General features: G+C 62.7%; 59 protein-coding genes. 26 read left to right on the top strand and 33 right to left on the bottom strand.

The window, feature by feature from the left end; genetic code table 11:
- Positions 1–96: 96 nt before the first annotated feature.
- Positions 97–309, top strand: coding sequence for a cold-shock protein (locus HU719_RS01855; RefSeq protein WP_186522851.1), 213 nt, complete (start codon positions 97–99; stop codon positions 307–309).
- A gap of 95 nt (positions 310–404) precedes the next feature.
- Positions 405–893, top strand: a complete 489-nt coding sequence (locus HU719_RS01850; protein WP_186522850.1) for an RDD family protein — start codon at positions 405–407, stop codon at positions 891–893.
- 57 nt (positions 894–950) lie between these two features.
- On the opposite strand, the gene lptG is transcribed toward HU719_RS01850, so the two are convergent.
- The gene (lptG, locus tag HU719_RS01845) at positions 951–2,012 is read right to left on the bottom strand and encodes an LPS export ABC transporter permease LptG (RefSeq protein ID WP_186522849.1); all 1,062 of its coding nucleotides are present in this window, start codon (positions 2,010–2,012) and stop codon (positions 951–953) included.
- Entirely contained in the window at positions 2,005–3,120 is a 1,116-nt protein-coding gene (lptF, locus tag HU719_RS01840) for an LPS export ABC transporter permease LptF (RefSeq protein WP_186536910.1), read from the bottom strand. Before lptF ends, lptG begins: the two co-directional genes overlap by 8 nt.
- Positions 3,121–3,408: 288 nt before the next feature.
- Here lptF and HU719_RS01835 point away from each other — a divergent pair, with 288 nt between their 5' ends.
- The 5 genes from HU719_RS01835 (at position 3,409) to rlmF (ending at position 10,061) form a co-directional block, all read left to right on the top strand.
- Positions 3,409–4,902, top strand: coding sequence for a leucyl aminopeptidase (locus HU719_RS01835; RefSeq protein WP_186536911.1), 1,494 nt, complete (start codon positions 3,409–3,411; stop codon positions 4,900–4,902).
- Between the two features lie 48 nt (positions 4,903–4,950).
- Positions 4,951–5,379, top strand: a complete 429-nt coding sequence (locus HU719_RS01830) for a DNA polymerase III subunit chi (RefSeq protein ID WP_186536912.1) — start codon at positions 4,951–4,953, stop codon at positions 5,377–5,379.
- Positions 5,380–5,384: 5 nt separating this feature from the next.
- Positions 5,385–5,750: a DNA polymerase III subunit chi gene (locus HU719_RS01825; RefSeq protein ID WP_186522845.1), complete on the top strand. Its 366-nt coding sequence runs from the start codon at positions 5,385–5,387 to the stop codon at positions 5,748–5,750.
- 421 nt (positions 5,751–6,171) lie between these two features.
- On the top strand, positions 6,172–9,018 hold the full coding sequence (locus HU719_RS01820; RefSeq protein ID WP_186537483.1) for a valine--tRNA ligase: 2,847 nt from the start codon (positions 6,172–6,174) through the stop codon (positions 9,016–9,018).
- A gap of 98 nt (positions 9,019–9,116) precedes the next feature.
- Entirely contained in the window at positions 9,117–10,061 is a 945-nt protein-coding gene (rlmF, locus tag HU719_RS01815; protein ID WP_186537482.1) for a 23S rRNA (adenine(1618)-N(6))-methyltransferase RlmF, read from the top strand.
- 478 nt (positions 10,062–10,539) lie between these two features.
- On the opposite strand, the gene HU719_RS01810 is transcribed toward rlmF, so the two are convergent.
- Complete coding sequence (locus HU719_RS01810; protein WP_060478742.1) at positions 10,540–10,821, bottom strand: HU family DNA-binding protein; 282 nt, start codon at positions 10,819–10,821, stop codon at positions 10,540–10,542.
- 396 nt (positions 10,822–11,217) lie between these two features.
- Between HU719_RS01810 and yejK the strand changes: the two genes are divergently transcribed.
- Positions 11,218–12,225 carry a nucleoid-associated protein YejK gene (gene yejK / locus HU719_RS01805; protein WP_186517321.1) on the top strand — a complete coding sequence of 336 codons (1,008 nt, stop codon included), beginning with the start codon at positions 11,218–11,220 and terminating at the stop codon, positions 12,223–12,225.
- Between the two features lies 1 nt (position 12,226).
- Here the strand turns inward: yejK and HU719_RS01800 are convergent, their stop codons facing one another.
- The 14 genes from HU719_RS01800 to HU719_RS01735 form a co-directional block, all read right to left on the bottom strand.
- On the bottom strand, positions 12,227–12,517 hold the full coding sequence (locus HU719_RS01800) for a GIY-YIG nuclease family protein (RefSeq protein WP_367616351.1): 291 nt from the start codon (positions 12,515–12,517) through the stop codon (positions 12,227–12,229).
- A 54-nt stretch (positions 12,518–12,571) separates the two neighbouring features.
- Positions 12,572–13,039, bottom strand: a complete 468-nt coding sequence (locus HU719_RS01795; protein ID WP_186517323.1) for a nuclear transport factor 2 family protein — start codon at positions 13,037–13,039, stop codon at positions 12,572–12,574.
- A gap of 94 nt (positions 13,040–13,133) precedes the next feature.
- Entirely contained in the window at positions 13,134–14,393 is a 1,260-nt protein-coding gene (locus tag HU719_RS01790; RefSeq protein WP_186536191.1) for a CynX/NimT family MFS transporter, read from the bottom strand.
- Between the two features lie 13 nt (positions 14,394–14,406).
- Positions 14,407–15,072, bottom strand: a complete 666-nt coding sequence (locus HU719_RS01785; protein WP_186536190.1) for a FadR/GntR family transcriptional regulator — start codon at positions 15,070–15,072, stop codon at positions 14,407–14,409.
- A 240-nt stretch (positions 15,073–15,312) separates the two neighbouring features.
- Positions 15,313–16,362: a histidinol-phosphate transaminase gene (hisC, locus tag HU719_RS01780; RefSeq protein WP_186517327.1), complete on the bottom strand. Its 1,050-nt coding sequence runs from the start codon at positions 16,360–16,362 to the stop codon at positions 15,313–15,315.
- Between the two features lie 2 nt (positions 16,363–16,364).
- A complete protein-coding gene (gene hisD / locus HU719_RS01775) occupies positions 16,365–17,687 on the bottom strand; it encodes a histidinol dehydrogenase (protein ID WP_186536189.1) in 1,323 nt (440 codons plus the stop codon).
- A gap of 126 nt (positions 17,688–17,813) precedes the next feature.
- The gene (gene hisG, locus HU719_RS01770; protein WP_186517331.1) at positions 17,814–18,449 is read right to left on the bottom strand and encodes an ATP phosphoribosyltransferase; all 636 of its coding nucleotides are present in this window, start codon (positions 18,447–18,449) and stop codon (positions 17,814–17,816) included.
- Between the two features lie 91 nt (positions 18,450–18,540).
- Positions 18,541–19,806, bottom strand: coding sequence for a UDP-N-acetylglucosamine 1-carboxyvinyltransferase (gene murA / locus HU719_RS01765; protein ID WP_186536187.1), 1,266 nt, complete (start codon positions 19,804–19,806; stop codon positions 18,541–18,543).
- Positions 19,807–19,829: 23 nt separating this feature from the next.
- Positions 19,830–20,069: a BolA family protein gene (locus HU719_RS01760; RefSeq protein ID WP_186517336.1), complete on the bottom strand. Its 240-nt coding sequence runs from the start codon at positions 20,067–20,069 to the stop codon at positions 19,830–19,832.
- Between the two features lie 118 nt (positions 20,070–20,187).
- Complete coding sequence (locus tag HU719_RS01755; protein ID WP_186517338.1) at positions 20,188–20,490, bottom strand: STAS domain-containing protein; 303 nt, start codon at positions 20,488–20,490, stop codon at positions 20,188–20,190.
- Positions 20,487–21,140, bottom strand: a complete 654-nt coding sequence (locus tag HU719_RS01750) for an MlaC/ttg2D family ABC transporter substrate-binding protein (protein ID WP_186536186.1) — start codon at positions 21,138–21,140, stop codon at positions 20,487–20,489. The genes HU719_RS01755 and HU719_RS01750 overlap by 4 nt, the downstream gene beginning before the upstream one ends.
- A gap of 9 nt (positions 21,141–21,149) precedes the next feature.
- Positions 21,150–21,635, bottom strand: coding sequence for an outer membrane lipid asymmetry maintenance protein MlaD (gene mlaD / locus HU719_RS01745; protein WP_186517341.1), 486 nt, complete (start codon positions 21,633–21,635; stop codon positions 21,150–21,152).
- Complete coding sequence (gene mlaE, locus HU719_RS01740; RefSeq protein WP_186517342.1) at positions 21,635–22,432, bottom strand: lipid asymmetry maintenance ABC transporter permease subunit MlaE; 798 nt, start codon at positions 22,430–22,432, stop codon at positions 21,635–21,637. The genes mlaD and mlaE overlap by 1 nt, the downstream gene beginning before the upstream one ends.
- Positions 22,432–23,241, bottom strand: a complete 810-nt coding sequence (locus HU719_RS01735; protein ID WP_186536185.1) for an ATP-binding cassette domain-containing protein — start codon at positions 23,239–23,241, stop codon at positions 22,432–22,434. Before HU719_RS01735 ends, mlaE begins: the two co-directional genes overlap by 1 nt.
- A 245-nt stretch (positions 23,242–23,486) precedes the next feature.
- Here HU719_RS01735 and HU719_RS01730 point away from each other — a divergent pair, with 245 nt between their 5' ends.
- The 12 genes from HU719_RS01730 to HU719_RS01675 all read left to right on the top strand — a co-directional run bounded on the left by HU719_RS01730 (position 23,487) and on the right by HU719_RS01675 (position 31,263).
- Complete coding sequence (locus HU719_RS01730; protein ID WP_186536184.1) at positions 23,487–24,461, top strand: KpsF/GutQ family sugar-phosphate isomerase; 975 nt, start codon at positions 23,487–23,489, stop codon at positions 24,459–24,461.
- On the top strand, positions 24,462–24,986 hold the full coding sequence (locus HU719_RS01725; RefSeq protein ID WP_186536183.1) for a KdsC family phosphatase: 525 nt from the start codon (positions 24,462–24,464) through the stop codon (positions 24,984–24,986).
- Positions 24,987–24,994: 8 nt separating this feature from the next.
- Entirely contained in the window at positions 24,995–25,567 is a 573-nt protein-coding gene (lptC, locus tag HU719_RS01720; protein ID WP_186517346.1) for an LPS export ABC transporter periplasmic protein LptC, read from the top strand.
- Positions 25,554–26,078: a lipopolysaccharide transport periplasmic protein LptA gene (lptA, locus tag HU719_RS01715; protein ID WP_186517348.1), complete on the top strand. Its 525-nt coding sequence runs from the start codon at positions 25,554–25,556 to the stop codon at positions 26,076–26,078. The genes lptC and lptA overlap by 14 nt, the downstream gene beginning before the upstream one ends.
- Positions 26,079–26,804 (top strand): LPS export ABC transporter ATP-binding protein, encoded by a 726-nt coding sequence (gene lptB / locus HU719_RS01710; RefSeq protein WP_186517350.1) that lies wholly within the window; start codon positions 26,079–26,081, stop codon positions 26,802–26,804.
- A gap of 172 nt (positions 26,805–26,976) precedes the next feature.
- Complete coding sequence (locus tag HU719_RS01705; RefSeq protein ID WP_186536182.1) at positions 26,977–28,470, top strand: RNA polymerase factor sigma-54; 1,494 nt, start codon at positions 26,977–26,979, stop codon at positions 28,468–28,470.
- 78 nt (positions 28,471–28,548) lie between these two features.
- Positions 28,549–28,857, top strand: a complete 309-nt coding sequence (gene hpf / locus HU719_RS01700; protein ID WP_186517352.1) for a ribosome hibernation-promoting factor, HPF/YfiA family — start codon at positions 28,549–28,551, stop codon at positions 28,855–28,857.
- 12 nt (positions 28,858–28,869) lie between these two features.
- Positions 28,870–29,334, top strand: coding sequence for a PTS IIA-like nitrogen regulatory protein PtsN (ptsN, locus tag HU719_RS01695; protein ID WP_186517353.1), 465 nt, complete (start codon positions 28,870–28,872; stop codon positions 29,332–29,334).
- A 2-nt stretch (positions 29,335–29,336) separates the two neighbouring features.
- Complete coding sequence (gene rapZ, locus HU719_RS01690; RefSeq protein WP_186517354.1) at positions 29,337–30,191, top strand: RNase adapter RapZ; 855 nt, start codon at positions 29,337–29,339, stop codon at positions 30,189–30,191.
- Positions 30,192–30,210: 19 nt separating this feature from the next.
- Positions 30,211–30,483 (top strand): HPr family phosphocarrier protein, encoded by a 273-nt coding sequence (locus tag HU719_RS01685; protein WP_186517355.1) that lies wholly within the window; start codon positions 30,211–30,213, stop codon positions 30,481–30,483.
- 82 nt (positions 30,484–30,565) lie between these two features.
- Entirely contained in the window at positions 30,566–30,946 is a 381-nt protein-coding gene (locus HU719_RS01680; protein ID WP_437179637.1) for a type II toxin-antitoxin system RelE/ParE family toxin, read from the top strand.
- A complete protein-coding gene (locus HU719_RS01675) occupies positions 30,943–31,263 on the top strand; it encodes a helix-turn-helix domain-containing protein (RefSeq protein ID WP_186536181.1) in 321 nt (106 codons plus the stop codon). The genes HU719_RS01680 and HU719_RS01675 overlap by 4 nt, the downstream gene beginning before the upstream one ends.
- Before the next feature lie 34 nt (positions 31,264–31,297).
- Here HU719_RS01675 and HU719_RS01670 read toward each other — a convergent pair whose 3' ends face one another.
- The 6 genes from HU719_RS01670 to pmbA form a co-directional block, all read right to left on the bottom strand.
- Complete coding sequence (locus HU719_RS01670) at positions 31,298–32,191, bottom strand: ZIP family metal transporter (protein ID WP_186536180.1); 894 nt, start codon at positions 32,189–32,191, stop codon at positions 31,298–31,300.
- An 11-nt stretch (positions 32,192–32,202) separates the two neighbouring features.
- Positions 32,203–32,814 (bottom strand): superoxide dismutase, encoded by a 612-nt coding sequence (locus HU719_RS01665; RefSeq protein WP_186536178.1) that lies wholly within the window; start codon positions 32,812–32,814, stop codon positions 32,203–32,205.
- A 1-nt stretch (position 32,815) separates the two neighbouring features.
- Complete coding sequence (locus HU719_RS01660; protein ID WP_186536176.1) at positions 32,816–33,277, bottom strand: DUF2753 family protein; 462 nt, start codon at positions 33,275–33,277, stop codon at positions 32,816–32,818.
- 26 nt (positions 33,278–33,303) lie between these two features.
- A complete protein-coding gene (locus tag HU719_RS01655) occupies positions 33,304–34,680 on the bottom strand; it encodes a class II fumarate hydratase (protein ID WP_186536175.1) in 1,377 nt (458 codons plus the stop codon).
- Entirely contained in the window at positions 34,673–35,074 is a 402-nt protein-coding gene (locus HU719_RS01650; RefSeq protein ID WP_186517365.1) for a FagA protein, read from the bottom strand. Before HU719_RS01650 ends, HU719_RS01655 begins: the two co-directional genes overlap by 8 nt.
- Positions 35,075–35,260: 186 nt before the next feature.
- Positions 35,261–36,607: a metalloprotease PmbA gene (pmbA, locus tag HU719_RS01645; protein ID WP_186517367.1), complete on the bottom strand. Its 1,347-nt coding sequence runs from the start codon at positions 36,605–36,607 to the stop codon at positions 35,261–35,263.
- Between the two features lie 109 nt (positions 36,608–36,716).
- On the opposite strand from pmbA, the gene yjgA reads away from it, so the two are divergent.
- Entirely contained in the window at positions 36,717–37,238 is a 522-nt protein-coding gene (yjgA, locus tag HU719_RS01640) for a ribosome biogenesis factor YjgA (RefSeq protein WP_186536174.1), read from the top strand.
- A 63-nt stretch (positions 37,239–37,301) separates the two neighbouring features.
- On the opposite strand, the gene tldD is transcribed toward yjgA, so the two are convergent.
- The 8 genes from tldD to mreB form a co-directional block, all read right to left on the bottom strand.
- Complete coding sequence (tldD, locus tag HU719_RS01635) at positions 37,302–38,741, bottom strand: metalloprotease TldD (protein WP_186517371.1); 1,440 nt, start codon at positions 38,739–38,741, stop codon at positions 37,302–37,304.
- Positions 38,742–38,743: 2 nt separating this feature from the next.
- A complete protein-coding gene (locus HU719_RS01630) occupies positions 38,744–39,595 on the bottom strand; it encodes a carbon-nitrogen hydrolase family protein (RefSeq protein WP_186536172.1) in 852 nt (283 codons plus the stop codon).
- 9 nt (positions 39,596–39,604) lie between these two features.
- The gene (locus HU719_RS01625) at positions 39,605–43,414 is read right to left on the bottom strand and encodes a YhdP family protein (RefSeq protein WP_186536170.1); all 3,810 of its coding nucleotides are present in this window, start codon (positions 43,412–43,414) and stop codon (positions 39,605–39,607) included.
- Positions 43,415–43,502: 88 nt separating this feature from the next.
- Entirely contained in the window at positions 43,503–44,960 is a 1,458-nt protein-coding gene (rng, locus tag HU719_RS01620) for a ribonuclease G (protein WP_186517378.1), read from the bottom strand.
- Positions 44,961–45,014: 54 nt separating this feature from the next.
- Positions 45,015–45,614, bottom strand: a complete 600-nt coding sequence (locus HU719_RS01615) for a Maf family protein (protein WP_186536168.1) — start codon at positions 45,612–45,614, stop codon at positions 45,015–45,017.
- A 32-nt stretch (positions 45,615–45,646) separates the two neighbouring features.
- Positions 45,647–46,135, bottom strand: a complete 489-nt coding sequence (gene mreD, locus HU719_RS01610; RefSeq protein ID WP_186517382.1) for a rod shape-determining protein MreD — start codon at positions 46,133–46,135, stop codon at positions 45,647–45,649.
- On the bottom strand, positions 46,135–47,076 hold the full coding sequence (mreC, locus tag HU719_RS01605; protein WP_422631701.1) for a rod shape-determining protein MreC: 942 nt from the start codon (positions 47,074–47,076) through the stop codon (positions 46,135–46,137). Before mreC ends, mreD begins: the two co-directional genes overlap by 1 nt.
- A gap of 225 nt (positions 47,077–47,301) precedes the next feature.
- On the bottom strand, positions 47,302–48,339 hold the full coding sequence (gene mreB / locus HU719_RS01600) for a rod shape-determining protein MreB (protein WP_186536166.1): 1,038 nt from the start codon (positions 48,337–48,339) through the stop codon (positions 47,302–47,304).
- Positions 48,340–48,544: 205 nt separating this feature from the next.
- On the opposite strand from mreB, the gene gatC reads away from it, so the two are divergent.
- From gatC to HU719_RS01575, 5 genes are all read left to right on the top strand, one after another.
- Positions 48,545–48,832, top strand: coding sequence for an Asp-tRNA(Asn)/Glu-tRNA(Gln) amidotransferase subunit GatC (gatC, locus tag HU719_RS01595; RefSeq protein WP_186517384.1), 288 nt, complete (start codon positions 48,545–48,547; stop codon positions 48,830–48,832).
- Positions 48,833–48,847: 15 nt separating this feature from the next.
- Positions 48,848–50,299: an Asp-tRNA(Asn)/Glu-tRNA(Gln) amidotransferase subunit GatA gene (gatA, locus tag HU719_RS01590; RefSeq protein WP_186536164.1), complete on the top strand. Its 1,452-nt coding sequence runs from the start codon at positions 48,848–48,850 to the stop codon at positions 50,297–50,299.
- Between the two features lie 11 nt (positions 50,300–50,310).
- On the top strand, positions 50,311–51,756 hold the full coding sequence (gatB, locus tag HU719_RS01585; RefSeq protein ID WP_186536162.1) for an Asp-tRNA(Asn)/Glu-tRNA(Gln) amidotransferase subunit GatB: 1,446 nt from the start codon (positions 50,311–50,313) through the stop codon (positions 51,754–51,756).
- Between the two features lie 160 nt (positions 51,757–51,916).
- Complete coding sequence (locus HU719_RS01580; protein ID WP_186536160.1) at positions 51,917–52,291, top strand: septal ring lytic transglycosylase RlpA family protein; 375 nt, start codon at positions 51,917–51,919, stop codon at positions 52,289–52,291.
- A gap of 61 nt (positions 52,292–52,352) precedes the next feature.
- The gene (locus HU719_RS01575; RefSeq protein ID WP_186517510.1) at positions 52,353–53,393 is read left to right on the top strand and encodes a calcium/sodium antiporter; all 1,041 of its coding nucleotides are present in this window, start codon (positions 52,353–52,355) and stop codon (positions 53,391–53,393) included.
- Between the two features lie 62 nt (positions 53,394–53,455).
- On the opposite strand, the gene HU719_RS01570 is transcribed toward HU719_RS01575, so the two are convergent.
- Positions 53,456–54,811 (bottom strand): amino acid permease, encoded by a 1,356-nt coding sequence (locus HU719_RS01570; RefSeq protein ID WP_186536158.1) that lies wholly within the window; start codon positions 54,809–54,811, stop codon positions 53,456–53,458.
- 51 nt (positions 54,812–54,862) lie between these two features.
- Positions 54,863–55,804, bottom strand: coding sequence for an AEC family transporter (locus tag HU719_RS01565; RefSeq protein ID WP_186536156.1), 942 nt, complete (start codon positions 55,802–55,804; stop codon positions 54,863–54,865).
- Positions 55,805–55,833: the final 29 nt, after the last annotated feature.

The following is a 55,833-nucleotide window of genomic DNA, read 5'->3' as shown; positions in this document are numbered from 1 at the left end:
CTCTTACTTTCCTGCAACCAGCCCAGTGAACTTACACGCCTATGGCAATGTGCAAGTCACTGTCCTCATTCTCATTGTTCGAAAGGAAAGTAGAAAATGGCTCAACGTCAGAGCGGTACCGTCAAGTGGTTCAATGACGAAAAAGGTTTCGGCTTTATTACTCCAGAAAGCGGCCCAGACCTGTTCGTACATTTTCGCGCCATTCAAGGCAACGGCTTCAAAAGCCTGAAAGAAGGCCAGAAAGTGACCTTCGTTGCCGTCCAAGGGCAAAAAGGCATGCAGGCTGACGAAGTGCAGGCTGAAGGCTGATTTCTTGGTAAAAAAGCCCCTGCATTGATCCGCAGGGGCTTTTTTATGCGCGCAATTCCTTAAAATGGCGCTTTTGCCAGACGGAGCCGTACTGCATGCCAAAGCCTTTGCTCGACCCCCAGGGTGATTTTCCACCGGTTGGCCTGGGTCGCCGCCTGGCCGCAATGTTCTATGACTTCCTGCTGTGCACGGCGCTGCTGATCGTGACCGCGGGCGCCTACAAGATGATCCAGATGGCGATTATCGGCGAGGCGCGCATGCGCGAACTGACCGAAGCTGGGGCACTGGACGGTGACCCGCTGCTGTCGACCTTGCTGCTGTTCGTGCTGTTCGGCTTTTTTGCCAAGTTCTGGACCCATGGCGGGCAGACACTGGGCATGCAGGTGTGGGGCATGCGCGTGCAGAACGCCGATGGCTCGGCCATCAGCCTGTGGCAGGCACTACTGCGTTTTTTGGTGGCGATTGCTTCGTGGCTGTGCCTGGGGCTGGGCTTTATCTGGTCGCTGTTCGACAAGCGCCAGCGCAGCTGGCATGACATCTATTCCGAAACTCAGCTGGTACGCCTGCCCAAGCGCAAGAAGTGAGTCGCCAGAATCTAGCTGCAAGCCTGCTCCCACCGTTGTGGGAGCAGGCTTGCCAGCTTAACCCGCCCGGCGCAACAGCCAGGCGCCCGCCAGGGCGCACACCCCAGCGGGGATCAGCACCGCCAGCAACGGCGGGAAGCCGAATACCTGGCTCGACGGGCCAAGCAGCTCGCCAGCAATGCGGAATACAAAGCCCACCAGCACGCCGGTGAACACCCGCTGACCCAAGGTCACCGAACGCAGCGGGCCAAAGATGAACGAAATCGCCATCAGCACCAGGGCGGCGGTTACCAGAGGCTGCAGCACCTTGGTCCAGAATGCCAGCCAGTAACGGGCGTTGTTCAGGCCTTGATCGGCCAGGTAGTGGATGTAATCCCACAAGCCTGTGATCGACAGCGACTCAGGCGCCAGCACCACAGTGTTGAGCAGCTCAGGGGTGACCGAAACGTCCCACGGTTCTTCTTGCGCCTTGACCACTTCGGTGTGGTCGCCACGGAAGTGCGTGGTGCTCACATCGCTCAGCACCCAGTGGGTATCGCGGTACTGGGCCTTGCGCGCAAAGCTTGCAGTGACGATTTGGCGCTGGTCATCGAAGCGGTAGCGGGTCACACCCAGCAGCAGGCCGCTTGGCTGCACCGAGTTGATATGCACGTATTCCTCGCCCTGGCGGTGCCACATGCCGCGCTTGGAGCTCTGCGCCTCGCCGCCACCCTGGGCCAACGAGCGGTCGGCCTGGGCCTTGTTCTCGGTGACGGGGGCGACGTATTCGCCAATCAGCACGCCCACCAGCATCAGTACCAGCATGGGCTTCATTACCGCCCAGACGATACGGCCGATGGACACCCCGGCAGCGCGCATGATGGTCAGTTCGCTGCTGCTGGCCAGGCTGCCCAGGCCGATCAGGCAGCCGATCAGCGCGGCCATCGGCAACATGTCGTAGAGCCGCCGCGGTGCGGTCAGCAGCACATAGATGCCGGCGTCGAGCAGGCTGTAGGTGGCGCTAAGGTCGCCCATCTCGTCGATGAAGGCGAACAGCGAGGCCAGCCCGAGGATGATCCCCAGGACCGCCAGAATAGCCAGCAATACGCTTTGGCCGATGTAGCGATCCAGCTTAGCCATGGGCCACCTCCGCACGGCGTGCGGCACGCTTGAGGCGCATCGGCTCCCAGTACATCAGGCCGAGGCCGATCAGCAGGAACAGGCCGTGGACCCACCACATGCCCAGGGCGATGGGCAGCTTGCCCTTCTCCAGAGCGCCGCGAACGGAAATCAGCATCGTCAGATACGCCATGTACAGAAGAATTGCAGGCAACAGCTTGAGGAAGCGGCCCTGGCGCGGGTTGACCCGCGACAACGGCACCGCCATCAGGGTCACGATGAACACCAGCAGGGGCAGCGACAGGCGCCATTGCAGCTCGGCACGCTCGCGCACGCCTTCCTGACCGAACAGTTGCAGGGTCGGAATGGCTTCGCGCTCGGTCACCTCTTCGCTGACCTCAGGCTTGGGCAGCAGTACGCCATAGGTGTCGTACTTGATGGCGCGATAGTCGGCCTGGCCGGGGTTACCGTCGTAGCGGTAGCCGTTTTCCAATACCAGGTAGCGGTTGCCGTCGGCCTGCACCTGCTGGTAGCCCTTTTCGGCGACCAATACTGAAGGCGCACGGTCCTTGGTCTTGTCCTGGTTGAAGCGTTTCTCGGAGATGAACACCCCCGCCAGGTTGACCCGATCGTCAGACAACTGCTCGGTGTAGGTCACCCGCGAACCATCGCGCAGGGTCTGAAAGCGCCCCGGCACCAAGGTGTCGAACTCGGTGAGCGCGTCCTGCTGGTTGATGATCTGCTGCACCTGAGAGACGCCCTGGGGCGCCAGGCTCAGGCTCAGCCAGGCCACCAGCAAGGCGACCAGCGCAGCCGGAGCCATGGTCATGGCCAGCAGGCGTTGCTGGCTCATGCCGGTGGCCGACAGCACGGTCATCTCGCTTTCGAGATAAAGCCGGCCATAGGCGAGCAGGATGCCGAGGAACAGGCCCAGGGGCAGGATCAGCTGCAGGAAGCCCGGCAGACGGAAGCCCATGATCATGAACAGCACGCCCGGATCAAGCACGCCTTGGGCGGCCTGGGCCAGGTATTTGATGAAACGCCCGCTCATGATGATCACCAGCAGCACAGCGCTGACGGCACTCAAGGTCAGCAGGACCTCGCGGGACAGATAACGAAAGACGATCAAACCAGACACTCCTGGGTTGTCAGGGGCACACAGCCATACGAACGATTCGAAAAGCCAGGACCAATGCCGGTTCGCCAAGGCGAACCTCCATGTAAAGTGCGCGCATTATCCTGTGATTGAAGGCGCCTGTCACTTGGCCGCGCATGACAGTACACATCGGGGTTGTCAGCGAGGTCGCGGCAGGCTCAAACTGGCAGCTTTTCCGCTGGCCGCCAAGGCGGTCGGGCCGGTATTTCGAGCGCCTGCACAAGACAGCGCCAACCCACAGATCATTCGGGGAACCCTGACATGGAACTGGTTGTAAAAAGCGTAGCCGCTGTATCCGTCAAAACTGCCACGCTGGTCATTCCAGTCGCCGAAGGGCGCAAGCTGGGCAATGTCGCCAAGGCGGTAGACCAGGCCTGCGAAGGCGCCATCAGTGCCCTGCTCAAGCGCGGCGACCTGGCCGGCAAGGCCGGGCAGACCCTGCTGCTGCACAGCCTGCCGGGCCTCAAGGCCGAGCGCGTGCTGCTGGTGGGCAGCGGCAACGACGAAGCCCTGGGCGACCGCGCCTGGCGCAAGCTGGTGAGCAGCGTTGCCGGTGTGCTCAAGGGCCTGGGCGGCGGCGACGCGGTGCTGGCACTGGACGATATCGCCATCAACGCCCGTGATGGCCACTACGGCAAATACCGCCTGCTGGCCGAAACCCTGCTCGACGGCACCTATGTCTTCGACCGCTTCAAAAGCAAGAAGGCCGAGCCTCGCGCCCTGAAGAAAATCACCCTGCTGACCGATAAAGCCGGCCAGAGCGAAACCGAGCGCGCCGTCAAGCACGCCACCGCCATTGCCAACGGCATGGCCTACACCCGCGACCTGGGCAACCTGCCGCCGAATATCTGCCACCCAAGCTTCCTGGCCGAACAAGCCAAGGACCTTGGCAAGGCGCACAAGGGCCTGAAGGTCGAAGTGCTGGATGAGAAAAAGATCAAAGACCTCGGCATGGGGGCGTTCTACGCCGTCGGCCAAGGCAGTGACCAGCCACCACGGCTGATCGTGCTCAACTACCAGGGCGGCAAGAAAACCGAGAAGCCCTACGTGCTGGTGGGCAAAGGCATCACCTTCGACACCGGCGGCATCAGCCTCAAGCCTGGTGCCGGTATGGACGAAATGAAGTACGACATGTGCGGTGCGGCCAGCGTGTTCGGCACCCTCAAGGCCGTGCTCGAACTGCAACTGCCGATCAACCTGGTGTGCCTGCTGGCCTGCGCCGAGAACATGCCAAGCGGCGGCGCTACCCGTCCCGGCGACATCGTCACCACCATGAGCGGGCAAACGGTCGAAATTCTCAACACCGACGCCGAAGGCCGCCTGGTGCTGTGCGATACCCTGACCTACGCCGAGCGCTTCAAACCGCAGGCCGTCATCGACCTGGCGACCCTGACCGGCGCCTGCATCGTCGCTCTGGGCAGCCACACCTCGGGCCTGATGGGCAACAACGACGAGCTGGTCGGGCAACTGCTCGATGCCGGCAAGCGCGCAGACGATCGTGCCTGGCAGCTGCCGCTGTTCGACGAGTACCAGGAGCAACTGGACAGCCCGTTCGCCGACATCGCCAACATTGGTGGGCCGAAGGCCGGCACCATCACTGCCGGCTGCTTCCTGTCGCGCTTCGCCAAGGCCTACCACTGGGCGCACCTGGACATCGCCGGCACCGCCTGGATCAGCGGTGGCAAGGACAAAGGCGCCTCGGGCCGCCCGGTGCCGCTGCTCACCCAATACCTGCTGGACCGCGCCGGCGCGTGATGGCGCACAGCCGGTGGCGCGTTGGCGTCGCCGGCTGGCGATATGAATATGAGCAAAGTCGACTTTTATATCCTGCCCACCGACTCGCTGTCGGCGCGGCTCGATTTCGCCTGCAAGCTGTGCGAAAAAGCCTGGCGCCTCGGCCACCGTGTGTACCTGCACTGCCAGGATGACGCGCAACGCCTGGAGCTCGACGAACGCCTGTGGCGCTTCAAGGGCGAAGCCTTCGTGCCCCACGAATACCATGAACAGCATGCCGACGCCCGCGTGGCGCTGGGTATCGGCGACGATGCCGGCGACCACACCGACCTGCTGATCAACCTGGGCGGCGATGTGCCGGGGTTCGTCGGCACGTTCGAGCGGGTTGCCGAAATCGTGGTCGAGGACCCGGCCATTCGCCTTGCCGCCCGCGAGCGGTTCCGTTTTTACCGCGAACAGGGCTATGCTCTGCAAGACCACCGCTTACAGCGACTTTGACGACGATGGACAAGCAGCTGAACTCCCTGACCCATTCCGCCCACCTGCTCGACGATCTTGAATCGATCCGTGAGCTGCTGGGTGACGCCGACCTGCAACCGCCCCTGCTGACCGAGACGGTCGAGCAGATTCCGCTGTTGCTCGACGAACCTGCCGGCAACGCGCCGGTAGCCGAAGCACCTGCCGCGCCTGACGGCGAAGATGCCCAGACCCGCCGCCAGGACACCTTGCTGCACCTGGACGCCGAGCTGCGCGCTGCCGCGCAGTCGATCATGCAAGACGTGATCAAGGACTTTACCCCGCATATCGAGAACGAGATCAAGCGCCGGCTTGATGCCCGCCTGGAGCGCTTGCTCAACCGCTCCGACTAGGCCGCCCCTGCTCATCGCGGGTCAAGCCCGCTCCCACGTCGGTTGTCTATAACCCTGCACAAGCCTCATCGCAGGCTGTCGCCAGCTCCCACAGGGCTTCGGGCAAGTCGCTTTTGATTGTGTAGGAGCGGCCTTGTGTCGCGAAAGGGCTGCGAAGCAGCCCCAGGATCTGTGCACCCACCAAATCGCTGGGGCTGCTCCGCAGCCCTTTCGCGACACAAGGCCGCTCCTACACTGACCGCGTAGACGGCATCGATATGGGATGGGCGAGCTCTGTGGGAGCTGGCGACAGCCTGCGATGAGGCCATAACTGCAAAAACCTGCCCCACACCCCTTCCCTCTCGCAGCTTGTCGCTTGAAGCTCGCAGCTTCGTTATACTTCCCGGCTTTCCCGAACAAATGCCATAGGGTCCCGCCGCGCATGGACAAGACCTACCAGCCGCACGCCATCGAAACTTCCTGGTACAACACCTGGGAGTCCGAGAACTACTTCGCCCCGCAAGGTGCTGGCGATTCGTACACCATCATGATCCCGCCACCGAACGTGACCGGCAGCCTGCACATGGGCCACGGGTTCAACAACGCGATCATGGACGCCCTGATTCGCTTCCGCCGCATGCAGGGTCGCGACACCCTGTGGCAGCCAGGCACCGACCACGCCGGTATCGCCACGCAAATGCTGGTAGAGCGCCAGCTCGAAGCCAAGGGCCAGAACCGCCACGACCTGGGCCGCGACAAGTTCCTAGAGAAAATCTGGGAGTGGAAGGACCAGTCCGGCGGCAACATCAGCCGGCAGATCCGCCGCCTGGGCTCGTCGGTCGACTGGAGCCGCGAACGCTTCACCATGGACGACGGCCTGTCGGACGCGGTCAAGGAAGCCTTCGTGCGCCTGCATGAAGACGGCCTGATCTACCGCGGCAAGCGCCTGGTCAACTGGGACACCAAGCTGCACACGGCAATCTCCGACCTCGAAGTGGAAAGCCACGACGAGAAAGGCTTCCTGTGGAACCTGCGCTACCCGCTGGCGGACGGTGCGAAAACCGCCGAAGGCAAGGACCACCTGGTGGTTGCCACCACCCGCCCGGAAACCCTGCTTGGCGACGTCGCTGTTGCGGTCAACCCGGCTGATGAGCGCTACCAGGCCCTGATCGGCAAGTTCGTCGAACTGCCGCTGGTCGGCCGCCGTATCCCGATCATCGCCGATGACTACTGCGACCCCGAGTTCGGCACCGGCTGCGTGAAGATCACCCCGGCTCACGACTTCAACGACTATGAAGTCGGCAAACGGCACAACCTGCCGCTGCTGAACATCTTCGACAAAAATGCTGCAGTGCTGGCCGCCGTGCAGGCGTTCAACCTCGACGGCAGCGTCAACGACAGCCTGGATACCTCGCTGCCTGCGCAGTACGCAGGCCTCGACCGCTTTGCCGCGCGCAAGCAGATCGTCGCCGATCTGGACGCCCAGGGCCTGCTGGTCAGCATCGACGACCACGGCTTGAAAGTGCCCAAGGGCGACCGCTCCGGCACCGTAATCGAGCCGTGGCTGACCGACCAGTGGTACGTATCGACCAAGCCGTTGGCAGAACCTGCCATCGAAGCGGTGGAAGACGGCCGTATCCAGTTCGTGCCGAAACAGTACGAAAACATGTACTTCTCGTGGATGCGTGACATCCAGGACTGGTGCATCAGCCGTCAGCTGTGGTGGGGCCACCGCATCCCGGCCTGGTACGACGAAGCCGGCCAGGTGTATGTGGGTCGCGACGAAGCCGAAGTGCGTGCCAAGCACAAGCTCGGCGCCGACGTGGTGCTGCGCCAGGACGACGACGTACTCGACACCTGGTTCAGTTCGGGCCTGTGGACCTTCTCCACCCTGGGCTGGCCGGAGCAGACCGAGTTCCTGAAGAAATTCCACTCCACCGACGTTCTGGTGACGGGCTTCGACATCATCTTCTTCTGGGTTGCCCGGATGATCATGCTGACCATGCACCTGATCAAGAACGAAGACGGCACCCCGCAGGTGCCGTTCAAGACCGTGTACGTGCACGGCCTGGTGCGTGATGGCCAGGGGCAGAAGATGTCCAAGTCCAAGGGCAACGTGCTTGACCCGCTGGACATCGTCGACGGCATCACCTTCGACGCCCTGCTGGAAAAACGCACCAGCGGCCTGATGCAGCCCAAACTTGCCGAGAAAATCGCCAAGCAGACCAAGGCCGAGTTCCCTGAAGGCATCGCCAGCTACGGCACCGACGCCCTGCGCTTCACGTTCTGCTCGCTGGCCTCCACCGGCCGCGACATCAAGTTCGACATGGGCCGCGTCGAAGGCTACCGCAACTTCTGCAACAAGATCTGGAACGCCGCGCGCTACGTGCTGGACAAGGGCGAGGACTGCGGCCAGAACGGCGAAGCCTACGAGCTGTCGCTGGCCGACCGCTGGATCATTTCGCAGTTGCAGCGCACCGAAGCCGAAGTCACTCGTCAGCTCGAACAGTTCCGTTTCGACCTGGCCAGCCAGGCGCTCTACGAGTTCATCTGGAACCAGTATTGCGACTGGTACCTGGAGCTGTCCAAGCCTGTGCTGTGGGACGAGAACGCCCCGGTCGAACGCGCCCGTGGCACCCGCCGTACCTTGGTGCGCGTGCTGGAAGTGGCGTTGCGTCTGGCGCACCCGTTCATGCCGTTCATTACCGAAGAAATCTGGCAGCGCATCGCGCCGCTGGCCGGTATCGAAGGCAAGACCATCATGCTGCAACCGTGGCCGGTGGCGAACGAGGCCCGCATCGACGCTGGTGCAGAAGGCGACATCGAGTGGCTCAAGGAACTGATGGTCGGCCTGCGCAACATCCGCGCCGAGATGAACATCGGGCCGGGCAAGCCGCTGCCGCTGTTCCTCAAGAACGCCAACGCCGAAGACCAGCGCCGCCTGCAAGAAAACGAAGCGCTGCTGAAAAAGCTGGCCAAGGTCGAAACCTTCACCGTGCTCGGCGAGCAGGATGAAGCGCCGCTGTCGGCAACAGCCCTGGTGGGTGACTTGCAGGTACTGGTGCCGATGGCCGGCCTGATCGACAAGGACGCAGAACTGGCTCGCCTGAACAAGGAGATCCAGCGTTTGCAGGGCGAGGTGCAGCGTGTCGGTGGCAAGCTGTCCAATGCCGCCTTCGTCGACAAGGCGCCGCCTGCGGTAATCGAGAAGGAACGCGCCAAGCTTGCCGAGTCCGAGCAGGCGCTGGCCAACTTTACCGAGCAGCATGCGCGGATCGCAGCGCTGTAACATTCAGTGAAGCGCTCGCGGGGCAAGCCCGCTCCCACAGGCCCGCTACTGGCCTTGTGGGGGCGGGCTTGCCCCGCGATGCTTTCAGGACCCGGCAAATGACCCCGAACAAACCCACCCTGCACCCGCGCAACCGCCACCAGGGCCGCTACGATTTCCCGGCGCTGATCAAGGCGCACCCCGACCTTGCCCGCTTCACCATCACCAACCCCTATGGCAACCCGAGCATCGACTTCGCCAACCCCGAAGCCGTGCGGGTGTTCAACCGCGCCCTGCTCAAGGCGCAGTACGGTATTGCGCACTGGGATATCCCGGCCGACTACCTGTGCCCGCCGATCCCGGGGCGCGCGGACTATATCCATGTACTTGCCGACTTGCTGGGCGAGGACAACGCAGGCGAAGTACCGCGTGGCGCGCAGGTGCGTGCACTGGATATCGGCGTTGGCGCCAACTGCATCTACCCGTTGCTGGGCCACAGCGACTACCGCTGGCGCTTCGTTGGCACGGACATCGACGCTGTCGCGCTCGCCTCGGCCAATGCCATCGTGCAGGCCAATAAACTCGACAAGGCCATCAGCCTGCGCCTGCAAGCGCAGCCCAGGCACATCCTCAGCGGCTTGCTGCAGGACGGCGAGCGCTTCGAGGTGACGCTGTGCAACCCGCCGTTCCATGCCTCGCGCGAAGAAGCCACCCGTGGCAGCCAGCGCAAATGGAAGAACCTTGGCAAGCAAGACCCCAAGCGCAAACTGCCGGTGCTGAATTTTGGCGGGCAGAACAACGAGCTATGGTGCGAAGGTGGTGAAATCCGCTTTGTCACGCAACTGGTCAATGAGAGCGTGCAGTATGCACAGCAGGTGCTGTGGTTCAGCAGCCTGGTGTCCAAGGCCAGCAACCTGCCGGCCATCGAGGCGGCGTTGAAGAAGGTCGGCGCCAAGGCGCTGCGCACCCTGGAGATGGGCCAGGGGCAGAAGCAGAGCCGCCTGGTGGCCTGGAGCTTCCACGACGACGAAGCGCGCATAGCCTGGCTGCAGGCAAGAGGCTGAGGTCCACTGCGAGGCAAGCCTGTACCGGCCTCATCGCAGGCTGTCGCCAGCTCCCACGCAGGCCGCGCTCAACCGCAACATTACTGGTTGGACCCAATCCTGAGGGAAATGATAGAGAGTCGTGGCGAGCGGGCTTGTCCCGCGTTGGGCTGCGCAGCAGCCCTGAAAACCCCAGGGGCTGCTGCGCAGCCCAACGCGGGACAAGCCCGCTCGCCACAAAGGAGCTCGCCACAAGGAGTATGTCTGCCGGGAACAGGGTTGTACAAAACCATAGAATCTCCCACAGGAATCGAGCCAGACACCCACATTGCAGTTGAAGCGGTCTCTGTGGGAGCTGGCGACAGCCTGCGATGAGGCCAGTGCAGGCTTTTACAAAACTGGCACCGCGCCCATCACCTCTGCCCGATCCTGATGAAACGCAGGCACAAAAAAACCGCGCCAGGGCAAGCCGGGCGCGGTTCGGTCAACGCATCAACAATTACTTGTTGATGGCATCGCTCAGGCCTTTGGCCGGTACGAACTTGACGACTTTCTTGGCAGCGATTTCGATGGCAGCGCCAGTCGAAGGGTTGCGGCCGGTACGGGCAGGACGCTCGGAGACTTTCAGCTTGCCGATGCCTGGCAGGGTGATTTCGGCGCCGTTTTCCAGTTGGTCGGCGACGATCTGGCCCAGTTGCTCCAGGGCGTTACGCGCGGTGGTTTTCGGCGCGTCGATGGCTTCAGCGATGTCGGCAATCAGTTGGTCTTTGGTCAATGCCATGGTGGTGTTCCTTCCCTATCAAATTCAGAGGTTGTGCAGCGTGCTCGGTCGGTTGGTGGTCGGGCCAGCCCGGGACAATCCAGAGGCCGCGTCGATCGCGTATGTAGATACGCAAATCGGCGTTTGGTTCGACACCCGCCAACCTGGCTGCCAGCAATGCGCCACCCAAGGGGCGCAAGACGGCGCAAAGCTACCACAGGAATCGATAAATATCCGCCCTTGACCTGGTTTTTGTGCAGGTATTTCGGGGGTTTAGGCAAAAAGCCGGCGATTTTGGACAAAAAATGCACAACCGCCATTTCTGCCAATATCTGGCCACTGCATCGCCCCCACCCTGGGGTAAACTGGGCGCCTTTTGCAGCGCGGTGCCACACCGCCCAACAGACCGAGAATTCCATGCCCATCCGACATTGCATCGTTCACCTGATCGACAAGAAGCCCGATGGCAGCCCCGCTGTACTGCATGCGCGCGACAGCGAGCTGGCCACCTCCGACGCCATCGAAAACATGCTGGCCGACCTCAATGACAGCTACAACGCCAAGCAAGGCAAAGCCTGGGGTTTCTTCCATGGCGAGTCGGGTGCCTACCCGTTCAGCGGCTGGCTGAAGCAGTACCTGGACGGCGAGAACACCTTCGCCGCGTTCAGCCGCACCGCCGTCGAGCACCTGCAAAAGCTCATGGAAGAATCCAACCTGTCGACGGGCGGCCATGTGCTGTTCGCCCACTACCAGCAAGGCATGACCGAATACCTGGCCATCGCCCTGCTGCACCACAGTGAAGGCGTGGCGGTGAACGCCGAGCTGGACGTGACGCCGTCGCGCCACCTGGACCTGGGGCAGTTGCACCTGGCGGCTCGGGTCAACCTGTCGGAGTGGAAGAACAACCAGAACTCCAAGCAGTACATTTCGTTCATCAAGGGCAAGAATGGCAAGAAGGTGTCGGATTACTTCCGCGACTTCATCGGCTGCCAGGAAGGCGTTGACGGCCCCGGCGAGACCCGCACCCTGCTCAAGGCGTTCAGCGACTATGTGGAGCGCGAGGACCTGCCGGAAGAGGCCGCCCGCGAAAAGACCCAGACCCTGGTCGACTACGCTACCAGCCAGACCAAGCTAGGTGAGCCGATGGGCCTGCAAGAGCTGTCCAGCCTGATCGACGAGGACCGCCCGGAGGCGTTCTACGACCACATCCGCAACAGCGACTATGGCCTGTCGCCGGAGATTCCGGCCGACAAACGCACCTTGAACCAGTTCCGCCGCTTCACCGGCCGCGCCGAAGGCCTGTCGATCAGCTTCGAGGCGCATTTGCTGGGCTCCAAGGTGGAGTACGACGAAGAAGCCGGCACACTGGTGATCAAGGGTCTGCCGACGCAACTGATCGACCAGCTCAAGCGCCGCAAGGACTGACTCAGCCTGACGTCACGGCATAGGAGGCGACCAACGCCTCCTTGGCGCTCTTGCGCAGCTTCTTCACCAGCCGCTCCTGGCGCAACGCCTCGCCCTTGTCTGGCCATTGCTCGATGTACACCAACGCCTGCGCCGGGCTGGTCTTGAAGTAGCGCGCGCCCTGGCCTTTCTGGTGCTTGATGAACCGCCGCTGGGGGTCATCACTGATGCCGCAGTACAGCGAGCCATTGGCCGCGCGCACCAGGTAGACGAACCAGGGTTTACCGGCTTGTTCTGGAACGTCTTCTTTCACGACACCCGACCTTTCCCTCATTAGCGTGGCAAGCCTTGTCAGCCCCGAAACACCTCAGCGCTGCTGAAACGCCTTGAGGCCACGTGCGGCCTGCTCGCGGACCTTGTTCTGCAGCATCGGCGTCCAGCCCAGCAACACACCCGGCAGGCCCAACGCCTGTCGCGCCCAGCGCCACAGGTCGAACGTGTCGTCGTGCTGGCAGATCAAGCCATCACGAATGACGAACCGCGCCTGAATGTCATTGACCACCACGCGCCCGGTCTGGCTGAACAGATAGGTCGCCACCCAGTGCGCACCACCGCCGCGCTCGTCGCTGCGCACGCTGTCGAAGGTCAGGGTGAAGTCCTTGGCGCGGGTGATGAGCATGCGCCACATGTCCTTGGCGTCTTCACCCCGCAAGGTGCCGAACACCGGGTCGCTGAACACGATGTCGGCGCTGTAGCAGGCCACCATGGCCTCGGCATCGAGGCGCTGGAAGGCTTGGTAGAAACGGGTGATCAGGGCGCTGTTGGCGTCGCTCATGGGGTGGTCCTGCCACTGGATTGAGAGCGCACGATAATCCCCCGCCTGCGGCAACGCCACTTTCATTTACACGCTGAATGGCTCAATGCCACTGTCAGACCTTCTCACTGCTGACCTGAACATGCAGCGCCCGCCCGGCACCAAGGCCGAAACCGATGGCGCCAATGCCCAGTACGGCGAAGATCCAGCCCACCGCCTGCCAGCCGCCGGTGATGTCATGCACCAGGCCGACCGCGAACGGCCCCATGGAGGCCAGGGTGTAACCCACGCCTTGCGCCATGCTGGAAAGGTTGGCGGCCACATGGGCGTCTTTGGAGCGCAACACGATCAAGGTCAGCGCCAGCGCAAAGGTACCGCCCTGCCCCAGCCCCAGCAGCACCGCCCAACCCCACAGCCCGTCAAGCGGGGCATACAGGCAGCCGAACAGGCCGGCCAGGGTCACCAGCATCACCACCACGATAGCCAGGCGCTGGTCACGGCCACGGGTGGCGAGCCAGGGGGCGCTGAGCGAGCTGATCAACTGCACGATCACCGAGCCGGACAGCACCAGGCCCGCATCCACTGCGCTCAAGCCGCGGCCAATGAGGATCGACGGCAGCCAGCCGAACACGATGTAGGCAAGGGAAGACTGCAAGCCCATGTACAGGGTCACCTGCCAGGCCAGCGGGTCGCGCCACAGCCCGCGCACCCGGTAGGCCACTTTGTGCAGGCCGTGGCCCTGGCGTGCCTGGGGCAACCAAACCAGCATTGCCAAAAGCGCAGGCACCATCCAGAACCCGAGGCCCAGGGCCCAGTTGTCTTCAAAATGGTGGCTCAGCGGCACCGTCGCGCCCGCCGCCATGGCCGCGCCGAGGCACAGGGCCATGGTGTAGACGCCGGTCAGGGCGCCAGCATGCTGGGGGAAGTCGCGTTTGACGATGCCCGGCAGCAGCACGCCAATGATGCCGATACTCGCACCGGCCACCAGGCTGCCGAGGAAAAGCCCGGCAATACCCAGCGCACTGCGCAGGAAGATGCCCAAAGCCAGGGTCAGCAGGATGCCAAGGATCACCCGCTCGCTGCCAAACCGGCGCGCCAGTACCGGCGCCAGCGGCGCGAACAGCCCCAGGCAAAGCACGGGCAAGGTGGTCAAGAGGCCTGCGGCCGAGGCGCTGAGGCCCAGGCCTTCCGAGACCTGTCCAAGCACCGGGGCCATGCTCGACAGTGCCGGGCGCAGGTTCAGCGCCACCAGCACAAGGCCCAGCAACAGCAGCCAGGGGCGCTGCAGCGTTACGGGTTGCTGCTGCACTTGTTCGTCGTCGGCTTCGGCGTCGATCAACAGTTCGTCAAGTTCGCGGCTTGTACGTTCGCTCATGGTGGGTTTCCGATCAGGATTCGATGAGGGCCCGGCTCAGGCGCTTGGCGAGCTCCGGATCGCGTTGTTCGAGGGCGTCGAGAATCTGCCCGTGCAGGTCGAATACGCGTTGGCAGCGGGGCACGGTGGTCATGTTGTGCTGCAAGGCGGCGGCGACCACGCCTGAGAAGTAGCGGTACAGCTCGCTGAGGGCAGGGTTGTGGGCGGCGTCGACCAGGCGCTGGTGAAACTTGATGTCGCAGGCGACGTAGGCGTCGACGTCGGCATGAAAGTGCTCACCGCTTTGCTGCAGCGCCTGGCGCAGGGCTTTGAGGTCTTCGGGGGTACAGCGCTGCGCTGCCAGGCCGATGGCTTCGGCTTCGAGGATGTGGCGGGTTTCGCGGGCGTGTTCGAGGGTGCACTGGGCCATGGCTTGTACGGCTTGCAACGGGTCTTGGGCGGTGCGCAGGTAACTGCCGTCGCCTTGGCGGATTTCGACCAAGCCGCTGAAGGCGAGCACGCGCATGGCTTCGCGGACGGTGTTACGGCTGATGCCCAGGTCGGTGGCGAGTTCCGGTTCGGTGGGCAGACGCTGGCCGACGGACCAGGCGCCTTGGGCGATGCGGGTGCGCAGTTGGTCGACGGCTTGTTCGACCAGGGAGCGTTTGATGAGTTGAGACACCGGTTTTCGTCCAGTCATCGGATGAATTAGGGCGTAGAAGGGTAACGAGTTGGCGGGGTTCGGGCAACCGTAATTGCGCTGCTTCAAGGGAGGACTGCATTTGCCTCGGGATCCTGGGGCTGCTTTGCAGCCCTTTCGCGACACAAGGCCGCTCCTACAAATTGACCGCATCCTTGCTGGGGAATGCGGTCACCTGTAGGAGCGGCCTTGTGTCGCGAAAGGGGCGCAAAGCGCCCCCGGCTCAAGCCTGGCCCACGATCAACCCAAAGCATCCAACAGCGCTTGGTTCATCTCCGGCGTCCCCACCGTAATCCGCAAGAACTGCGCAATCCGCTCCTGCTTGAAGTGCCGCACAATCACGCCTTGCTCGCGCAGCCGCGCCGCAATCCCTGCCGCATCCTGCCCCGGGTGCCGAGCAAAGATGAAGTTAGCCGCCGAAGGCAATACCTCGAACCCACGGGCCTCAAGCGCCGCCACCAACACCTCGCGGCTGTCGATCACCTTGCGGCACGTCTGCTCGAAATATTCGCGATCCTCGAACGCCACGGCCGCGCCGACAATCGCCGCACGGTCCAGTGGGTAGGAGTTGAAGCTGTTCTTGATCCGCTCCAGCGCCTCGATCAGGTCCGGGTGGCCAACCGCCAAACCTACCCGCAACCCCGCCAGCGAACGCGACTTGGACAGCGTCTGGGTGACCAGCAGGTTGTCATAGCGGTCGACCAGGCTGATAGCCGTCTGCCCGCCGAAGTCGATGTAGGCCTCATCCACCACCACCACCGAATCCCGGTTGGCCTGCAACAACTGCTCAACCGCCTCCAAGGGCAGCAGGCAACCGGTAGGCGCGTTAGGGTTGGGGAAAATGACACCCGCATTAGGCTTGCTGTAGTCAGCCACACGGATCTGGAACTGCTCATCCAGCGCCACCGGCTCGTAGGCAATACCGTACAGCCCGCAATACACCGGGTAGAAGCTGTAGCTCACATCCGGGAACAACAGCGGGCCACGGTCATGCTGGAACAGGCCGTGGAAAATGTGTGCCAGCACCTCATCGGAACCGTTACCTACAAACACCTGCGCGGTGTTGACGCCGTAATAGCCGGCAACCGCCTGTTTGAGCCGGTCACTGTTTGGGTCGGGGTACAGACGCAGGTTGTCGTTCAACTCGCCGCGCATCGCCTCAAGCGCCTTGGGCGATGGGCCGTAGGGGTTTTCGTTGGTGTTCAGCTTCACCAGGCGCGCAAGCTTGGGCTGCTCGCCCGGCACGTAGGGCACCAGGTCCTTGACGAAAGGGCTCCAGAAACGACTCATGCTCAATTCCCCTTCTCGGTGAGGATGCGGTATTCGGCGCTGCGGGCGTGGGCAGTCAGCGACTCGCCTCGGGCCAGTACCGAGGCGGTCTGGCCAAGGTCGGATGCGCCCTGCTCGGAGCAGAAGATGATCGACGAACGCTTCTGGAAGTCATACACACCCAGCGGCGAGGAGTAACGCGCAGTACCGGAAGTGGGCAGCACGTGGTTCGGGCCAGCGCAGTAATCGCCCAACGCTTCGCTGGTGTGGCGGCCCATGAAAATTGCGCCGGCATGGCGGATCTGGCCAAGCCAGGCCTGCGGGTCGGCCACCGACAACTCAAGGTGCTCAGGGGCGATGCGGTTGGCCACCTCGATGGCCTGCTGCATGTCACGCACCTGAATCAGCGCACCACGGCCATTGATCGATTTTTCGATGATTTCGGCGCGTTCCATGGTCGGCAGCAGCTTGTCGATGCTGGCGGCAACACGGTCAAGGAATTCGGCATCGGGGCTGACCAGAATCGCCTGGGCGTCTTCATCGTGTTCAGCCTGCGAGAACAGGTCCATGGCGATCCAGTCCGGGTCAGTCTGACCGTCGCACACCACCAGAATTTCCGAAGGGCCGGCGATCATGTCGATGCCCACCTGGCCGAACACATGGCGCTTGGCAGTGGCCACATAGATGTTGCCGGGGCCGACGATCTTGTCCACCTTCGGCACGCTTTCGGTGCCGTAGGCCAGGGCAGCAACGGCTTGCGCGCCCCCCACGGTGAACACCCGGTCGACACCGGCGATGCAAGCTGCGGCCAGCACCAGCTCGTTGAGCTCGCCACGCGGGGTCGGCACGACCATGACCACCTCGGTCACGCCCGCCACTTTCGCAGGGATAGCGTTCATCAACACGGACGACGGGTACGACGCCTTGCCGCCCGGCACGTACAGGCCTGCGCGGTCCAGCGGAGTAACTTTCTGCCCGAGCACCGTGCCGTCAGCTTCGGTGTATTGCCAGGAATCCTGCTTCTGCCGCTCGTGGTAGACGCGCACACGCTTGGCGGCCTTTTCCAGGGCTTCGCGCTGGGGCGCGGTGATGCGGGTCAGCGCCAGCTCAAGGCGTTCGCGACCAAGAATCAGGTCATCGATGGACTTGGCATCGACGCCATCGAACCGCTGGGTGAACTCCACCAGCGCGGCATCGCCACGTTCACGCACCGCCTTGATGATATCGAGCACGCGCTGGTTGACCGCGTCATCAGACACGCTTTCCCAGCTCAGCAGATGATCAAGATGTCGGGCAAAATCCTGGTCAGCGGCATTGAGACGGGCAATTGCAGTGGACACGGTCATGGCGAGGGCCTCGGTAGATAGCGAATGCTCAGGCGCCCTAAGCTACCAGTCGATCCGCGCGGGCACCCGAGAAAAGTGGCTATGACGCGGATAGACGGGCGCGACAGCGAAGGTCGCGCGCAGAAGTCAGCCGCGGTGTCGTGATTCGACGGCGTTACGCAGGGTGTCGATCAGGCTCTGGATACGGGCGTGCTGCATTTTCATGGAGGCCTTGTTGACCACCAGGCGCGAACTGATCATGGCGATCAGGTCTTGCGGCTCAAGGCCGTTGGCGCGCAGCGTGTTACCGGTGTCGACCACGTCGATGATCTTGTCGGCGAGGTTGATCAGTGGGGCCAGTTCCATCGAGCCGTACAGCTTGATGATATCGACCTGGCGGCCTTGCTCGGCATAGTAGCGCTTGGCGACATTGACGAACTTGGTAGCCACGCGCAGACGGCCTTTGGGCTCAGGGGCGCCGGTAACGCCAGCAGTCATCAGTTTGCACTGGGCAATCTGCAGGTCGAGGGGCTCGTACAGGCCCTGACCGCCGTATTCCATCAGCACGTCCTTGCCGGCTACGCCCAGGTCTGCGGCGCCGTGCTCGACGTAGGTCGGCACATCGGTGGCACGTACGATGAGCAGGCGCACATCATCCTGGGTCGTCGGGATGATCAGCTTGCGGCTCTTGTCCGGGTTCTCGGTAGGCACGATGCCAGCCTCTGCCAGCAGGGGCAGGGTATCGTCGAGAATGCGGCCTTTGGATAGCGCGATGGTCAACATGGGAAACGTCGGTCCTTAAGCAGCGACTGCCAGCCAGGTCGGGGACCTGGCCGTGTTCAATTCGGGGGCGCGTCCTTGCGCCGGCAGGCAGTTAGCCTGGTACGCGGCGGATTTTCGCGCCGAGCATCTGCAGTTTTTCTTCGATGCACTCGTAACCACGGTCGATGTGGTAGATGCGGTCGATCAGGGTATCGCCTTCGGCGACCAGTGCCGACAGTACCAGGCTCGCCGAGGCGCGCAGGTCGGTGGCCATGACGGGCGCGCCTTTGAGCGTCTTGGTGCCGGTGACGATGGCGGTGTTGCCTTCGACCTGGATCTGCGCGCCCATGCGGTGCATTTCGTACACGTGCATGAAGCGGTTTTCGAAGATGGTCTCGATGACAGCACCGGTGCCTTCGGCAATGGCGTTGAGCGAGATGAACTGCGCCTGCATGTCGGTCGGGAACGCCGGGTACGGGGCGGTACGCAGGTTCACGGCCTTGGGCCGCTTGCCGTGCATGTTCAGCTCGATCCAGTCTTCGCCAGTGGTGATGTCGGCGCCGGCTTCCTTGAGTTTTTCAAGAACCGCTTCAAGGATGGTCGGGTCGGTATCCTTGACCTTGACGCGGCCACCGGTCACGGCAGCGGCAACCAGGTAGGTACCGGTTTCGATGCGGTCAGGCATTACGCGGTAGGTAGCCGGGTGCAGACGAGGCACGCCATCGATGGTGATGGTGTCGGTGCCGGCGCCTTGGACGTTGGCGCCCATGGCGTTGAGGAAGTTGGCGAGGTCGACCACTTCCGGTTCGCGAGCGGCGTTTTGCAGCACGCTGCGACCGGTGGCCAGCGCTGCTGCCATCATGATGTTCTCGGTACCGGTCACGCTGACGGTATCGAAGAAGAAGTGCGCACCACGCAGGCCGCCCTCAGGCGACTTGGCCTTGATGTAGCCGCCTTCGACTTCGATGTGCGCGCCCATGGCTTCGAGGCCACGGATGTGCAGGTCGACCGGACGCGAGCCAATGGCGCAGCCGCCTGGCAGTGCGACTTCGGCATAACCGAAGCGAGCGACCATCGGGCCGAGCACCAGGATCGACGCACGCATGGTTTTCACCAGCTCGTACGGCGCAACCAGGGTCTTGATGGTACGCGGGTCGATTTCGACCGAAAGTTTCTCGTCGATCACAGGCTCGATGCCCATGCGCCCGAACAGCTCGATCATGGTGGTAATGTCGTGCAGGTGCGGCAGGTTGCCGACCGTCACCGGGCCATCGCACAGCAAGGTAGCCGCAAGAATCGGCAGGGCCGAGTTTTTTGCGCCGGAAATGCGGATCTCGCCGTCGAGACGCGCGCCGCCAGTAATAATCAGTTTGTCCATTGGTATCTCGCCGCCAAGTTGGCTCAGGTGCGCTCAGCCCAGGCTGCGCTGCTGAAGAATTTCATGGTTACCGCGTGGATTGCGCCGTTGGCAATCCACGGATTGAGGTGAGCGTAGACCGCTTGCTGACGCTTGACCGGGCTCTGGCCGGCCAGCTCGTCGCTGATCACGTTCAACTGGAAGTTGCAGCCTTCGCCTTCAACTTCTACCCGGGTTCCCGGCAATTTTTCTTCCAGAAAGCTTTTGACTTCTACGGCCTGCATGCTCAACCTCGATCGGCGCCCAACGCGCGCGGGTCGGCCATCATACAAAAAAGCCCCTCGCCTGCGAAGCCCAAGACGGGGCTTGCTGACCGAGGGGCCTTCACCATAAAGCAGGGCATCAGCCTGCAAGTACTTCATCGAGGTCATAGACCTCGGCGATTTCACGCATATCGTCAGGCATTGCGCGCACTTCGACCGCCTTGCCGGCGGCCTCGGCATCACGCATGAACGCCAGCAACAGCGACAGCCCGACACTGCTCGACTTCACCACTGCGGTGCAGTCGAGCACCAGCCGCTGCTCGCGACTGGCTGCAATCAGCGCCTTGCCCTGCTTGCGCAGGGCCGGGCCGCTACGGTAGTCCAGCACACCGGCCAGGCGCAAAACGCCAGGCTCGGCCATGCTTACGGCCGCTTCGGTCATTTGACTTCCTTCTCCGGCGAACTGTCGGCGGTCTGCTTGGCCTTGGCCACCTCGCCTGCCCAACCGTCGATGGTCTTGTCCAGGTCATTGCCATTGCGCTGCATGGCATCGGCGAACTGATCGCGGAACAGCTTGCCGATGTTGATGCCGTTGACGATGACGTTACGCACTTTCCATTCGCCGTCGAGCTTCTGCATGGTGTATTGCACTGGGTAGACCGCACCGTTGTTGCCGGTGACTTTCATGCCGACGCTTGCGCGGTCGCCGTCTTCAGCCTTGGCCGGGTCGACGGTGATGCCCTGGTTGTTGTACTCAAGCAATGCATTGCCATAGAACTGCATCAGGCTGCGCTTGAAGTTTTCCTGGAAGCGCTGCATCTGCGCAGGGGTCGCCTTGCGCGAATACTTCACGGTCATGATGCTTTTGGAAATACCGTCGGCATCGACAACCGGGCCCAGATTATTGTTGAGCGCGTTGTAGAACGCCTCTGGGTTGGCCTTGTACTGCTCTTTATTAGCCTTGAGGTCACTGAGCAGCTGGGTCGTGGTGGTCTGGATGACCTCACGGGCAGACTGCCCGGGCGCCGCCAGGCTCAGCAGAGGAAAGGCCGCCAGCAGTACCAGCAGGCCGCGTCGCAGGATGGAAACCATGGAGACTCCTTAATTAGCCGGTTGTGCTTCTTTCGGTTCCTTGCCCACCGAGTTGAGCAGGAACTTGCCAATCAGATCTTCCAGTACCAGCGCCGACTGGGTGTCGTGGATGGTGCTGCCATCCTTGAGAACCGCGTCTTCGCCGCCCACGCTGATACCGATGTACTTCTCGCCCAGCAGGCCGGCGGTCAGGATCGAGGCAGTGGAGTCGGTCGGCAGGTTGTCGACGTGCTTGTCCAACTGCAAGGTCACCCGGCCGGTGTACGAGTCGCGGTCCAGATCGATTGCCGTGACCTTGCCGATGGTTACACCCGCCATGGTCACTTTAGCTCTGACAGTCAAACCGGCGATATTGTCGAAGTACGCATAAACTTTATAGGTATCACTGCTCGGGCTGGCCGACAGGCCGCTCACACGCAGGGCGAGCAGCAGCAGCGCCAGGACCCCGGCCAGAAGAAACAGGCCGACACCGATTTCCAGGGTGCGGTTTTGCATCAGAAATCTCCAAACATCAAGGCGGTCAGAATAAAGTCCAGACCCAGGACTGCCAGCGAGGCATAGACCACGGTCTTGGTGGTGGCACGGCTGATCCCTTCTGAAGTGGGTTCGCAGTCATACCCCTGGAATACGGCGATCCAGGTCACCACGAAGGCAAACACCAGGCTTTTGATCAGCCCATTGAGCACATCGTCGGTGAAAGAAACACTGTTTTGCATATTGGCCCAGAACGAGCCCTCGTACACGCCAAGCCAGTCTACCGCCACCCACGAACCACCCCAGATGCCTACCACGCTGAAAATCAGCGCCAGCAGCGGCAGCGAGATGAAACCGGCCCAAAGGCGCGGGGCGACGATGTACTTGAGCGGGTCGACGCCGATCATTTCAAGGCTCGACAACTGCTCGGTGGACTTCATGTTGCCGATTTCAGCGGTCAGCGCAGAACCTGCGCGCCCGGCGAACAGCAGCGCGGTAACCACCGGCCCCAGCTCGCGCAGCAAGGTCAGCGCGACCATCTGGCCCACGGCCTGCTCCGAACCGTACTTGGTCAGGATGCTGTAGCCCTGCAGCGCCAGCACCATGCCGATGAACACGCCAGACACGGCAATGATCGCCAGCGACAGCACGCCAACCGAATAAAGCTGCTTGACCAGCAACTGGAAGCTGCCGCCAATGCCGCCCCGGCCAATCAGCGCATGGCCCAGGAAAATGCAGGAACGCCCCAGCACAGCCAGCACATCGATGGCAGCGCGGCCGAACAGGCGGATTCGTTCAAGAATGGATTTTCTGCGCATCAACGCGCCCCCAGCAGGTCGGCGCGGTAGTCAGGCGCAGGGAAGTGGAACGGCACCGGGCCATCAGGGTCGCCCTTCATGAACTGGCGAATACGCGGGTTTTCCGAGCCCATCAGTTCGGCCGGCGTGCCCTGCCCCAACACCTGGCCATCGCCCACTACATAGATGTAGTCGGCAATGCTCGCGGTCTCGGCCAGGTCGTGGGAAACCACGATGCTGGTAATGCCCAGGGCATCGTTGAGCAGGCGAATCAGGCGTACCAATACGCCCATGGCGATCGGGTCCTGGCCAACGAAGGGTTCGTCATACATCAGAATCTGCGGGTCCAGGGCGATGGCGCGGGCCAGCGCCACACGGCGCTTCATGCCACCAGACAGCTCGTCGGGCATCAGGTCGATGGCGCCGCGCAAGCCGACGGCCTGCAGCTTCATCAGCACGATGTCGCGGATCATCTCTTCCGAAAGCTGGGTATGCACGCGCAGTGGAAAGGCGACGTTCTCGAAAACATCGAGGTCGGTGAACAGTGCACCGCTCTGGAACAGCACGCCCATCTGCTTGCGCGCATCGAACAGGTCACTGCGCGACAGGCTTGGCAGGTTCTGGCCGTTGACCCACACCTCGCCACCGGTCGGGCGCAACTGTGCACCCATCAGGCGCAGCAGCGTAGTCTTGCCGCAGCCCGAAGGGCCCATGATGCCTGTGACCTTGCCGCGGGGGATGCGGATGTCCACGTTGCTGAAAATGCTACGCGTGCCGCGTTTGAAGGTCAGGTCCTTCAATTCGACCGCATAGGCGCTATCCACACTCATCTAGACTCCTTGCAGTGCAGCCTCGTCCCATGGACGTGTGATTCCATCTTGAAGGCACACTGGTTCCCCGGCAGGCCGAATCGCGGCGAACTATACCACCGCTGCACAGGCCGGCCCAAGGCCGAGCCTGCGCCGTTCAGCCAGCAGACAGGCTTTGAGGGTTTTCCTACACGCATCGAAGAGGTGAGGTATTGCCTCTTTGCCGCTATAATCGCCGCCTTTTCATCAGGCATTGCGTTTTCGACATGAGCCAATCCAGCGAGCTGATCCAATCCGCCCAGCGCACCTTGCGCCTTGAACTCGAGGCCGTAGAGGGCCTGATGGCGCGTATCGACGCCAATTTCGTCAAGGCCTGCGAGTTGATCCTGGCCAGCAAGGGCCGGGTCGTGGTGGTCGGCATGGGCAAGTCGGGGCATATCGGCAACAAGATCGCCGCCACCCTGGCAAGCACCGGCACGCCGTCGTTTTTCGTGCACCCAGCCGAAGCCAGCCACGGCGACATGGGCATGATCACCCGTGATGACGTGATCCTCGCCTTGTCCAACTCCGGCAGCACCGCCGAAATCGTCACCCTGCTGCCGCTGATCAAGCGCCTCGGCATCCAGATGATCAGCCTGACCGGCAACCCCGACTCGCCACTGGCCCAGGCCGCCGAGGTCAACCTCGATGCGCGCGTGGCCCAGGAGGCCTGCCCGCTGAACCTGGCGCCGACCTCCTCCACCACTGCCGCCCTGGTATTGGGCGACGCCCTGGCCATCGCCCTGCTGGAGGCCCGCGGCTTCACCGCCGAAGACTTCGCCTTCTCGCACCCAGGCGGCGCACTGGGCCGGCGCCTGCTGCTCAAGGTCGAGAACGTGATGCACGCTGGCGACGAACTGCCCCGGGTTCAGCGCGGCACGCTGCTCAAGGACGCGTTGCTTGAAATGTCTCGCAAAGGCTTGGGCATGACCGTGGTACTGGAGGCCGATGGTACTCTGGCCGGCGTCTTCACTGACGGCGACCTGCGCCGCAGCCTGGACCGCAACATCGATATCCATGCCACGCTCATCGATGAAGTCATGACCGTCCATGGCAAGACTGCCCGCGCCGAGATGCTCGCCGCCGAGGCACTTAAAATCATGGAAGACCACAAGATCAGCGCTCTCGTGGTTATCGACAAGGACCGCCGCCCCAACGGCGCCTTGAACATGCACGACCTGCTGCGCGCCGGAGTGATGTAAATGAACCAGGACCTGATGCAACGGGCCAAGGCCATCAAGCTTGCGGTGTTCGACGTCGACGGCGTGCTCACCGACGGGCGCCTGTATTTCCTCGAAGATGGCAGCGAATTCAAGACATTCAACACCCTCGACGGCCACGGCATCAAGATGCTCATGGCCTCGGGCGTGACCACCGCCATCATCAGCGGCCGCAAGACCCCGGTGGTGGAGCGCCGCGCCAGGAACCTCGGCATCCCGCACCTGTTCCAGGGCCGCGAAGACAAAATGGTGGTACTGGACGGCCTGCTCGCCGAACTCAATCTAAGCTACGAGCAGGTTGCCTACCTGGGCGACGACCTGCCTGACCTGCCGGCCATTCGCCGGGTCGGCCTGGGCATGGCGGTGCACAACGCTGCGGCGTTCGTGCGCGAGCATGCCCACGGCGTCACCCAGGCGCGCGGCGGCGAAGGTGCTGCACGCGAGTTCTGCGAACTGATCATGCAGGCCCAGGGTACCCTGGACGCTGCCAACGCTCACTACCTGTAAGGCCGGACATGTTCAGCAAGAAAGTTAAAAACATTGCGCTGCTCGGGGCTATCGCTGCCGTACTGGTGGCCGTCGGCTACTGGAACGTCAGCCCAGAAAGCTTCCTCGACAAGCCCGTGGCGCAGGTCGACGAAAGTGCCATCGACTACTACGCGGTCAATGCCCACAGTGTGCAGTTCACCCCTGAGGGCAAGCTGCAGTACGAAATGACTGCCGACAAGGTCGAGCACATGAAGGCCAGCGACGTCACCCTGGTGACCACGCCCGACCTGCACCTGTACCGTGGCACCCAGTTCCCGTGGCACGTGCAGAGCAAGCGCGCCGAGGTCAACCCGGACGGCACCGAGGTCGAGCTGATCGACGCGGTCCGCGTGGCCCGCACCGACGAACGCAAGCGCGACACCATCATTACCACCACCCGCATGACCGTGTTCCCGCAGAAGGAATATGCGCAGACCGAGCAAGCCGTTAGAATCGACGGCGCCGGTGGCACCACTACGGGCAAAGGAATGAAAGCGTATTTGAAAGAAGGCAGGATGGACCTGCTCTCTAACGTAAGAGGACAGTATGAGGCTCGTTAAAACCATCCCCCTTCTGCTCAGCCTGGGCGTAGCACTGGGAAGCGCGAGCGCCTTCGCCCTGCCGAACGACCGTGACCAGCCGATCCGCATCCAGGCGGACAACGCCCACCTGGACGACAAGCAAGGCGTGGCCACCTATACCGGCGATGTCATCATCACCCAAGGCTCGATGATGATCAAAGGCAACACCGTGACCATGACCCGTGCCGCCAACGGCGACATCGACGTGGTCACCTCGGTGGGCAACCTGGCCTACTTCGAGCAGCAGCAAAGCGCAGCCAAGGCCGACAAGATGAAAGGCTGGGCGGTGACCATCCAGTACCAGGCGCAAAAAGACCTGGTCGTGCTCACCGACCGCGCCAAGGTCGAGAACGAAGGCAACACCACCGAAGGCGAAAAAATCGTCTACAACACCAAGACCCAAGTGGCTACCGCCGGTCGCGGTGGCAACGTGACTGCACCACGTCAGCGTATCGACATGGTCATTCAACCGAAGAAAAAGGCCGAGTAAATGGCAACCCTCAAAGCCCAGCACCTGGCCAAGAGCTACAAGAGCCGGCAAGTCGTGCGTGACGTCAGCCTGTCGATCGACAGCGGCCAGATCGTCGGCCTGCTCGGCCCTAACGGCGCCGGCAAGACCACCTGCTTCTACATGATCGTCGGGCTGGTCCAGGCTGATCAGGGCCGCGTGCTCATCGACAACCTCGATGTCAGCCACCAGCCAATGCACGGCCGCGCCCAGGCAGGTATCGGCTACCTGCCGCAGGAAGCCTCGATCTTCCGCAAGCTGTCGGTGGCCGACAACATCATGGCCATCCTCGAGACCCGCAAGGACCTCGACCGCGACGGCCGGCGCAAAGAGCTCGAAAGCCTGCTGCAGGAGTTCCACATCAGCCACATCCGCGACAACCTCGGCATGAGCCTGTCCGGTGGCGAACGCCGCCGCGTCGAGATTGCCCGCGCGCTGGCGACTGCACCCAAGTTCATCCTGCTGGACGAACCTTTTGCCGGTGTCGACCCCATTTCGGTGGGCGACATCAAGCAGATCATCCACCACCTCAAGAACAAGGGCATCGGCGTACTGATCACCGACCACAACGTTCGCGAAACCCTGGATATCTGTGAAACTGCGTACATCGTCAACGACGGCCAGCTGATCGCCGAAGGCGACGCCGAGACCATCCTGGCCAACCAGCTGGTCAAGGAAGTCTACCTGGGTCACGAGTTCCGCCTCTGATCCGGGCCGCCTGGAGCACTGTTGCCGCGAGTCGATCAAGACTTAAGTGTTACAGTGCTCTAGGCAAACGCTGCATTTTCAGGCATATAACTTGCTTAAAATCGGCGCCCACGCGCCCTACGTGTAGTGGATGGCGCATGCGCGCCGGCGAACAAGGTATTAAGCCCCTGCCATGAAACCATCGCTCGTCCTAAAAATGGGCCAGCAACTGACGATGACCCCGCAGTTGCAACAGGCCATTCGTCTGCTCCAGCTTTCTACCCTGGACCTCCAGCAGGAGATTCAGGAAGCGCTGGAATCCAATCCGATGCTCGAACGCCAGGAAGACGGCGAAGATTTCGACAACAGCGACCCGATGGCGGACAACGCCGAAAGCAAACCGGTCGCCGAAGTTCAGGACAACAGCTTCCAGGAATCTGCCAGCAGCAGCGAAAACCTCGAAGACGGCGACTGGGGTGAACGCATCCCCAACGAGCTGCCGGTCGATACCGCCTGGGAAGATATCTACCAGACCAGCGCCAGCAGCCTGCCCAGCAACGACGATGACGAGTGGGATTTCACCACCCGCACCTCGGTCGGCGAGAGCCTGCAGAGCCACCTGCTGTGGCAACTGAACCTGGCGCCGATGTCCGACACCGACCGCCTGATCGCCGTGACACTGATCGACAGCATCAACGGCCAGGGCTACCTCGAAGACTCCCTCGAAGAAATCTGTGCAGGGTTCGACCCGGAGCTGGACATCGAGCTGGACGAGGTCGAGGCCGTATTGCACCGCATCCAGCAGTTCGAGCCGGCCGGCATCGGCGCTCGCACCCTGGGTGAATGCCTGCTGCTGCAATTGCGCCAACTGCCGGCTTCCACCCCATGGATGGCCGAGGCGCAGCGCCTGGTCACCGACTTCATCGACCTGCTCGGCGGGCGCGACTACAGCCAGCTGATGCGCCGCATGAAGCTCAAGGAAGACGAGCTGCGCCAGGTCATCGAGCTGGTGCAGAGCCTCAACCCGCGCCCCGGCTCGCAAATCGAGTCGAGCGAGCCTGAGTACGTGGTACCTGACGTGATCGTGCGCAAGGACAGCGAGCGCTGGCTGGTCGAGCTTAACCAGGAGGCGATGCCGCGCCTGCGGGTCAACCCGCAGTACGCAGGGTTCGTGCGCCGCGCCGACACCAGCGCCGACAACACCTTCATGCGCAACCAGTTGCAGGAGGCGCGCTGGTTCATCAAGAGCCTGCAGAGCCGCAACGAAACGCTGATGAAGGTCGCCACGCAGATCGTCGAGCACCAGCGCGATTTCCTCGAGTACGGCGACGAGGCCATGAAGCCGCTGGTGCTGCACGATATCGCCGAGGCGGTGGGCATGCACGAGTCGACCATTTCCCGCGTTACCACGCAGAAATACATGCACACCCCGCGCGGCATCTACGAACTGAAATACTTTTTCTCAAGCCACGTGAGCACCGCGGAAGGCGGCGAATGCTCGTCCACGGCGATCCGCGCGATCATCAAAAAACTGGTTGCGGCGGAAAATCAGAAAAAGCCATTGAGTGACAGCAAGATCGCTGGTTTACTGGAGGCACAAGGTATCCAGGTAGCCCGTCGCACCGTCGCCAAGTACCGCGAATCGCTGGGCATAGCCCCATCGAGTGAGCGCAAGCGACTGATGTAGCACCGGGGTCCGCCACAGCGTTTCAGTGGCAGGTGCAACACCTGCCTCTTTATGCACGGGCAATAAAGGAGAAGCTGTATGCAAGTCAACATCAGTGGCCAGCATGTAGAAGTTACCCAACCACTGCGCGATTACGTGCTTGAAAAGCTCGCCCGCGTGGAAGGGCATTTCGACAAGATCACCAATGCAACGGTGATCATGAAAGTCGAGAAGCTGCAGCAGAAGGTTGAAGCAACCCTCCAGATTCCCGGCGGCGAAGTGGTCGCCAATGCCGAACACCTAGACATGTATGCCGCGATCGATGCCTTGGCCGACAAGCTCGACCGCCAACTGAAAAAACACAAGGAAAAACAGCAAAGCTTGCTGCAAGGCGCAGCCGCCCGCTGATCCCCCTCATCCATGATCCGACTTGAAACCATCCTGACCCCCGGCCGTTCCCTCGTGAACGTGCCGGGCGGCAGTAAAAAACGCGCCCTCGAAAAGGTCGCCACCCTGATCGCCGACCAAGTGCCAGAGCTGGAGATGCAAGACGTCTTCGAAAAGCTGGTCGCTCGCGAAAAACTCGGCTCAACCGGCTTTGGCAATGGCATCGCCATTCCTCACTGCCGGCTCGAAGGCTGCACGGCGCCGGTAAGTGCCCTGCTGCATCTTGACGCCCCTATCGATTACGACGCCATCGATGGCGCACCGGTCGACCTGCTGTTCGTGCTGCTGGTCCCAGAAGCTGCCACCGATGCCCACCTTGAACTGCTGCGCCAGATCGCCAGCATGCTTGATCGCAAGGACGTACGCGATCGCCTGCGCTCGGCAAGCAGCAACGAGGCCCTGTACCAGGTTGTCCTGGACGTACAGAACGAGCACTGAACATGCGCCTGATCATCGTCAGCGGCCGCTCCGGCTCCGGCAAGAGCACCGCCCTCGACGTACTGGAAGACAACGGCTACTACTGCATCGACAACCTGCCTGCCGGGCTGTTGCCGCAGTTGGCAGAAAACGCGCTGATCAACACCGAGCTGCAGCAACCCAAGGTTGCTGTTTCCATCGATGCGCGCAACCTGCCCAGCCACCTGTCACGCTTCCCGGAACTGCTCGAGGACGCCCGCGCCCGGCACATCCAATGCGATGTGTTGTACCTGGACGCCGACGAAGACACCCTGCTCAAACGCTTTTCCGAGACACGCCGGCGCCACCCGCTGACCAACCAGAACCGCTCGCTGGCCGAAGCCATTCGCGTCGAAAGCGAGCTGCTTGGCCCCATCGCGGATCTGGCCGACCTCAAGATCGACACCACCAACCTGAACCTGTATCAGTTGCGCGACTCGATCAAGCTGAGGCTGCTCAACCAGCCCGAACCGGGTACGGCGTTTCTGGTGGAATCATTCGGCTTCAAACGCGGCATGCCGGTGGACGCCGACCTTGTGTTCGATGTGCGCTGCCTGCCCAACCCCTACTGGAAGCCGGAACTTCGTGAGCATTCTGGCCTCGAACAGCCGGTTATCGACTACCTGGCCGCGCAGCCGGACGTCGAGGAAATGTTCCAGGACATCTCCAGCTACCTGCTCAAATGGCTTCCGCGTTTTGCCGCCAGCAACCGTGCCTATGTCACCATCGCCATCGGCTGCACAGGCGGCCACCATCGCTCGGTGTATATCACCGAACGCCTCGGCCAGTTGCTCCAGCCCACCCTGAAAAACGTCCAGGTCCGCCACCGCGACCTCTAGCCACAGGATCCGCCCCACCATGCCCGCCCGCGAAATCACCATCATCAACAAGCTGGGCCTGCACGCCCGAGCGGCGGCAAAGTTCGTCGGAGTGGCCGGGCGCTTCCCCTGCCAGGTCCGCGTGGGGCGCGCGCCGGACAAACTGGTAGACGGCAAGAGCATCATGGCCGTCATGATGCTCGCCGCCGGCAAAGGCACCCAAGTGCACCTGTTTACCGAAGGTGAGCAGGAGGACGAAGCCATGGATGCGATTGTCGAACTGATCAACAACTTCTTCGACGAAGGCGAGTAGAGGCCCCACCGCAACATTCTCTGCCAATTGCCAGGATGAAATATGACCTTGTTGTGTTTATACCTATACAGGTATAGATTCGATGGGTGGCTTCATGACGTTCAGCGGGCAACACAAAAAGCTGTACTGGGTAGCAAGCAGTAAAAAGGACCTTATGGCACTGCCGTTAGACGTCCAGCATGTGTTTGGTTTTGCCTTGCACCTGGCCCAAGAGGGCGGGCGGCATGTGCACAGTAAAATCCTGAAAGGCTTTTCCGGCGCTGGCGTGCTTGAGGTCGTGGAGGATCATGAAGGCAACACGTTCCGCGCGGTATACACCGTGCGCTTTGGCAACGCTGTCTATGTACTGCACTGCTTCCAGAAGAAATCCAGGACAGGCATCAAGACGCCCGAATCGGATATCGCCTTGGTCCGCATGAGGCTGCGGCTTGCACAGCAACATTCTGAAGGACAAATCCCATGAGCGAGATCGAAGAAGGCAGCGGCAACCTGTACGCCGACCTCAGCCACCCAGCTGCTGACGAAATGCTGGTCAAAGCTCGTCTGGCCAGCAAGATATGCAGCATCATCAAAGCTCGCCACCTGACTCAGGTTCAAGCAGCAGAAATTCTCGGCCTACCGCAACCGAAAGTTTCCGATATGGTTCGCGGCAAGTTCCGTGGCATTAGCGAGAGCAAGATGATCGATTGCCTGGCGCGTCTGGGGCACGACGTTCAGATCGTGGTCAAAGCGGCCCCGCGATCTCGGCCCCAGGGGCGCGTAGAAGTGGTGTTCGCTTAAGCAAAGGGCAGTGGCCCTACCCACGCCCAGCCCTTCAAGACATCGCCGTATCCATCACCATCATCAGGCAAAAACCGATACACAGCCCCAAGCTGGCCAGACGGTGATGGCCATTGCTGCGCGACTCAGGGATGACCTCCTGGGTCACCACCAGCAACATGGCCCCCGCCGCGCAGGCCAGGCCTAGCGGCAATAGCAGTTCTGCAATGTTGACCAGCCACGCGCAGATCACCGCCGCCAAGGGCTCGACCAAGCCGGAAGCCGCGCCAATCAGAAACGCCTTGAAACGCGACATGCCGGCCCCTGCCAGCACCAAGGCGATCACCAGGCCTTCCGGCACGTCCTGCAAGGCAATGCCCATTGCCAGGCTGTCGGCATCCGGCATACCGCCACCTGCGGACACACCGATCGCCATGCCTTCAGGAATGTTGTGGGCAATGATGGCAATGACAAACAGCCAGATGCGCGCGGCGATCACAGGCTGCTCGCCCGTCGCCACCAGCACCTGCGGGCAAGCGCCGGAAACCTTCAGGTCGATCAGAAACAGGCACAGGGCGCCGAACAGCAAGCCGCTACTTATAAGCCCGCCAGCCCCCCAGGGGCTGAAACCGATGGCCTGGGCAGCAGCCAGCCCGGGCATGATCAGGGAAAACGCCGTAGCCGCCAGCATCACCCCCGCGCCGAAACCCAAAAGGGTATCGGCTACTGCCACTGGCATGTTACGGATAACCAGCACCGGTACCGCGCCCAATGCCGTGCCCAGCGCACACAGCGCGCCGCCCTCGAGTGCGCGCAGCATGCGTGGCTCGAGGTCGAGCCAGGCAAGACCGCGGGCCACCAGCAAAGCGGTGCCTACCAACAACAGCAAGGTGCCCAGCGCCAGGCGGAACAGCCGAACACTGCTGACAGACATCACGGCAGAGCGCATACCGGTTCGACTCACTTCAGGGCTTGATGGTAGCGACGTTCCACTTCGGCCCAATCGACCACGTTGTAGAAAGCGCCGATGTATTCCGGGCGGCGGTTCTGATACTTCAGGTAATAGGCGTGTTCCCACACGTCCAGGCCCAGAATCGGCGTGTTGCCATGCATCAGCGGGCTGTCCTGGTTGCCGCTGCTTTCAACCACCAGCGTGTTCTGCGAGGTGACGCTGAGCCAGGCCCAGCCGCTGCCGAAGCGGGTCAGTGCAGCCTTGGTGAATGCCTCTTTGAACGCCTCGAAACCGCCCAGCTGCGCGTCGATTGCCTTACTCAGCTCGCCCTGCGGTTGGCCGCCGCCCTTGGGCGACATGACCGTCCAGAACAGCGAGTGGTTGGCGTGGCCGCCGCCGTGGTTGATCACCGCCCCGCGCAGGCTCTCAGGCAGCGTCTGCACCGCGCCCACCAGTTTTTCGACCGGCCAATCAGCCCATTCGGTACCTTCGATGGCTGCGTTCAAGCCGTTGACGTAGGTCTGGTGGTGCTTGGTGTGGTGGATTTCCATGGTGGCCGTGTCGATGTGCGGTTCCAGCGCATCGTAGGCGTAAGGCAGAGCAGGCAAGGTATGTGGCATATCAGTGGATTCCGTAGGCTGGGGTGCGATCGTTGATGCCGATTTGTGCGACCAGTTCGCTGGCAGCCGGGGCCTGGCGATTGAGCAGGCGCTCGGTCCGCGGGTACTGGCCGTACTCGGCAATGAAACTCAGCAATTCGGTGTAGGTGCGCGCGCTGTGGCGCAACGCGGCACCACGCAGCGGCTGCGGCAGACGCAGCTCCTGGCTGGCTTGTAGCAGCCGCTGGTGGGCGGCGCACAGGTAATCGGCGCTTTCGTGTGGCTGGTTCAGGCGCAGGTGCAGGTCGGCCAGGTTATGGTGGGCAATGACCAGCGCGGCCACCGCTTCGTCGACGTCATGCCAGCGCTCGAACAGCACCTGGGCCAGTGCCAGGGCTTGCAGATAGTGTTCCCGGGCATCGACCAGTTCGCCGAGCTCAAACAGGCTATTGGCGTTTTGCGTGGTGCGTCTCCAGTGCTGCATGACGTGCCTCCAGTGCGGCGGTGTGTTCAGATGCCGCCAGCGGTGAGTTTTTCAGGGTCGAGCAGTGCTTCGAGCTGGTCGCGGGACAGGTCGGTGTGCTCAAGCGCGACATCGATGACCGGGCGGCCCTGCTTGTAGGCGGTCTTGGCGATCTCGGCAGCCTTCAGGTAGCCGATGATCGGGTTCAGGGCCGTGACCAGAATCGGGTTGCGCGACAGCGCCTCCTTGAGCTTGGCCTCATTGACCGTGAAGGTCGCAATGGCCTTGTCGGCCAGCAGGCGGCTGACGTTGGCCATCAGCTCAATGCTTTCCAGCAGGTTGCGAGCGATCACCGGCAGCATCACGTTCAGCTCGAAATTGCCGGACTGGCCCGCCACGGCGATGGTGGCGTCGTTGCCAATCACCTGGGCTGCGACCATGGCGGTGGCTTCCGGGATCACCGGGTTGACCTTGCCTGGCATGATCGAAGACCCAGGCTGCAAGCCTTGCAGCTCGATTTCGCCAAGGCCCGCCAGTGGGCCGGAGTTCATCCAGCGCAGGTCGTTGGCGATCTTCATCAACGCCACCGCGCCGGTCTTGAGCTGGCCGGACAACGCCACGGCAGTGTCCTGCGAGCCGATCAGGGCAAACAGGTTTTCGCCTGGGGTGAACTCGATCCGCGTCAGGCCGCCCAACTGGCGGGCAAAGCCCTTGGCAAATTCGGGGTGCGCGTTGATCCCGGTGCCGACCGCAGTGCCGCCTTGGGCCAGGGCCTGCAAGGCCGGCAAGGTGGCTTCGATATGCGCCTGGGCTGCCTTGATCTGCGCCGACCAGCCACCGAGCACCTGGCTCATGCGCACCGGCATGGCATCCATCAGGTGGGTGCGGCCAGTCTTGACGTAACGGTGTACTTGCACAGCCTTGGCGTCGATCACCTGGGTCAGGTGACGCAGCGCCGGCAGCAACTGCTCGTGCAGGGCCAGCGCGGCGCTGACATGGATGGTGGTGGGGATGATGTCGTTGCTGCTCTGGCCGCAGTTGACGTGGTCATTGGCATTGACCGGCTCACCCAGCACGCGGCTGGCCAAGGTGGCGATCACCTCGTTGGCGTTCATGTTCGAGCTGGTGCCGGAGCCGGTCTGGAACACATCTACCGGGAAATGCTGGATGAAGTCCTCGGCCAGCAGTTGCTCCACGGCCTTGACGATGGCCTCGCCCTGCCCTGCGCTGATTTGCTTGAGCTCGACGTTGGTCTTGGCAGCGGCGGCCTTGGCCAGCAGCAGGGCGCGAATGAACTGCGCCGGCATCGGCTTGCCACTGACCGGGAAGTTGTCGACCGCGCGCTGGGTCTGGGCGCCGTACAGGGCCTGGGCCGGCACCTGCAGCTCACCCATGCTGTCACGCTCGATACGGGTATCACTCATCGTCTAATCCTTGCATCAGTTCATCGGGGGAAATCGATGGCAGCAGCACGCAATTGGCGAGCTGCATGGCATAGGGCTGCCAGCGCTGGTTCTGCTCACGGCGGTCGAGGTTGCGCAGGTCCAGCAGCGGGCGCCAGGCTTGATCAAGGCACAGGCAGCGCCAGTGCCAGGGCAGCATGCGGTCGCTGGCGGTATCGAGCAGCAGGCGCAGGGACGTCAGCGCCACCGTCCATGGCGAGGTCTCGGTGCAGCACACCAGATAGCGACCTTCGGCCAGGTAATGCTCGATCAGACGCGGCTCGTCGGGCTCCAAGGCGCAGCGGATACGGCGGCTGAGCCAGCGCCAGTTTTCCAGGTAGGGCAGTTCGTGGAGGACGGATTTCATGAACATCATTCGCCGGGTTACTGGGTAATGATATTCATTATTAATTGATAAACAGAATCACTTCAAGTGCAGCGAGGCAAACAAAAAACCCGGCGCGATGGCCGGGTTGTGTGTCAGAGGCGTGGGAGCAGGCTTGCCCGCGATCGACCGCCATGGCCATCGCGGGGCAAGCCCCCCTCCTTGCAAAAGCTGTTGTCAGCTGCCTGCTACAGTCATGCGCTCGATCAGCACCGAGCCTGTATGGATGTTGCTGCGGGTTTCGACATCGCTACCGATGGCAACAATTTGCTGGAACATGTCTTTCATATTGCCGGCGATTGTCACTTCTTGAACCGGGAACTGAATTTCGCCGTTCTCGACCCAGAAACCGGCAGCACCGCGCGAATAGTCACCCGTCACCATATTCAGGCCGTGCCCCATCAGTTCGGTGACCAACAGGCCGCGCCCCATCCGCCGGATCAACGCCTGTTGGTCCTCGACGCCATGGGTGACGAACAGGTTGTGCACACCGCCCGAGTTGGCGGTGCTCGGCAACCCCAGTTTGCGCCCGGAGTAGGTGCCCAGCACGTAGGAGACCAGCTCACCTTTGTCGACGAACGGTTTGGCGTAGGTCGCCAGGCCGTCACCATCGAACGCGGCGCTGGCCATAGCACGCGGGATATGCGGGCGCTCGTCGAGGGTCAGCCAGGCGGGGAACAGACGCTGCCCCAGGGTGCCTTCGAGGAACGACGACTTGCGGTACAGGTTGCCGCCGGAAATGGCCGACAGGAAGCTGCCAAACAAGCCCCCGGCAAGCTCGGCGGCGAACAGCACTGGCACTTCGCAGGTAGGCACCGGGCGTGCGCCCAGGCGGCTGGCAGCGCGCTGGGCGGCGCGCTGGCCGATGCTGCGCGGGTCGGCCAGCAACTGGCCTTGGCGGTTGACGTCGTACCAGTAGTCGCGCTGCATCTGCCCGTCACCTTCGGCGATCATCACGCAGCTCAAGCTGTGACGGGTAGAGGCATAACCGCCGATGAAGCCATGGCTGTTGCCGTACACGCGTACACCCTGGTGGGTGTTAAGCGAGGTACCGTCGGCATTGAGGATACGCTTGTCGGCCTCGAACGCCGCAGCCTCACAGGCCAGCGCCATTTCAATCGCCTGTTCAGGTTCTATGCCCCAGTCGTGGTACAGGTCAAGGTCGGGAATGTCACGCGCCATCAAGGCTGCGTCAGCCAGGCCCGAGCAGTCATCCTCGGACGTGTGCTTGGCAATTGCCAGCGCAGCCGCGACGGTTTCGCGAATGGCTTCAGGGCCACTGGCGGAGGTACTGGCCGAGCCCTTGCGCTGGCCGACGTAGAGGGTGATGCCAAAGCCCTGGTCGCGGTTGAACTCGACGGTCTCGACCTCGCGCTGGCGCACCGTGGTGGACAAGCCCTGCTCCAGCGACACGGCCACTTCGCAGGCACTGGCGCCTTGGCGCCGCGCTTCGGCGACGATTGCTTCGACCTGTTCCTGCAACGCCGGCAGGTCCTTTGGACCTACGCTCTGGACTGCACTCATGGTTCTCTCCACTGAAAATTCTGCGTACGGCTTGGGTCATTCTACGACCGGGCCGGACAAGCGGCCCCCGACTGGTTATCATGGCGGCGATTTCCTGCGAGCTGCCCCCATGGTTGATTCCTACGACGACGCCTTCGATGGCGAAAAAAGCAAAACCCAGATCAAGCGCGAGCTGCATGCGCTGGTCGATCTCGGTGAGCGCCTGACCACACTCAAGGCCGACACCCTGGCCCGCCTGCCACTCACCGACGAGTTGCGCAAGGCGCTGGCCGAGGCCTGCAAGCACACCGCCCACGGCGCCCGTAAACGCCACATGTCGTTCGTCGGCAAGCTGATGCGCGATCAGGACCTGGACGGCATTCATGCCGTGCTCGACCAGATCGACAGCTCCAGCCGCCAGTACAACGAGCGTTTCCACGGCCTGGAGCGCTGGCGCGACCGGCTGATCGACGGTAACGACGAGGACCTCGAACGTTTCGTCAACGAGTTCCCCGACACCGATCGCCAGCACCTGCGCTCGCTGATCCGTCATGCCCAGCATGAAAAGGCGCGGAACAAGCCGCCTGCCGCTGCGCGCAAGGTGTTCAAGTACATCCGCGACCTCGACGAAAGCCAGCGCGGCTTGCGTTAAGGCCATCACGGTTCAAGCCAGCCCCCATGCGGGGGTGGGCTTGAACCGCGATCGTGTTGTGCATCAAGCGCCGGTACCGCCCACGGTAATGGCGTCCAGCTTCAAGGTCGGCTGCCCAACGCCGACTGGCACCGATTGCCCGTCTTTGCCGCACGTGCCCACGCCACTGTCCAGGGCCAGGTCGTTGCCGACCATCGACACCCGGCTCATCGCTTCCGGCCCGTTGCCAATCAGGGTTGCGCCCTTGACCGGCGCGGTAATCTTGCCGTCTTCGATCAGGTACGCCTCGCTGGTGGAGAACACGAATTTGCCGCTGGTGATGTCCACCTGCCCACCGCCAAGGTTGGCGCAGTAGATGCCCTTTTTCACCGAAGCGATGATCTCTTGCGGGTCGCTTTCGCCGGCACGCATATAGGTGTTGGTCATGCGTGGCATCGGCAGGTGCGCGTAGGATTCACGGCGCCCGTTGCCCGTCACGGCCATGCCCATCAGCCGGGCATTGAGCTTGTCCTGCATGTAGCCCTTGAGAATGCCGTTCTCGATGAGTGTGGTGCACTCGGTCGGTGTGCCTTCGTCATCGACGCTGAGCGAACCACGACGGCCTTCAAGGGTGCCGTCATCAACGATGGTGCACAGACTCGATGCGACTTTTTCGCCGATACGGCCACTGAACGCCGAGCTGCCCTTGCGGTTGAAATCGCCTTCCAGGCCATGGCCGACCGCTTCGTGCAGCAGCACCCCCGACCAACCCGAGCCAAGTACCACCGGCAACGTGCCCGCCGGGGCCGGGATTGCTTCGAGGTTGACCAACGCCTGGCGCAGAGCCTCGCGCGCATAGCCCATTACCCGCTCTTCGGTGAAGAACCGGTAGTCGGTACGCCCGCCACCGCCGTGCCCACCGCGCTCGCGACGGCCATTGTGCTCGACGATCACGCTGACGTTGAACCGCACCAGTGGGCGTATATCCGCCGCCAGGCTGCCATCGGTGGCTGCGATCAGGATGCGCTCATAAACACCGGCCATGCTCACGCTGACCTGCTGGATACGTGGGTCGAGGGCACGGGTGGCGGCATCGACGCGCTTGAGCAACTCGACCTTTTCGGCGCGGCTGAGCACGTCCAGCGGGTTGTCCTGGCCGTACAGCGCAGCGACATCCTGGCTGCGGAACGCCTGCACGGTGCCGTTCTGGCCCGCGCGGGAGATGGAGCGGGCAGCGCGGGCGGCAGAAGTCAGCGCCTCGAGGTTGATCGCATTGCTGTAGGCGAAGCCGGTCTTTTCGCCAGACTGGGCGCGGACACCAACGCCTTGATCAAGGTTGAAACTGCCCTCTTTGACGATGCCGTCTTCGAGCGCCCAGGTTTCCGAGATCTGGCCCTGGAAATACAGGTCGGCAGCGTCGATGCCGGGCCCGGCCAACTCGCCCAGCACAGCCTGCAGGCTTTCCAGCCCGAGGCCGCCGGGGGCCAGGAGCTGTTCGCTGACGGTGGTTAACATCTGGCTCATAGTCACTCCGAGGTGTGCGCAGGCCGCAAGGCGTCCTGCGAGAAAAAGCGCCGATGGTTGAGCACCGGCATGCGCGCCCTGATGGACGCCTGTTCATCAATGTCGCGCGTGGCCAGCAATACCGCTTCGCCGCGCGCCTGTTGCGCAACGATCCGTCCCCAGGGGTCGATGATCGCCGCTTGCCCGTGGGTTTCCCGCGGGCCCGGGTGCAGGCCGCCCTGAGCGGCTGCCAGTACATAGCACTGGGTCTCGATGGCCCGTGCGCGAATCAATATTTCCCAATGTGCCGCGCCCGTCACTGCGGTGAACGCAGCGGGGGCGGTGATCAACTCGGCCCCGGCAGCGCGCAGCGCGCTGTACAACTCGGGAAAACGCAGGTCATAGCACACCGAAAGGCCAACGCGGCCAACCGGCGTATCCGCCACCACCACTTGGCTGCCGTGGGCGTAATCGTCCGATTCGCGGTAGCGGCCACGGTTGTCGGCCACATCCACGTCGAACAGGTGCAACTTGTCATAGCGCGCGGCAATTTCGCCGTGCTCGTCAATCAATAGTGAGCAGGCGTTGGCCTTGGCCTCGGGTTGACCGACCGGTGGCAACGGCAGCGTGCCCGCAACAATCCATAACCTGAGGTCGCGAGCGGTGCGTTTCAACCATGGCAGGATCGGCCCTTGGCCCAAGGCCTCGGCACGGCCAATGGCTGCGGCATCACGCCGGCCCATTGCGGCGAAGTTTTCCGGCAGTACCGCCAGCCGTGCGCCGCCCGCGGCGGCCTGCTGCAGCAGCACTGTGGCGCGCTGCAGGTTGGCCGCCACGTCATCCTGGCTGACCATCTGAATCACTGCTGACTTCATCGCCACCTCTTATTTGTCGAACGGCTTCACAAAGGTGATCTTAGGCTCTTTGATCGGGCCGTCGACCCGATAGTGCACACTGGCGAAGCGCGAAACGCGGTCGCCGATCAGCCGATCGACCAGAAACAACGCGCCACCCACAGCCGGCGCACCGACAATCAATGCCGCCAGCGGCAGGTTGTTGGTGACGGGCAACGTCACCAGCAGCTTGGCATCGATGCGGTCGCGCACGAAGTCCAGGGTACCGTCCAGCTCGAAGTTGCTCGAAGGCCCGGTGACACTGATCGGCTCGCGGGTCACATACACCCCTTCACTGGCCACCAGCAAACCTTTGACCCGGTCGTAGGCCAGGCCTTTGCTGAACAGGTCGGAGAAGTCCAGGCGCAGACGCCGGCCAATCGAGTTGAAGTTGAGCAGGCCGAACACGCGTAGCGCCTGGGCGCTGCCTTCAACTTCGACGAACTGGCCCGAGCGCAGGGCCGCATTCATGCTGCCAGAGAAGCGGTTGATGCTGACCCAGGCGGGCGAACCGGGCCAGCGCCCATCGACGTCCATGCGGAAATCACGGCTGGTGACAGTGGGCGCAAAGCCCCAGGCCTTGAGCACTTCGCCCAGGTCCTTGCCGTCCAGGCGGCCCTTGTACCAGCTGGAGGTACTGCCAGGCACGCCCTCCCAACCACCATTGCCGTCAAGGTGCAGGCCCTTGAAGTTCAGGTCGATGTCGTCCATGCCCAGGCCGCGTGGGGTCTGGCGCAGTTTCAGGCTGGCGCTGCCGTACAGATCGTCACCGCGGTACAGCTTGTCGATGGCAAGGTCCAGTGGCGGCATCTTGCGTGGGTCGAAGCTGGCCAGCGGGTCCGGGGCGTTTTCATCCTGTTCTTGCGCAGGGTCGGCAGGCGGCAAGCGCAAGGTTTGCAGGCGGATGGTCATCGGCGCAGCCTTGGCATCCGGGATGCGCGCACTGCCCGCTACCTCCTTGCTGTCCACCCGCAGGTCCCAGGCCGGGCCGCCGCGCGCCAGGCGCACTACCGCCTGGTTGAGGTCAACGCCATAAGCCTTGAGCTGGCCGATGCTCAGGTCAACGCTCTGCAACAGTTGCCGGGCGCTGCCACCGGGGTCGTTGCCGGCAAGGTGTGCAGCCTTCTGCTGCCAGGGGTCCAGGTCCAGGCTGTCGAGCCGGCCGCGCACCCGCAGGCCCTGCCCGCTCGGCGGGATCGCCTCGTCCGTACCCAGCATCAACTCGCCACGGCCTTGGCCAAGCTTGTCGGCAGGCGCTGCGTAGGCAAAGCGGGCAAGGTCGGCATAGGCGGCATCAATGCGCCGCTCGGCGCCTTGCAAGGTCATGCTGAAACGGCTGTCGCGGGTTTGTGCGGCGGTCTTGCCGAACGGCGCCGGCAGGTCGATGGCTACGCCCTTGAGCGATGAATTGACGGTCAGGCGGTTATCCCGCGCGCCAAGGCTCACCTGCAACTGATACGGCACCTCACCGCTGACCGGTAGCGCCTGTTGCACCTGCAGCCATTCGGTGAGTGTCTTGACTGGCATCTGGCCACTGGCACTGACGCGCGTCTGGAACTGGCCATTCTTGCCTTCAGCGACAATCTGCGCACTGAGCGGTTTGCCAAACGCCTGCAGGCTCAGGTCCTTGGCACTCAAGCCCTTCTCGATATCGAAGCTGAAGTCACCGGTAAGGTCGGTCAGTTCCAGGCTTGGCGGCGCGATCTTGAGCGTTGCGCCTGCGGTGGCGAAGTCCACCAGCACTTTCGGGCGCGGGCCGCGAGCCAATGGAATATCCAGTTTGACCTTGCCTGCGAGCGGGCCTTCGCCCTCCCAGGCTGCAAACGTCTCGCCAGTGCCGATCGGCGCCTGTTGGAGGATTTTCAGCCCATCGACGAGGCTGCCGTCGAAACTGCCATCGAGATACAGGTGGCTTTCCTTGCCAGCCTCGACATGCGGAATATCGACGTTGACGTTGCTGACTTTGGTGTCGAGCAGCACGCCGCGGCGAGCCTTGACCCGTACACCGGTGTCCTCGATGAACACGTCGCCCTCAACCTGGGTGACCTTCGGCCAACCAGGCTGGTAGTCGAGGGTAGCGTCATGCACCTTGAAGAACAGGCTGATGTCGCGGGCGTGGGCCGGTGCGCCATGGTTGAGCGAACCCTGGTACTGGAAATAGCCCTCATCGACGTTGCCCTTGACGATGGCACTGCGCAGCCATTCATCCAACGCCGGGCTCAGCACTTCTGGCAGGTACTTGGCGGTGTAACGGCCATCACCCTCGGTGAGGCCGACGCGCAGGTCCATGTAATCCTCGTGGCCGGGCTCCAGGTGCAGGCGAATAAGGAAGTCGGCGGCAATCTTGCCTTCCTCGCCCAGCACCTTGATGTACGGCGCCACCAAGGTGAAGGTCTGCTTGTCGATAGCCCAGGTCAGGCGCGCATTGGCTTTTTGGTAATGCCACGGTTTGCCGAAGATCGGGTAAAGATGCAGCATGAAGGCATCGGTATCGAGGCGTAGCTCGCCATGCCCGAGGTCGCCGCTGATGGCGCCGCTGACATTCCCGGCAGCGGGTGCACCGTGGTAGGCGTCAAAACCGACCTTCTCCAGGTTTGCCGCGAACTGCACGCGCTGGTCGCCTTCGGCTTTGGGGTGCAGGTCGAGTTGCACGTTGCGCAGGTTGCCGGTGACCTTGAGCGCATTGACCACGGTCAGCAGCTTGTCGGGCAGCGGTGCCAGGCCGTTGATCAGCGGTGTCAACGGCGTCAACTCCAGGCGGTCGGCCTGGATTTTCCAGGATTCTTCAGCCGGGCTGTCGCCCGCCCGTTGCGCCAGTTGCAGGTGGGACTCCCAGCGGTCCTTGCCGATGCTGGCGGCCAGGGAGTCGACGGTGACATCGAAGCCATCACCGCTGCGTTTGAACCAGGCATTGAGGGCCAGATCATCCAAGGTCACGGCTTTGCGGTCAGCGTAGGCGCCCTTCAAGCGCGGGGCATTCAGGCGTACCACAGCGTGCTGCAACTGGCCCTTGCTCCAGTCGACCCAGAACTCGCCACCTGCATGCAACGTGGCAGCTTGCCATTGGCCCAGCAGGCGCGGCGGCAGCCAACGCGCCCAGTCGCTTTGCGGCAAGCTCACATAGGCCTCGACCCGCCCATCACGCCAAGCCTTGGCGGTGGCGCGGGTGCGCAGGCTGATTGCCAACGGCTGGCCGTCGGGCAAGGTGGCACGCACATCCAGGCTCTGGCGCGAGGCCCCAGCCTGCAAACCGAGGCTGACATAAGTGAGGGTCAGCGGGTCGCGCTGCCAGGGCTGCAGCGTAACCTGGCTGTCGAAGAGGTCCAGACGCCCCAACTGGCGCAGGCGCTTGAGCGCCTCACCAGGGTCGAGCGGGCTATCGTCCTTGTGCGGCAGGCCTTCAAGGGCCCACTGGCCCTGCTCGTCTTCACGCAGGATCAACTGCAAGCCGCCAAACTGGATATGCGCCAGGCGCACTTCGCGTGCCTTGAGGCTGGCCCAGAGGTCTGGCACGGCTTTGACTTCGTCCAGGCGCAGGGTGTCTGCGCCTTCGCCCAGCTCCAGGTCGCGAATGCTCAACACAGGGGCCAGGCCGCTCCAGCGGCCTTCGAGGGCGCCAATATGCACCGGCAACCCCAGGGCCTGCTGCGCCTTGAGCTCGACGTCTGCGCGATATTCGGCGACCAGCGGGATAAGTTGCCGGCCAATGCTGACATACAACGCCACCAACACCGCCAGCAAGGCGCAGGCTGCCAGGCCCCACCGGGTCAAGGCACCCAGAACGCGGTTCAGACGTTCCATGGCCGAGGCCCTCCGAGTCGTCCCTTAACTATGGCCGGTGAATAGCGCTTTGCCAGCCCGTCCATGGGGCGACCGCTTTTGAGCAAAGTCAGAGCAGCACCACATCGTATTGTTCTTGCGAGTACATGGATTCGACCTGAAAACGGATAGTTCGGCCAATAAAGGCTTCAAGTTCGGCGACGTTGCCCGATTCTTCATCGAGCAGGCGGTCCACCACCTTCTGATTGGCCAGCACACGATAGCCCTCGGCCTGATAGGCCCGGGCCTCGCGGAGGATTTCGCGGAAGATTTCGTAACAGATGGTCTCGGGGGTTTTCAGCTTGCCGCGGCCCTGGCAACCGGCACAGGGTTCACACAGCACCTGCTCCAGGCTTTCGCGGGTGCGCTTGCGGGTCATCTGCACCAGGCCAAGCTCGGTGATGCCAATGATGTTGGTCTTGGCATGGTCCCGTTCGAGCTGTTTTTCCAGGGTGCGCAACACCTGGCGCTGGTGCTCTTCGTCTTCCATGTCGATGAAGTCGATGATGATGATGCCGCCAATGTTGCGCAGGCGCAGCTGGCGAGCGATGGCGGTGGCGGCCTCGAGGTTGGTCTTGAAGATGGTTTCTTCAAGGTTGCGATGGCCGACAAACGCGCCGGTATTGACGTCGATGGTGGTCATCGCCTCGGCGGGGTCCACTACCAGGTAACCACCGGACTTCAGCGGAACCTTGCGCTCAAGCGCGCGTTGAATCTCGTCTTCGACGCCATACAAGTCGAAAATAGGCCGCTCGCCGGGGTAATGCTCAAGGCGATCGGCGATTTCCGGCATCAGCTCGGCGACAAATTGCGTGGTTTTCTGGAAGGTTTCCCGGGAGTCGATGCGGATCTTCTCGATCTTGGCGTTGACCAGGTCGCGCAGGGTACGCAAGGCAAGGCCCAGGTCTTCGTAGATGACCGTGGGGGCACCGCACACCTGGATCTGTGAGCCGATCTGCTCCCACAGCCTGCGCAGGTAACGGATGTCCTGAAGGATGTCCTCGGCGCGGGCGCCTTCGGCAGCCGTGCGCAGAATGAAGCCGCCGGCGTCTTTCATCTCTTCGCGGGCCATGCAATCGGCGACCACTTGCTTGAGGCGGTCGCGCTCGGCTTCTTCTTCGATTTTCAGCGAAATGCCGACATGGCTGCTGCGCGGCATGTACACCAGGTAACGCGACGGAATTGACAGCTGGGTGGTCAGGCGCGCGCCCTTGGTGCCGATAGGGTCCTTGGTGACCTGCACCACCAGGGCTTGGCCTTCGTGTACCAGAGCACTGATGCTCTCCACCGCCGAACCTTCGCGCTGGGAAATTTCGGAGGCATGGATGAACGCCGCACGTTCAAGGCCGATGTCGATGAATGCCGCCTGCATGCCCGGCAGCACACGCACCACCTTGCCCTTGTAGATGTTGCCGACGATGCCGCGGCGCTGGGTGCGCTCGACGTGCACTTCCTGCAGAACACCGTTCTCCACCACCGCCACGCGTGACTCCATCGGGGTGATGTTGATCAGGATCTCTTCACTCATGGCAGGCTCTCGTCAAAGTTCTCTGGTAATGATGGATCGCCGCACGGTGGCTGGCTAGCGCGTAAATGAATCCTCATGCGACTGCCAGCAGGGGATGGCGAACTGCTCAAGCAGCTCGGCCGTCTCGCTGAGGGGCAGGCCGACCACGGCCGAATAGCTGCCCTGAAGATGGCTGACAAACACTGCGCCCAAGCCCTGGATGGCGTAGCCACCAGCCTTGTCCACAGGCTCGCCACTGGCCCAGTAGCGCCAGGCTTCGTCGAAAGAAATGGCGCGAAAGCGCACGGTGCTGGTGACACACAGGCTCAGGCTGCGCTGGCCATCGGTCAATGCCACCGCCGTGAGCACTTGGTGCTCGCGGCCGGACAGGTCACCGAGCATGGCCAGGGCCTGCTCGCGGTCGGCGGGTTTGCCCAGGATCGTGCCGTCGAGCACCACGGTGGTGTCCGCACCGAGCACCACACCCGCGCCCTCGATGCCGCCGAAACCAGCCACAGCCTTGGCCCGGGCCAGGCGTTCGACATAGGCACCTGGCGCTTCGCCGGGCAGCGGTGTTTCGTCAATGGCGGCGCTGACGACCGTAAACGGCACGCCAATCTGCGCCAGCAATTCGCGCCGGCGCGGTGAGCCCGAGGCCAGGTACAACTGTGTCATGTGGACATCTCCCTGTCAGTGGTGGCGGGCCGTCAGTGAATGTGCAGGCGTACGCGCAGGCCACGCAGGGCGAAGCTCACCCACGGCCAGAGCAACGCACTGATCACCGCCGACCACACCAACGCCAGCGTTGGCAGGCGGTTGCCGGTCAGGGCGCTGAGCCACAGCTGGATCAGTTGGGCGATGCCGAAGACCACGAGGATGACCAGGCTTTGCTGCCATATCGGGAACATGCGCAGGCGCTGTTGCAACGACAGCACCAGGAAGGTGATCAGGGTCAGGATCAGGGCGTTCTGGCCCAGCAGGGTGCCGTACAGCACGTCCTCGGCGAGCCCGAGAATAAATGCGGTGGTCATGCCGACCTTGCCCGGCACGGTCAGCGTCCAGAACGCCAGCAGCAGGGCCAGCCACATTGGCCGGAACACTTCCATGAACTGTGGCATGGGCGAGACGCTCAGCAACAGGCCAATGGCGAAGGTCAGCCAGATGACCCAGCCGTTTCTGCTACGGGTGCTGGCCATTATTGTCTCCGGGGTTGGGCAGGCGTGGCAGCCGGTTGCGCTGGCGCCGCCGCTGGGGCGGCCTGGGGCGCAGGGGCAGCAGGTGCCGACTGGCTGGCAGGGGCCTGGCCGTGGGTGGCGCCCTGGCGATCGGCTTCTTCCTGGGCCATGGCCGCTTCGGTGGCACGTTCTTCCGGGGTGCGCCGGTCACTGAACACCAGGAGCATGTAGCGGCTGCGGTTCAGTGCGGCGGTGGGGATGGCGCGCACAATGGCGAACGGCTGGCCGGAATCGTGGATCACTTCGTTGACCGTGGCCACCGGGTAGCCGGCCGGGAACCGCTGGCCCATGCCGGAACTGACCAGCAGGTCGCCTTCCTTGATGTCGGCGGTATCGGCAACGTGGCGCAGTTCCAGGCGCTCGGGGTTGCCGGTGCCGCTGGCGATGGCACGCAGGCCGTTGCGGTTGACCTGTACCGGAATGCTATGAGTGGTATCGGTGAGCAGCAGCACCCGCGAGGTATATGGCATCAACTCGACCACCTGGCCCATCAGGCCGCGGGCATCGAGTACCGGCTGGCCGAGGAACACGCCGTCGCGCTCGCCCTTGTTGATCAGGATGCGGTGGGTAAACGGATTAGGGTCGACACCGATCAGCTCGGCGACTTCGACCTTCTCGTTGACCAACGCAGAAGAGTTGAGCAATTCGCGCAGGCGCACGTTCTGCTCGGTCAGGGCCGCCAGTTTTTGCAGACGCCCCTGCAACAGCAGGGCTTCGGTCTTGAGTTTTTCGTTCTCGGCGATCAGCTCGGTGCGGCTGCCGAACTGGCCGGCCACACCCTGCCACATGCGCTGGGGCAGGTCGGTGATCCAGTAGGACTCCATCAGCACCAGGCCCATCTGGCTGCGCACAGGCTTGAGCAGGTCAAAACGCGAGTCGACCACCATCAGCGCGACCGACATCACTACCAGTACGAGCAGGCGCACGCCCAGCGAAGGGCCTTTGGAGAAAAGCGGTTTAATGGGCCGTTCCTCGTGGACGACGACTCAGGAAGTCATAGGGCATGGGGCAACGCACCGGCCTGCTTGCAGATTGACGGAAACGGCGCCGCGATGACGCCGGATAAGCGCATACAGGTAGCACTGTGCGTGCTACCTGTAAACCGGGGCGCTGTGCTGCAACCGCGATCACTCGCTGGAGAGCAGGTCCATGGCGTGCTTGTCCATCATCTCAAGCGCACGGCCACCGCCGCGAGCGACGCAGGTCAGCGGGTCTTCGGCGACGATCACCGGCAGGCCGGTTTCTTGGGCCAGCAGCTTGTCGAGGTCACGCAGCAGCGCACCACCACCGGTCAGCACCAGGCCACGCTCGGCGATGTCCGAGGCCAGCTCCGGCGGCGACTGCTCCAGTGCACTCTTGACCGCCTGGACGATGGTCGCCAGCGATTCCTGCAGCGCTTCGAGCACTTCGTTGGAGTTCAAGGTGAAGGCACGCGGTACGCCTTCGGCCAGGTTACGGCCGCGTACGTCGACTTCGCGTACTTCGCCGCCTGGGTAGGCAGTACCGATTTCCTGCTTGATGCGCTCGGCAGTGGATTCGCCGATCAGGCTGCCGTAGTTGCGGCGCACGTAGGTGACGATGGCTTCATCGAAGCGGTCGCCGCCAACCCGTACGGATTCTGCGTAGACCACGCCGTTCAGCGAGATCAGCGCGATTTCGGTGGTACCACCGCCGATATCGACAACCATCGAACCGCGGGCTTCTTCGACCGGCAGGCCGGCACCGATGGCGGCGGCCATGGGTTCTTCGATCAGGAACACTTCGCGGGCACCGGCACCGAGGGGCGATTCACGGATTGCACGGCGCTCGACCTGGGTCGATTTGCACGGCACGCAGATCAGCACACGCGGGCTGGGCTGCAGGAAGCTGTTTTCGTGAACCTTGTTGATGAAGTACTGCAACATTTTTTCACAAACGCTGAAGTCGGCGATGACGCCGTCTTTCATCGGACGAATGGCAGCAATGTTGCCAGGCGTACGGCCCAGCATGCGCTTGGCTTCGGTACCGACAGCGACAACGCTTTTCTGGTTGCCGTGGGTACGGATGGCAACAACCGAGGGCTCATTCAGAACGATACCGCGCTCACGCACGTAAATAAGGGTGTTGGCAGTACCCAGGTCGATGGAGAGATCGCTGGAAAACATGCCACGCAGTTTCTTGAACATGGGAAAGTGACCCTGGGGAAAGCGTGGGTAAAAAAGTGCGGCAAACTCTAACAATGGCAGGGATTTTGGGCAAGGAGCCAATATGTTAAATTGGCTGTTTTTCCGAGCATGCCTGCCGGTGATCGCGGCTCTTCGACCGTAAAAAGCCCGGCATGTTCCTCAATTGCGCAGCCATTGCGCTTTTTCGTTTCTCCTGGAGATCCCCATGGCGCTTCAACGCTCCGACGTGGAAAAGATCGCCCATCTGGCCCGATTGGGCCTGAATGACAGCGAGCTGCCACGCATTACCGACGCCTTGAACAGTATTCTCGGGCTGGTCGACCAGATGCAGGCCGTCGACACAACTGGCATCGAACCGCTCGCGCACCCGCTGGAAACCACCCAGCGCCTGCGCCCCGACCAGGTCACCGAAAGCAACCAGCGCGATCGCTACCAAGCCATCGCCCCGATGACCGAAAACGGTCTGTACCTGGTTCCGAAAGTCATCGATTAAGGGAAAGCGCCTGCCATGCATCAACTGTCTCTCGCCGAGATCGCCCGCGGCCTCGCCGACAAGTCGTTCTCTTCGCAAGAACTGACCGGCGCGCTGCTGTCGCGTATCAAGCAGCTCGACCCGCAGCTCAACAGCTTCATCACCGTGACCGAACAGCAAGCCCTGGACCAGGCCCGTGCCGCCGACGCGCGCCGCGCAGCTGGCGAAAACGGCGCGCTGCTGGGCGCCCCGATCGCCCACAAGGACCTGTTCTGCACCAACGGCGTACGCACCAGCTGCGGCTCGAAGATGCTCGACACCTTCACCGCCCCGTATGACGCCACCGTGGTCGCCAAGCTGGCCGAAGCCGGCATGGTCACCCTGGGCAAGACCAACATGGACGAGTTCGCCATGGGCTCGGCCAACGAGTCCAGCCACTACGGCGCGGTAAAGAACCCGTGGAACCTCGAACACGTGCCCGGCGGCTCCTCCGGTGGCTCGGCTGCAGCCGTGGCTGCGCGCCTGCTGCCGGTCGCCACCGGTACCGATACCGGCGGCTCGATCCGCCAGCCCGCGGCGCTGACCAACCTCACCGGGCTCAAGCCGACCTACGGCCGTGTCTCGCGCTGGGGCATGATTGCCTACGCCTCCAGCCTCGACCAGGGCGGCCCGATGGCCCGCACCGCCGAAGACTGCGCGCTGCTGCTGCAAGGCATGGCCGGTTTCGATGCCAAGGACTCCACCTGTGTGGATGAGCCGGTGCCGGACTACAGCGCCAGCCTCGGCGCCTCGCTGCAAGGCCTGCGCATCGGCCTGCCGAAGGAATACTTCGGCGCCGGCCTCGACCCACGCATTGCCGACCTGGTGCATGCCAGCGTCAAGGAGCTGGAAAAGCTCGGTGCCGTGGTCAAGGAAATCAGCCTGCCGAACATGCAGCACGCCATCCCGGCCTACTACGTGATCGCCCCTGCCGAAGCCTCCTCGAACCTGTCGCGCTTCGATGGCGTGCGTTTCGGCCACCGCTGCGCCGACCCCAAGGACCTCACCGACCTGTACGAGCGTTCGCGCGGCGAAGGCTTCGGGGTTGAAGTGCAGCGCCGCATCATGGTCGGCGCCTACGCGCTGTCGGCCGGCTACTACGATGCGTACTACCTGCAAGCGCAGAAAATCCGCCGCCTGATCAAGAACGACTTCATGGCCGCGTTCCACGACGTCGACGTGATTCTCGGCCCGACCACGCCAAACCCGGCCTGGAAGCTCGGCTCGAAAGTCAGCGACCCGGTTGCCGCGTACCTCGAAGACGTCTACACCATCACCGCCAACCTGGCCGGCCTGCCGGGCCTGTCGATGCCAGCCGGTTTCGTCGATGGCCTGCCGGTGGGCGTGCAATTGCTGGCCCCGTATTTCCAGGAAGGCCGCCTGCTCAACGTCGCGCACCAGTACCAGCAAGTCACCGACTGGCACACCCGCGCCCCCAACGGCTTCTGAGGAATTCACACATGCAATGGGAAGTTGTGATCGGCCTGGAAATTCATACCCAGCTCGCCACCCAGTCGAAGATTTTCTCCGGCAGCGCCACCACCTTCGGCTCCGAGCCGAACACCCAGGCCAGCCTGGTCGACCTGGGCATGCCCGGCGTGCTGCCGGTGCTCAACCAGGAAGCTGTGCGCATGGCGTGCATGTTCGGCCTGGCCATCGATGCCGAAATCGGCCCGCGCAACGTGTTCGCGCGCAAGAACTACTTCTACCCCGACCTGCCCAAGGGCTACCAGATCAGCCAGATGGACCTGCCGATCGTCGGCAAGGGCCACCTGGATATCGCCCTTGAAGACGGCACCATCAAGCGCGTCGGCGTCACCCGTGCGCACCTTGAAGAAGACGCCGGCAAAAGCCTGCACGAAGACTTCAATGGCGCCACCGGCATCGACCTCAACCGCGCCGGCACGCCACTGCTGGAAATCGTCTCCGAGCCGGACATGCGCAGCGCCAAGGAGGCCGTGGCCTACGTCAAGGCGATCCACGCCCTGGTGCGCTACCTGGGCATCTGCGACGGCAACATGGCCGAGGGCTCGCTGCGCTGCGACTGCAACGTGTCGATTCGCCCCAAAGGCCAGGTGGAGTTCGGTACTCGCTGCGAGATCAAGAACGTCAACTCGTTCCGCTTCATCGAGCGCGCCATCAACAGCGAGATCCAGCGCCAGATCGACCTGATCGAAGACGGCGGCAAAGTCGTGCAGGAAACCCGCCTGTACGACCCGAACAAGGACGAAACCCGCTCCATGCGCAGCAAGGAGGAAGCCAACGACTACCGTTACTTCCCGGACCCAGACCTGCTGCCGGTGGTCATCGAACCTGCGTTCCTGGAAAGCGTGCGCGCCTCGCTGCCAGAACTGCCGACGCAAAAAGTCAAGCGTTTCCAGAGCCAGTACGCACTGTCAGCGTATGACGCCAACGTGCTGGCATCGAGCCGTGAACAGGCCGAATACTTCGAGAAAGTGGTCAGCATTGGTGGCGACGCCAAACTGGCTGCCAACTGGGTCATGGTCGAGCTGGGCAGCCTGCTGAACAAGCTGGGCCTGGAAATCGACCAGTCGCCGGTCAGCGCCGAACAGCTCGGCGGCATGCTGCTGCGCATCAGCGACAACACCATCAGCGGCAAGATCGCCAAGGTTGTGTTCGAGAAAATGGCTGCCGGCGAAGGCTCTGCCGACCAGATCATCGAAGCCGAAGGCCTCAAGCAGGTGACTGATAGCGGCGCCATCGAGAAGGTGCTGGACGAAGTACTCGCCGCCAACGCCGAGCAGGTCGAGCAATACCGCGCCGCCGACGAGGCCAAGCGCGGCAAGATGTTCGGCTTCTTCGTCGGCCAGGCCATGAAAGCCTCCAAAGGCAAGGCCAACCCTGGGCAGGTGAACCAACTGCTCAAGGCCAAGCTCGAAGGGTGACCCCTGTCGCGGGGCTGCCTTGCAGCCCATCGCGGGCTAGCCAGCTGCGACAGGTTCTGGGCCAGCCCCAACTATCGAGGCTGGGCCAGTTCACTGTGAGCTGGCGCCACCCTGCGATGGGCTGCGAGGCAGCCCCAACTGCCTCAACGGAGCATCCCAATTGCTGAAACGGTCCCTCACCACCCTCGCCCTGTTCTCGCTACTGGCCGGCTGCGCCAGCCATGATATCGACCCGCGCGGCTATGATCAGGCCGGCACTGCTTCGTATTATGGCGCCCGCTATCACGGCAAGCGTACCGCCAGCGGCGAACCTTTCGACCAGCATGCCCTGACCGCTGCACACCGCAGCCTGCCTTTCGGCACACGCGTCCTGGTCACCAACCTGAGCAATCAGCGTAGCGTCATCGTGCGCATCAACGACCGCGGCCCGCACACGCGCGGCCGGCTCATCGACCTGTCCCGAGCTGCCGCCGAAAAAATCGGCATGCTGCGTAGCGGAACCGCGCGCGTGCGGGTACAAGGTTTGAGCGACTGACCCCACTGGAGCCCTCGCCATTTTCGACCTGGCCACCCTCCCCACCTTCAGCCTTCTGCAACTGGCCAGCGGCCTGCTGCTGCTGATCATCGGTGCCGAACTGCTGGTACGTGTCGCCCTGCGCCTGGCTTCGCGCCTGCACGTGCGGCCATTGATCATCGGCTTGAGCCTGGTGGCATTCGGCAGCACCGCACCACAACTCACCGTCAGCCTGCAGGCCGCCTATCAAGGCGCCCCCGATGTGGCCGTCGGCAGCGTGATCGGCAGCAACATCTTCAATGTGCTGGTAATTCTGGGCCTGGCCGCACTGATCATTCCACTGCGGGTATCACGGCAACTGGTGCGCCTGGATATTCCGCTGATGATCGCCGCCAGTGGGCTGGTTTACCTGCTGGCCAGCAATGGCCTGCTGGGGCGCTTCGAGGGCGTGGTATTGCTGCTGGGCCTGCTCGGTTACCTGTTGATGCTCTGGCACCAGTCCCGCCACTACGCACGTACCTATCCGGCCCCCAGCGTTCAGTCGGCGGGCGGGCGCTTCTGGACCGGCGTGGCGTTACAGACACTGCTGGGCTTCGGCTTGCTCAGCGTAGCCGGGCACCTGCTGCTGGAAGCCTCTGTGGAAGTGGCGACTGACCTTGGGCTGTCCGAGCGTATCATCGGGCTAACCGTGGTGGCAGTCTGCACCTCGCTGCCAGAGCTGGCTGCCGCGCTGATCGCCGCCTTGCGCGGGGAGCGCGAAATCGCCGTGGGCACGGTGATCGGCAGTAACCTGTTCAACCTGCTGGCGGTGCTTGGGCTGACCGCCGTGGTGGCCCCGGAACCGCTGTCGATCTCACCGAATGCGCTGGCTTTCGACCTACCGGTGATGCTGGGCGTGGCGGCGCTATGCCTGCCGGTGTTCTACTCCGGCTACCGCATCACCCGCGCCGAAGGGGTGGTGTTCCTGTGCCTGTACCTGGCCTACGGCCTGCATGTAGTCACGTTCACCACCGGCCTGCCACTGGCCGGGCGGCTTGAGCGGCTGATGCTGTTTTATGTGCTGCCGGTGCTGGGTTTTGCCCTGCTTTACACCACCCTACGGGCGTGGCGTCGCCAGCACTGAGTGCAGACCAAACCCCGGTTTCATACACAATCGCGGGCGACACAGGGCCGCCCTTGCACTGTTCAGGCCTGGCGCTTCTTCTTCAGCTTGAACGCCACCCACAGCACGGCAATCCAGGCCGGGATCAGCATCACCGAGATGCGGATCGGCGGCGTCAGGTACATCACCACCAGAATCAGCACGATGAACGCCAGGCACAGGTAGTTGCTCACCGGGTGGCCCCAACTGCGGTAAAACGGCGTGATGCCTGCCGCAAGCTTGGCCCTGCGGAACTTCAGGTGGGTAATGCTGATGCTCGCCCAGTTGATCACCAGCGCCGACACTGCCAGCGCCATCAGCAGGCCAAAGGCTTCGCCCGGCATCAGGTAGTTGATGACCACGCACAGCCCGGTGGCGAACGCCGACACGCCCAAGGCATTCAATGGCACACCCCGACGGCTGACCTTGAGCAACTGACGCGGTGCATCACCCTGCGAAGCCAGACCAAACAGCATGCGGCTGTTGGCGTACACGCAGCTGTTGTAGACCGACAGCGCGGCAGTCAGCACCACTACGTTGAGGATGGTCGCCACCAGATCGCTGTCCAGCTCATGGAAGATCATCACGAACGGGCTGCCGCCCTGCACCACTTTCTGCCAGGGGTACAGCGACAACAGCACGGCAAGGGCGCCGATGTAGAAGATCAGGATGCGGTAGACCACCTGATTGGTCGCCTTAGGGATGCTTTCACGCGGGTTGGCAGCCTCGGCCGCCGTGATACCCACCAACTCCAGGCCACCGAAACTGAACATGATCACCGCCAGCGCCATCACCAGCCCGGTCACGCCATTGGGGAAGAAGCCGCCGTATTGCCACAGGTTGGCGACACTGGCGTCGGGGCCGCCGTGGCCACTGCTGAGCAGCCAGGCACCAAAGCCGATCATGCTGACGATGGCCACGACCTTGATCAGCGCAAACCAGAATTCCAACTCGCCATAGACCTTCACCTGGGTGAGGTTGATGGCGTTGATCACCACAAAGAAGATCGCAGCCGTGGCCCAGGTGGGGAAGTCTGGCCACCAGTACTTGACGTAGATACCCACGGCGGTGAGTTCGGCCATGCCAACCAGCACGTACACCACCCAGTAGTTCCAGCCTGAGACGAAGCCTGCAAACTCGCTCCAGTACTGGTGGGCAAAGTGGCTGAAGCTGCCGGCAACCGGCTCTTCAACGACCATTTCACCCAGCTGGCGCATGATCAGGAAGGCCATCAGGCCGGCAACTGCATAGCCCAGCAATACCGAGGGGCCGGCGAGCTGGATGGTCTGGGCGATGCCCAGAAACAGCCCGGTGCCGATGGCGCCGCCCAGCGCGATCAGCTGGATATGGCGATTCTTCAGCCCGCGCTGCAACCGCTCGGGCGTGCTCTGGTCTTGCATGAAGTGTCCTTTAGGTGTGGCAGTGTCATTGGTTTTATGTGCAGCAAGGGTCTAGATCCAACCGCCCCACTGCAAGACGAAAATGCCGATATTGGTGGTGATCGCCGCCATCAGCGTGGTGATCACGATGATCGATGCCGCCAACTCGTGGTTGCCATTGGCAGCCCGCGCCATCACGTAACTGGCCGCCGCCGTGGGGCTGCCGATGTACAGGAACAGGATGCCAAGCTCGGCGCCACGAAAACCGCAAAGCCAGGCGCCAAGGGTACCCAGGATCGGCAGCCAGACCATCTTCACCAGGCTGACGTCCATCGCCAGCCTGCCGCTATCGCGCAGCGCTGACAGCGACAGGGTTCCGCCGATGCAGATCAGTGCCAGCGGCAAGGTCATCTGTGCCAGGTAATCACCGGAGGTCAGCAGCCAGTTCGGCAGCGGCACCTGGCCGTAGGCCATGGGAGTAGCCGCCAGCACGCTGAGGATCAACGGGTTGCTGAAAATGCTCTTGCAGATGCTCCACGGGTCGGACTTGAGGTCGGGGCTGTACACCGCCAGCACCACCGCCGACAGCGAGTTGTACAACAGGATCACCAGCCCGGCCAGCACTGCGCCGAGAGAAATACCATAGTCGCCGTACAGGCTGGCGGCCAGAGCAAGGCCGATTACGCCGTTGTTGCCGCGAAATGCGCCTTGGGTATAAATGCCGCGATCTGCCAGCGGGCTGCGCCAGATTGCCAGGCCCCAGGCAATGGCAAAACCTGCCAGTGTGGAGGCGACAAAATACAGGATGACCCCAGGTTTTACCGCAGCGGCAAGGTCGGCGTGATAGATGCCCAGAAACAGCAGCGCCGGCATGCACACGTTGAACACCAGCGATGAGGCGACCTTGCTGAAATTGTCGTCGATCAGGCCGATGCGCTTGAGCAGTATGCCCATGAACAGCATGGCAAAGACCGGGGCCGTGATGTTCAGCGTCTGGATAAGAAGGGCGAGCATGCGCAAGCGATCCTGAAGGGAGTGGCCGT

It is taken from the genome of Pseudomonas farsensis (assembly GCF_014268805.2).
GTDB classification, from domain to species: domain Bacteria; phylum Pseudomonadota; class Gammaproteobacteria; order Pseudomonadales; family Pseudomonadaceae; genus Aquipseudomonas; species Aquipseudomonas farsensis.
This window is presented reverse-complemented; position numbering and strand designations above follow the sequence as displayed.

Coding starts and splice junctions, on each gene's coding strand:
- HU719_RS01565 (WP_186536156.1), bottom strand. CDS start 55,804: ATGCTCGCCCTTCTTATCCAGACGCTGAACATCACGGCCCCGGTCTTT.
- HU719_RS01660 (WP_186536176.1), bottom strand. CDS start 33,277: ATGCAGCACTGGAGACGCACCACGCAAAACGCCAATAGCCTGTTTGAG.
- mlaD (WP_186517341.1), bottom strand. CDS start 21,635: ATGCAAAACCGCACCCTGGAAATCGGTGTCGGCCTGTTTCTTCTGGCC.
- tldD (WP_186517371.1), bottom strand. CDS start 38,741: ATGAGCCAGATGTTAACCACCGTCAGCGAACAGCTCCTGGCCCCCGGC.
- gatC (WP_186517384.1), top strand. CDS start 48,545: ATGGCGCTTCAACGCTCCGACGTGGAAAAGATCGCCCATCTGGCCCGA.
- HU719_RS01830 (WP_186536912.1), top strand. CDS start 4,951: ATGAGCAAAGTCGACTTTTATATCCTGCCCACCGACTCGCTGTCGGCG.
- HU719_RS01790 (WP_186536191.1), bottom strand. CDS start 14,393: ATGAGCGAACGTACAAGCCGCGAACTTGACGAACTGTTGATCGACGCC.
- lptB (WP_186517350.1), top strand. CDS start 26,079: ATGGCAACCCTCAAAGCCCAGCACCTGGCCAAGAGCTACAAGAGCCGG.
- HU719_RS01650 (WP_186517365.1), bottom strand. CDS start 35,074: ATGATGTTCATGAAATCCGTCCTCCACGAACTGCCCTACCTGGAAAAC.
- rlmF (WP_186537482.1), top strand. CDS start 9,117: ATGACCCCGAACAAACCCACCCTGCACCCGCGCAACCGCCACCAGGGC.
- lptA (WP_186517348.1), top strand. CDS start 25,554: ATGAGGCTCGTTAAAACCATCCCCCTTCTGCTCAGCCTGGGCGTAGCA.
- lptC (WP_186517346.1), top strand. CDS start 24,995: ATGTTCAGCAAGAAAGTTAAAAACATTGCGCTGCTCGGGGCTATCGCT.
- HU719_RS01760 (WP_186517336.1), bottom strand. CDS start 20,069: ATGCAGGCCGTAGAAGTCAAAAGCTTTCTGGAAGAAAAATTGCCGGGA.
- rapZ (WP_186517354.1), top strand. CDS start 29,337: ATGCGCCTGATCATCGTCAGCGGCCGCTCCGGCTCCGGCAAGAGCACC.
- gatA (WP_186536164.1), top strand. CDS start 48,848: ATGCATCAACTGTCTCTCGCCGAGATCGCCCGCGGCCTCGCCGACAAG.
- gatB (WP_186536162.1), top strand. CDS start 50,311: ATGCAATGGGAAGTTGTGATCGGCCTGGAAATTCATACCCAGCTCGCC.
- HU719_RS01755 (WP_186517338.1), bottom strand. CDS start 20,490: ATGACCGAAGCGGCCGTAAGCATGGCCGAGCCTGGCGTTTTGCGCCTG.
- HU719_RS01685 (WP_186517355.1), top strand. CDS start 30,211: ATGCCCGCCCGCGAAATCACCATCATCAACAAGCTGGGCCTGCACGCC.
- HU719_RS01655 (WP_186536175.1), bottom strand. CDS start 34,680: ATGAGTGATACCCGTATCGAGCGTGACAGCATGGGTGAGCTGCAGGTG.
- mreD (WP_186517382.1), bottom strand. CDS start 46,135: ATGGCCAGCACCCGTAGCAGAAACGGCTGGGTCATCTGGCTGACCTTC.
- HU719_RS01785 (WP_186536190.1), bottom strand. CDS start 15,072: ATGACTGGACGAAAACCGGTGTCTCAACTCATCAAACGCTCCCTGGTC.
- HU719_RS01820 (WP_186537483.1), top strand. CDS start 6,172: ATGGACAAGACCTACCAGCCGCACGCCATCGAAACTTCCTGGTACAAC.
- HU719_RS01570 (WP_186536158.1), bottom strand. CDS start 54,811: ATGCAAGACCAGAGCACGCCCGAGCGGTTGCAGCGCGGGCTGAAGAAT.
- murA (WP_186536187.1), bottom strand. CDS start 19,806: ATGGACAAACTGATTATTACTGGCGGCGCGCGTCTCGACGGCGAGATC.
- HU719_RS01630 (WP_186536172.1), bottom strand. CDS start 39,595: ATGAAGTCAGCAGTGATTCAGATGGTCAGCCAGGATGACGTGGCGGCC.
- HU719_RS01825 (WP_186522845.1), top strand. CDS start 5,385: ATGGACAAGCAGCTGAACTCCCTGACCCATTCCGCCCACCTGCTCGAC.
- ptsN (WP_186517353.1), top strand. CDS start 28,870: ATGATCCGACTTGAAACCATCCTGACCCCCGGCCGTTCCCTCGTGAAC.
- HU719_RS01725 (WP_186536183.1), top strand. CDS start 24,462: ATGAACCAGGACCTGATGCAACGGGCCAAGGCCATCAAGCTTGCGGTG.
- HU719_RS01665 (WP_186536178.1), bottom strand. CDS start 32,814: ATGCCACATACCTTGCCTGCTCTGCCTTACGCCTACGATGCGCTGGAA.
- HU719_RS01670 (WP_186536180.1), bottom strand. CDS start 32,191: ATGCGCTCTGCCGTGATGTCTGTCAGCAGTGTTCGGCTGTTCCGCCTG.
- HU719_RS01855 (WP_186522851.1), top strand. CDS start 97: ATGGCTCAACGTCAGAGCGGTACCGTCAAGTGGTTCAATGACGAAAAA.
- lptG (WP_186522849.1), bottom strand. CDS start 2,012: ATGGCTAAGCTGGATCGCTACATCGGCCAAAGCGTATTGCTGGCTATT.
- hisG (WP_186517331.1), bottom strand. CDS start 18,449: ATGTTGACCATCGCGCTATCCAAAGGCCGCATTCTCGACGATACCCTG.
- yejK (WP_186517321.1), top strand. CDS start 11,218: ATGCCCATCCGACATTGCATCGTTCACCTGATCGACAAGAAGCCCGAT.
- HU719_RS01615 (WP_186536168.1), bottom strand. CDS start 45,614: ATGACACAGTTGTACCTGGCCTCGGGCTCACCGCGCCGGCGCGAATTG.
- hisC (WP_186517327.1), bottom strand. CDS start 16,362: ATGAGTCGTTTCTGGAGCCCTTTCGTCAAGGACCTGGTGCCCTACGTG.
- rng (WP_186517378.1), bottom strand. CDS start 44,960: ATGAGTGAAGAGATCCTGATCAACATCACCCCGATGGAGTCACGCGTG.
- mlaE (WP_186517342.1), bottom strand. CDS start 22,432: ATGCGCAGAAAATCCATTCTTGAACGAATCCGCCTGTTCGGCCGCGCT.
- pmbA (WP_186517367.1), bottom strand. CDS start 36,607: ATGAGTGCAGTCCAGAGCGTAGGTCCAAAGGACCTGCCGGCGTTGCAG.
- hisD (WP_186536189.1), bottom strand. CDS start 17,687: ATGACCGTGTCCACTGCAATTGCCCGTCTCAATGCCGCTGACCAGGAT.
- HU719_RS01835 (WP_186536911.1), top strand. CDS start 3,409: ATGGAACTGGTTGTAAAAAGCGTAGCCGCTGTATCCGTCAAAACTGCC.
- HU719_RS01705 (WP_186536182.1), top strand. CDS start 26,977: ATGAAACCATCGCTCGTCCTAAAAATGGGCCAGCAACTGACGATGACC.
- hpf (WP_186517352.1), top strand. CDS start 28,549: ATGCAAGTCAACATCAGTGGCCAGCATGTAGAAGTTACCCAACCACTG.
- HU719_RS01750 (WP_186536186.1), bottom strand. CDS start 21,140: ATGGTTTCCATCCTGCGACGCGGCCTGCTGGTACTGCTGGCGGCCTTT.
- HU719_RS01850 (WP_186522850.1), top strand. CDS start 405: ATGCCAAAGCCTTTGCTCGACCCCCAGGGTGATTTTCCACCGGTTGGC.
- HU719_RS01795 (WP_186517323.1), bottom strand. CDS start 13,039: ATGAGCGACGCCAACAGCGCCCTGATCACCCGTTTCTACCAAGCCTTC.
- mreB (WP_186536166.1), bottom strand. CDS start 48,339: ATGTTCAAGAAACTGCGTGGCATGTTTTCCAGCGATCTCTCCATCGAC.
- HU719_RS01810 (WP_060478742.1), bottom strand. CDS start 10,821: ATGGCATTGACCAAAGACCAACTGATTGCCGACATCGCTGAAGCCATC.
- HU719_RS01680 (WP_437179637.1), top strand. CDS start 30,566: ATGGGTGGCTTCATGACGTTCAGCGGGCAACACAAAAAGCTGTACTGG.
- HU719_RS01735 (WP_186536185.1), bottom strand. CDS start 23,241: ATGAGTGTGGATAGCGCCTATGCGGTCGAATTGAAGGACCTGACCTTC.
- HU719_RS01675 (WP_186536181.1), top strand. CDS start 30,943: ATGAGCGAGATCGAAGAAGGCAGCGGCAACCTGTACGCCGACCTCAGC.
- HU719_RS01625 (WP_186536170.1), bottom strand. CDS start 43,414: ATGGAACGTCTGAACCGCGTTCTGGGTGCCTTGACCCGGTGGGGCCTG.
- mreC (WP_422631701.1), bottom strand. CDS start 47,076: ATGTCGGTCGCGCTGATGGTGGTCGACTCGCGTTTTGACCTGCTCAAG.
- HU719_RS01730 (WP_186536184.1), top strand. CDS start 23,487: ATGAGCCAATCCAGCGAGCTGATCCAATCCGCCCAGCGCACCTTGCGC.
- yjgA (WP_186536174.1), top strand. CDS start 36,717: ATGGTTGATTCCTACGACGACGCCTTCGATGGCGAAAAAAGCAAAACC.